Below are 57671 nucleotides of genomic sequence, written 5' to 3' on the forward strand. Positions count from 1 at the left end.
TGCCAGAGGTGTAAAAAGGCATTTTTGTCAGACTGAACAGCAAGGTGCTGGTCAATTGGTTTCACCTTAATCAGAATCGTCAGGCCGATCAGAATGGCCAGGCCTACAATCATGAAGAAGGCCGCATGCCATCCCCAGATATTGGCCAGATAAAGTCCTACCGGAATTCCCAGAATCTGACTGGCTGCAAAAGCCATTTGCACAAAGCCCATGACACGGCCACGTTGATGAACCGCAAAAAGATCGGTTACGATGGTCATCGAGATCGCCCCGATTACCCCACCGAATAAACCCGTTACAATTCTTGCACCAAGCAACATTTCATAAGTCGTAGACATGGCACAGCATAAAGTACCGATAATGAATCCCGTGTAAAAGAACAACAGGAGTTGTTTACGGTCAAATTTATCTGCAAAACCCGCTGCAAGGATTCCCGATGCACCGGCGCTAAATGCATAAGCAGAAACCACCAGGCCGAAACCTTTTGGCGTGATGGACAATGATTTCATTAGAAAATCGCCCAGAGGTGCCAGTACCATAAAGTCGAGCACAATGGTAAACTGGAGGAAGGCCAGCAGGGCGATCACCAGCTTTTGGTAGCCCGAAAAAGGGGCTGCTATATTAATATTGGGATTAGGGAGTGTTTGTTCCATTAGAATAATTTTAATTAAGTTAATTCTTCGCACTGGTATCCGTTATGGACCACCAGGTCGATGACATCATGTAGCTTCAACTGGGAGGAGACGATCCTCAGGACACAGTCGATATCGTCCTGGTCTACGGTCCAATTGGCAATTTTATATTCCTGCATTACTTTTGCAATCAGCTGCTTATCTCCTTCTGTACGGATGTCCGTCTTGAAGAGCAGGATATCGTTCATATTCAGTTCCATAGGTACCTGGGTTTTAAGTTATTTTTTTAAAGCTTTTAATACCAGATCAAAGGTTCCCCAAAGGATTTCGTCTGTTAAGACAAATGGTCTGCCGCCCATGCTTCGTCCTTCATTGTGAAACCGGATCAGGTTGTACAAAGGGGCAAAAGCTACAGACCAGTAGGTTTCCAAAGGCATGGCTTCGATCTCTCCTCTTTTTACGGCATTGTGCATGAATCTGCCTAAAGTGGCTTTAAAGGTTTCAATCAGGCGTTCAAAAATCTTTTCCTGATAGGTGGAGGTGCGCAGCTGTTCCATCATCTGTACAGATAAAGGATTTTCCAGCATGCAATTTGCCCGGTTTTTCCATTGCTGCCGCAAGCCAATGGCAAAAGGGGCTTCGGGGTCGAAATCTTCCAGCATCATGGCGCTCATTCTTTCCGTTTCTTCCATCCCAACCTGCAGGATCAGGTCGTCCTTGTCTTTGTAATAAATGTAAAGTGTAGCTACCGAAATACCGCATTCTTTGGCTAATTTACCCATGGTAAAACCCTCAAAACCGACCTTAACGAGCAACTCGATCGCCTTTTCCTTCACCAACTCTACTTTATTTACATCTCTGATACGCATCGCTTTATAATTGAATGTTCAAATATAAATGAATATTCATTTACTTATAACTTATTTGTATAAATATTTTTTTTTACCGCATAAAAAAAGCCAACGTGAATGACGTTGGCCCTTTCTTTCAGCTGAACAGTTTAAGCATTCCGGAGACTGTGGTCCAGTACCTGTAATGATACCCCCAACAGGGTCAGGTCTTTCAGGATGAAGAAATCTGTAATTGGGACCCCTTCCACCGTACGCCATACCCCTGGTGTGGTAAACAGGAAAGAAAGTGTGGTCAGAAAGATCAGGACAGACAGTATGCCTCCGATTTTCCCAAGGTTTTTATTCCGGAAAGAACCAATCAGCAATAGTCCGGTCAGGATTTCAAAGACGCCGATAAAATTAGATACCCCCTGAAGAGAAGTAATGTTTAGCATCCAGCTCATCAGGAAACTATGTTCTACGAGCCCTTTAATCGCATTTGCTTCCGCATGGGTAAATTTAAAGATCCCGATCCAAATCAGGACAAGGGCAGTTCCGATGACACTAAGGCCGTAGCCAAATTTTGAATAATTTTTCATTTGTAAAGATTTGTTTACCTCCTTGTCGGAGGTAAACTGAAATCCTTACAATAAATCTTAAAATTTCTTTTTATCCTTTGATCGCATCTTCCAGACTGGAGCCATCCTTGGTCAGCACCTGGAAATGATTTTCTTTAGCCAGGGCTAACAAATGACTGATAAAATCAGTCGCATTGGGATAAACACTTTTGTCGAACTTTAAAATTGTTTCAATCTTATTTACGGCATTAACGTACTCATCGTTGACTTCTTTCTGGTTCATAACTATTTTTTTACAGGTGAGAATTATATCCTACAATATACAAATTCAGCTGTTAAATTCCTGTTATTCATTTCTTAAGCTTTTCACAGGGTTCTCCAAAGCGTTCTTTACCGTTTGAATGCTCACCGTAATTCCGGTAACGAGCACCGTGAGCAGTCCGGCAAGGATAAAGATCCACCATTCTATCTCTGTGCGATAAGGGAAATTCTCCAGCCAGTTGTGCATGATCCACCAGGATAAAGGCGTTCCAATCAGAATGGCCAGTCCAACCCAGCGGATAAATTCCATATTGATCAGTTTCAAAATCTGCCATGGCTTGGCACCGGAGATCTTACGGATGGCGATTTCCTTGGTCCTCCTCAGCAACATCAGACTGGCTATCCCCAGAATCCCCAGACAAACAATAAAGATCGTCAGCCAGGTGAAGATCATGATGATCAGTCCGTAAGTCACATCGTCCTTATACTGGCGGTTAAAAAACTCATCCAGGAAGAAGGAATCAAATGAAGAATCCGGGAAAACACTTTTATATTCCTGCTCCAGCATTCCTGCGATGGCTTTGGCATTGCCACCCTGAATTTTCACCGATACATATTTGAAATCCAGCATATTCCATGGGCTAAACATCAGGAAGATGACCGGCCGGAAGTTTTCTTTCAGCGAGAGGTGGTGGTAATCTTTGAGCACACCAACCACCTGATATTTCTTGTTCCCCTGCCCTTCCAGGTTGATAAAACCACCCACAGCCTCTTCTTCGTTTTTAAATCCAAAAAGCTTCATGGCGCTTTGGGTCAGGATCAGGGAATTGTCTTTATCCGCAGCAAAACTTTTTGAGAAATTCCTGCCTTTGACAATTTTCAATTGATAGGCATCAATAAAATCATAATCTACTCGGAACATTTCCGTCAGCACCGATACCTTTTCCGGATCATTGTCCCGCTGGTTGGCAATAAAGAAATCCACCATTTCTCCCGGAACGGCGCTCGACCTGCTCACCGACTTGACGCCTCCGATGGTTTTCATTTTTTCCGTGATCATTTCCAGTTTCGCTTCATAATCATCGGTCTTGGCCGGGGTTTTAAAGATCAGGGTTTGTGTAACATCCGCCCCCAGGTCTTTCCCCTGCATATAATCCATCTGTCTTCTGATGGTCACCGTAGAGACCACCAGTACAATTGCCGCGGTAAACTGGAAAATGATCAGCCCATGGCGCAGGCCTTTGCCCATGCCAACACGGAAAGACATCCTGTTCTTCAAGACTACGGCAATCTTTATTTTCCTCAGCACGAGGATCGGAACTGCACCTGTAATCAGTGTGCTCAGCAGGAAAATCAGAACCAGCAGGCCCCACACCAATGGGCGCTGCCAGAACTGACTGAACATTGGGGAATAATATAAATGCGTTAAAAAGGGAAGCGCAATGACCATCAGGATCAGAAAAATCGAAACTGCGAGGAAATTGAGGATGAAGGATTCGATAAAGAACTGCACCATCATGTGTTTCATCTTACTGCCCACCAGTTTCCTCAGCCCGATCTCTCCGGCGCGTTCAATGGATTTGGAAGTCATGATATTGATGAAATTGACCCATCCTACAATCAGGATGATCAGGGCAAAGACAAAGATAAAACGAACGTTCTGCTTGCTTCCTTTCACCTCAAATTCCATCGGTTTTAAAGGGTTCAGGTGAATATCCGCCAGGGGTACCATATGAATTTCCCAGCTTTTGTCCCTCATCGCATCTTCCGTCTTGAACTTTTCTGCCAGGGCCGGAAATTTCTTTTCAATCGTCCGGGCATCCGCTTCGCTATCCGTTTTCACATAGGTATAAGCGGAATGTGTATACCAGAAATCTCTTTCAAACTGGCTGGTACTGGCATAGGAAATGATCATGTCCAGCTTCAGGTGAGACTGAGGTGGAAAATCTTCAAAAACACCCGTCACGGCACAATGGTATACTATTTTACGCGTGGTTACATCCAGTACTTTTCCTATCGGATCTGCATCTCCAAAGTATTTTTTTGCAGAGGAGGCCGAAATGGCAATGGTATTGGGCTCCTGCAAGACTTTTTGAGGATCTCCTTTTAATAAGGGAAAGGAAAAGAAGGTAAAGAAATTACTGTCTGCAATCACCACCATTGGCTCCCGGTAAATCTTATCCTGATAGCGAACGATCCGTTCATTGTCTTTAAAGTTGACCCTTGTGATGGCTTTTACCTCCGAAAATTCTGCTTTCATTGCTCCGGCATAACCGAAAGAACTCGTTGCCCAGGAATCGGCTACCGTACCATTCAGGGTGAAATAAGATTCTGCCCGGTATATCCGGTCGCTGTTCTTATGGAAATCATCATAATGGCTTTCAAAATCCACATAGTTCATCAGGATCACAAATGCGCCCATAGAGATCACCAAACCGATCAGACTGATCAGGGTGTAAAATATGTTTTTCCGAAGGTTCCGGATGGCAATTTTTATATAGTGCTTGATCATCTTATGCCAATATATTTTCTGTAACCACTTGTCCGTCCAGCATCCTGATGATCCGGTGACTGTATTTCGCGTCGTGCTCCGAATGGGTCACCATGATGATCGTTGTTCCCTGCGCATTCAGGTCGGTCATGAGCTGCATCACCTCATTGCCATTTACCGAGTCGAGGTTTCCCGTCGGCTCATCGGCCAGGATCAGCTTGGGTTCGTTAACCACGGCACGTGCCACGGCTACCCTTTGCTGTTGTCCGCCCGACAATTGCTGGGGAAAATGGTTTCTCCTGTGCATCAGCTGCATTCGTTCTAAAACTTCGTCTACCCGCTTTTTTCTTTCTTTCTCTTTCAGTTTGGTATAAATCAAGGGCAGCTCTACATTTTCAAATACGGTGAGCTCATCAATCAGGTTGAAACTCTGGAATACAAAACCGATGTTTTCTGTCCGCAGGTCCGAGCGTTTATAGTCGCTAAATTTTGCCACCTCCGTGCCGTTAAAGAGGAAACTTCCTCCATCCAGGTCGTCGAGCAGACCGAGAATATTCAACAGCGTGGATTTTCCGCAACCGGATGGTCCCATTACGGCTACAAACTCTCCTTTTTTTACTTCAAATGAAAGGTCATTTAAAGCAGTGGTTTCCAGCTCCTCAGAGCGATAGATCTTTTTAAGTTCAGTTATTTTAATCACGGTTCAGCTTTCTTTGTGTGGTTAGGTTGCTTATGCAATTTTATATTTTTTTAACTCAGTTTATTCATTTCCTTTGATTAATCTCCATTCAGCACCAGTTCCTGCATCTCCCCATAGGCTTCATATCCGGAAATAATCACCCTATCACCGGAAACAAGTCCCGATTTCAGCTCATAAAATTCAGGGTTCTGCCGGCCGATCCTGAGGTCGGTACGCTGTGCAGTCTTTCCATCCTTACTCAGTTTGAAGATCCAGTTTCCTCCTGTTTTCTGGTAAAAACCTCCCCGGGGAAGCAGCAATGCGTTCGTCGCATCACTCAAAGCAAGTCGTACCTGCAGGTTTTGCCCTCTTCTAATGCCTTCCGGCGTTTCGCCAACGAATTCCAGATCCACCTGGAACTTTCCCTGAAGCACCTGTGTAAAAATCTTCTTCACCTTTAACATGGTCTTTTTGTTGTTGAAACTAAATTCTGCCTGTAAACCCGGAAAGATTCTGGAGATGTAATGTTCATCAATCTCTGCACGAACTTTAAATCCGCTGATCACATCGATCTGTCCCAGCCTTTCCCCTTTATTTTTATTCTGACCAATCTCTGCATCCAGGGAAGTCAGCTGTCCCGATACCGGTGCCCTTACCGTCAGGTCTTCCACTTTCTTACGCATCACCGCCAAAGCATTTTGTGTACGCTGGAAAGACTGCGCACTCTGGTAGAGCTCCTGTTTGGTCAGTGTGGAATCCTGTTTCAGGATCTGTGCGGTGAGTTTTTTCTTTTTTACCTGGTAATTGTAGGCAATCTGACTTTGTTTAAATTCCTGAGCGGCAATCATCTTTTGGTCGAACAGCTTTTTGTTCAACAGGTAAGTCCTTTCCGCTTCCTCCCAGGAGCTCTCCACATCTGCCATCTGGTTTAATTTTCCGATGGTATTCTGTTGTGCTGCATTTCTGGAGATCTGCATTTGGGTGAGCAGGTTAAATACTGCTGTCTCCTGGTTCGCCAGGCTCAGCTCAAGGTCTGTATTGGACAACCTTAAAATTGCTTCTCCTTTTTTCAGGAAAGCCCCGTCTTCGACAAATTTCTCTTCCAGCCTCCCTCCTTCTGCTGCATCCAGGTAAATGGAAGTGATGGGCATCACCACGCCATTCACCGGAATGAACTCCTGAAAAGGGCCTTTCCTGACGTCGGCAATCACCAGGTTGGAAAACTCCACTTTTACCCGGCTTTTACCTGAGCCCAACAGGTATCCGGAAGCCATTAATCCGACGATCAGCACCGCTCCTCCAAGGAGGGCGATCCGCTTAAAACTCCAACGCTTTTTGTGTACAACTGTATCCAAGATCTTATAAATTTAAAAAGGGAATTATCCTGATTTATTACTTCATAAAAGCCATACCAACAAAATAAAACACTATAAAACAAGAAGTTAAATAAAAAACCAGCATAATTAGCCGTTCGCATCCGAACAATTGCTGTTCGGTTTCGGTACAGTAGTTTTCCTTCTTTTTTCAAAAAATAACGTTGCTAAGCGTTTCATTAAACAGTATACTTGTAATCGCCCTTTTTAAGACAATTCATTTTCATTTATGCAGCTTAAAAACAGATCTATTTTAGTGGTTGATGACGATCCGGATGTACTCACTGCCGTTAGGCTTTTATTGAACACTGAAGTTGGGGAAGTCGTCACGGAAAAGAATCCGGAACAGCTTCCTTCCCTGCTCTCTGCCAGGCACTTTGACCTGATCCTTTTAGACATGAATTTCAAAAGTGCCATTAACAATGGAAATGAAGGTTTTTTCTGGCTGAATAAAATAAAGGCGATGGCCGCTGATACCAGGGTGATCATGATTACCGCCTATGGCGATATTGACCTGGCCATACAGTCATTAAAAAACGGGGCTTCCGACTTTGTTGTCAAACCCTGGCATAATGAAAAATTACTGAACACCATCAGCGAAGCGCTGGATAAAAAAGAAAAAACAAAGACCAAAGTTTTGGACAACAGCCAGGGCATCAGCAGCGATCTGATCGGTAAATCGGATGTCATGCAGGATATCTTTTATAAGATCAGCCGTATTGCCCCCACTGATGCCAATATCCTTATCCTCGGGGAGAACGGTACCGGTAAAGACCTGATTGCAAAGGCCATTCACCAGCAATCTTTAAGGGCAAAAAAGCCATTCGTTAAAGTAGACATCGGTTCTCTTACAGAAGGTCTTTTTGAGAGCGAACTCTTCGGACATAAAAAGGGAGCTTATACCGATGCCCGGGAAGACCGGACCGGTCGTTTTGAAGCTGCAGATACCGGCACCTTATTTCTGGACGAAATCGGGAACATCAGCTTACAGCAGCAGGCCAAGCTGTTGAGCGTGCTGCAAAACAGGCAGGTGACCAGGATCGGAAGTAACGATGCGGTTCCTGTAGACATCAGGCTCATCTGTGCCACCAATGTGGAGATCCGGGAACTGGCCAGCGACGACCGCTTCCGTAAAGACCTGATCTACAGAATCAATACCGTAGAAATTATTGTACCACCTTTAAGGAAACGCGGAAAAGATGTATTGCTTCTGGCCAGACATTTTGCGAAAGTCTATGCAGATAAATACTTTAAATCTCCGGTCGACTTTGAGGAGTCTGCTATGGATAAGCTCTTACAATATTCCTTCCCCGGAAATGTAAGGGAATTACAATATACCATAGAACGTGCGGTCATCATGGCGGAAGGCACGGTGCTGAAAGACAGCGACCTGGTTTTTTCTCCCATAGAAACGGTAATCCCTGTTCATGAAGACCTGAGTTTGAAATCATTGGAAAAGAATGCCATCCTGCAGGTGATTGAGAGGAATCGCGGAAACATCACCTGGGCCGCGAAAGAACTTGGCATTACCAGGAACGCATTGTACCGCAGGCTGAGCAAATATGACATTTAAACACCTGATCTGGCGAACCCTCTGGCGCATAACGCTCCTGTTTATCCCCCTTGCTGCCGCTTCGTATTGCCTGGTACAAGGCTGGTACTCCTGGCTGATCCCTTTGTCGATCCTGATCATTTACCTTGTGATTGCAGGCTATAGGTCACAACTGAAAATATACCGGGAATTTGAACATTTTGTAGAATCCGTCCGGTATCAGGACTTCTCCCTTCATTTTGAGGTGCAGCATGCTCCACAGGAACTGAAACAGCTCAGAAAAGGATTTAACGACATTAACGCTGCTTTTAAACAGATCTCCAGAGAAAAAGAAACACAATATCAATACCTGAAGAAAATCCTGGAGTTGATCGATACCGGCATCTTATCCTATCAGACAGAGAACGGAGAAGTGATCTGGATGAATGAATCTCTAAAAGAGATGCTGCAGATTCCTTATTTAAAAACCATCACTTCCCTTGGTCAGAGAGATGAAAAATTACATCAGGAGATCATTTCTTTAAAATCCGGGGAGTCTAAAATTGCCGGAATCCAAAACGGGGATCAGCATTTGAAGGTATTGCTTTCCGCTACTGCCTTTCAAACCGGCGCTTTAAAATTTCAGGTGATTGCCTTTCAGAACATCAACGAAGTGCTGGATGAAACCGAAGCAAAAGCATGGCAGAAATTATTGGGGGTATTGACCCATGAGCTCATGAATTCCATTGCCCCCATCTCCTCTTTGGCGGGAACACTGAAAAACCGGCTTTCCACTTTAGAAAGAACGCCCCCTTATACCGGGATCTTTGAAGACATGGAAACGGGAATTGAAACCATACAGAGAAGGAGCCAGGGTTTATTGAGGTTTGCAGAAACCTATAGAAATCTGAATAAAACGGCTGCTCCGGTCATGGAGCAGGTGCAGGTGAGGTCATTGCTGGAAAACATCTATCAGCTGATGCAGCCCACACTACTGCAAAAGAACATTGAACTGGAACTGATCCTTGCAGATGCAAAACTGCTGATCAAAGCAGACCATGCTTTAATGGAGCAGGTGCTCATTAACCTCTTGCTCAATGCAGTAGATGCTTTAAAAGATCAGGCCAATCCTAAAATCATACTTTCTGCCGAAAGCAATGAGAAAGGCAAGGTAGCCATAAGGGTAACCGATAATGGCTGTGGGATTCCGCCGGAAATGACCGACAGCATATTTGTCCCTTTCTTCAGCACCAAAAAATCAGGCGGAGGGATTGGCCTTCCCTTATGTAAACAAATTGTGATGCTCCACCATGGGCAAATCCAGTTCCATTCTGTAGCAGGTTTGGGCTCCAGTTTCATCATTTCATTATAGTCCTTTTTGTCTGTTAAATTCCTGCTCGGTAACAGGCCGGAAACAGCCTGGGAACAACTTGCCGGAACACCCGAAAATGACCCGGTTTATACAGGTTGCTTACCCGCCTTTAACACGCTTTCAAGCGGGTGTGCACCGAGTATAGACCGAGTATAGACCCTGGTTAGAGCCTGTATAGTTTGGCGCAGGTATTTACCAGTCCCGAAGCTGAATTCCAGCTGGTTTTGGATTGCTTTTTTACAACAGAATTTTATCTAAGAATTGTTTGATTTTATTGATAATCCTGCCAGGTCTTTACACCTTGTACGATCCTGAATAAATCTGACAGCAGGTCTGATACGGTTTTCACTTTACCGTACTTTACAGTATTGGGAACCGCAGCGATTGGTCCGGGAACAGAAACACCCGGCAGGTTTCCTGAACAACAGAATTTTCCTGTTGAACAACGTTTGATGCCGGGTGTAGAAAATAATTTGTTTAAGGTTGTTCTTTCAGGTTTACATTGGCGCTTAAGAAATCCAGGTATTTCTCTTCTTCCCCTTCAAAGATTTCTTCAGGATCCAACAGATAAGCCCTAAGCAGGAACTCTTTGGCCCGCTCCGGATCGGCTTGCTCCAGGTAACATTCCCCTAATCTCAACATGATAAAAGGATTGGAATATACGTTTTCCTCTACATTGCTTTTTGCCGTCAGAAAGTACGTCAATGCAGTTTCAAAATCATCCTGCAGGAAATAAGCATCTCCAATAGAGGCATTCAGCCAAACACTTTGAATATAATGATTTTGTGGTTCAGGAATCAGGGCCAGTGCCTCTTCCCAGCTGGCTACAGCGCCATCAAAATCTTCTTCATCTATACAGTCGTTTCCAGCTTCTGAAAGCGCATCAATTTTTGTCAACACTTCATTGGAAAGCTCAGGAAAAGCTCCCTTTATTTCATCTTCGTTCATGATCTGATCTTTAAGTTCTTGCAGCATTCTGAGAATGCCATTTTAATAAATACAATAATCGGGTTTTAGTTTCCGTAAAACAAGCAGCACTCCGTTTTCATAACTATGCATTTTAAGCTTTTAAAGAATTACCTTTGTTCCCAATATATATTAACATCATTATCTTTTGAAAAAAGTTCTTAAAATTACCGGAATAACCCTTGCGTCTGTTGTATTACTCTTATTTATTACGCCTTACCTCCTGCCAAACACGATTTCTAAAGAAGTCGAAAAATGGGTGAATGGAAACATCAAAGGTGAAGTTAAATTTGACAGCAGCAGTTTGTCCTTTTTTAAGCATTTTCCATCCTTAACCTTTAGCCTTCATCACTTTTCGCTAAAGGGTGCGGCACCTTTCCAGCAGGATACCCTGCTCTTTACCAAAGAATTGTCCTTTCGTGTAGATTTACGTACTGTTTTTTCTGATCAGATCAAGATCGATCAGGTCTTCATTGATCAGGCCAATATCAACATCGAAGTGGATGAAAAAGGAAATGCCAATTACAATGTATACGAAAGTAAAACAGATACCACAAAAAAAGCCGACAGCAGTTCCACGGGAATCAAGATCGAAGGCATTTTCATTAACAAGAGTAACCTGGTTTATAACGACCGTTCTGTACCGATGATGGTGAGCGCCAAAGGGCTGAACTATTCCGGACAGGGAGATTTAAGCAAGGCGATTTTCGACCTGAAAAGTCAGGCGGCAATCGATACCCTGAATCTTTATTACAATGGTACACCTTACCTGCTGAACAAAAAGGTGAATGCCAAACTCCTCACTAAAATCAACACCAGCTCCCTTGACCTGATGTTTGATGAAAATGATTTAAAAATCAATTCCCTGCCTATAGACTTTGTGGGCCGTTTCTCTTTTCTAAAAGATGGTTACGACATCAACTTTAAAACCAGGGCAAAGGAAACAGACCTACACAATATTTTTTCGGCCATGCCCCCTGCCCTTGCAAACCGCATGGAGAAAACCAATATTAAAGGATATGCAGAGATTGACGCTTCTTTAATCGGAAAATACCTGGCAAAAAGTAAGACCATGCCCACCTTGTCCTTTAACATGAAAATTCGTGAAGGACAGATTTCAAATCCCAAAGCGCCGGAGGCCATCAGCAATTTATACCTGAATCTGCAAACGAAATTGCCGGGTCTAAATATGGACAGCTTATCGATCAATATGGATAGCCTGTATTTCAATATGGGAAAAGACTATGTCAGCTCGGTCGTAAAATTAAACGGACTCAAAGAACCGGAAATCTTTATCAAAACACGTGCAGCAATTGACCTTGGAAAATGGGGAAAAATCTTTGGTGTAGACCAGATCAGGGGACATTACAACCTAGACCTGAATGCCGATGGCAAGTATACCAGAAAGGTAGTCCGCAGTGGGATCAGACAAATAGATACGGTGATCGCTACGATACCCAGATTCAATTTAAAATCTTCGGTGAGTAATGGCTATTTCAAATATGCGTCCCTTCCTGCTGCGATCGATAAGATCAATTTCAGCATGAACGGCCATAATCCGGATGGCAATTACAAGAACACCAAACTGGAAATCAGCGATATTAATATCCAGGCGCTGAGCAATTACATCCGTGGTTTTGCGAAACTGCAGACCGCAGAAAACAATCCTGTTGATGTTCAGCTGAAATCCATGATCAACTTTGCGGAGATTAAGAACTTCTATCCGCTGAAAGACCTGGAACTGAGTGGGGAACTGAACCTGGACGTACAAAGTAAGGGCGGTTACAATAAGCTTAAAAAGCTGTTCCCGGTAACTTCTGCAACCATTAAACTGGCAAACGGAAGGATTAAAACGGCGCATTTTGACCAGGCACTGGAACAGATTGTGATAGATGGAACGCTGGTTAACAAAGACGGAAGCCTGAGAGGAACGCAACTGAACATCAAGCCCATCTCCTTTCAAATGGCAGGTCAGCCTTTTATGCTAAAAGCAGATCTTAAAAACTTCGACAACATGAGCTATAATGTCAGCTCTAAAGGCAGTATAGACATCGGCAAAATGTACCGGTTATTTGCCATCAAAGGTTATAACGTTAAAGGTTCTATATTTAGCGATGTTTCGTTTAAAGGTCTGCAAAGCGATGCGCTTAATGGCAGGTATCAAAAACTAAACAACAAAGGACGTGTCGTAGTTAAAGAACTTACGCTGGAATCAGACCTCTTTCCTAAATCTTTCTTCATCAAAAACGGCTTGTTTACTTTTGCCCAGGACAAGATGAAATTTGAACGTTTCAATGCCAGTTATGGGAAATCAGATTTTACCATGAATGGTCATTTAGGAAATATCATCAATTATGTATTGTCCGACAAGGCTATGCTTACCGGAAACTTTAACCTGCAAACAAAACAGCTTTTTGCGGATGAATTCATGGTTTACAATACCGCCCCTGCACAGCCGGGAAAAGCGGCAGCAGGAAGCGGCGTCATCATTATCCCAAATAATTTAAATGTATCTGTAGTGGCAGATGCTGCTGCTGTATATTATAACGGACTGAAAGTTAAAGATGCAAAAGGAACGCTGGGGCTAAATAACGGAACCATGACCCTGAGCCAGACAAGCTTTAACCTGGTCGACGCCCCAATGACGATGGATGCTACTTATAAGAGTTTAAGCCCTAAGTCTGCCATTTTCGACTACCATATTTCTGCCAGGGAGTTCGACATTTCCAAGGCCTATAAAGAGATCAAGCTGTTCCGTGAACTGGCAACTTCGGCGTCTAAAGTGAAAGGTATTGTAGGCCTGGATTATCAGCTTTCAGGTAAATTGAATAAAGACATGTTCCCTGTTTTCCCGACCTTAAAAGGCGGAGGAACCTTATCGCTTAAAAAAATCAGCCTGATGGGCTTTAAATTTATGAATGCCGTGAGTAAAGCTACCCGTCGTGATAGCCTGAGCAATCCGGATCTTTCTGAAGTCAACATCAAGAGTACCATAAAGAACAACATCATCACTATCGAAAGGTTTAAAATGCGTGTGGCAGGATTCCGTCCGCGTTTCGAAGGTCAGGTGAGTTTTGACGGCCGCCTGAACATCAGCGGCAGACTTGGTCTGCCCCCATTTGGCCTGATCGGAATTCCTTTGAGCATTACCGGAACCCAGGACAATCCTAAAGTTGCCCTGAAAAGGAATAAAGAAGGAAAACTGGAAGAAACCGAAGATGACGACAAATAGTAATCAGCCTTTCCGAACATGGATGTAAATGATGGGTTAACTTATTTACTGGAATTACCGGCCATTTATTTATGGCCGGTATTTTTGTTGGAAAACGTTTTGATTACGGTGCTGGTTTTATGGTCAGGAAGGTTAATCCAGCGTTTTTTTTCTCCGAACCCGATTCCTGCTTATGCCTATAGCCGCAAGGAATGGCTGATCTGCTGCTTCACCAACCTCCTGAATACGCTGGTCACTTATATTGGTTACTGGTTATGGAAAAATGGTTTTATCGGGATCAGCACCGAAGTTTCCGGTTTCATTTTAATTGATTTCCTGATCCTGTTCCTGGCAATGGACCTGCTGATGTATGTTTTTCACTATATCATTCATAAAACCTGGCTATACAAGGCCATACATGGATTGCACCATGAAGCTGTCGATCCAAAACCCATAGATCTTTTTATTTTACATCCCCTGGAAACCCTGAGCTTTGGCGGCCTCTGGCTCCTGTTGTTATTGTTATGGAGCTTTAACATTTATGCGATCATCATTTACCTGATGATCAATGTACTGTTTGGGATGATTGGCCATCTGGGAATGGAACCCTTAAATGCCAGCTTGCGCAACAAACCTTTGTTAAAATACCTGGGAACCTCCAGTTTCCATCACCAGCACCATCAGGACATTAGTCATAATTTCGGCTTTTACACGAGTATCTGGGACCGGCTATTTGGAACTTACAAAGCATAAGCCCTTCCCTGCTATTCCCTCAATAACCTGAGCTAAATCAATTTAATCTTTGGATTAAAGAAGATAAACCTGTAATTTTCAGGAATCAACACAAATGACCTCTTATGATAAATCGTCTCTTTAGCCCATTACTAACGGCTACGTTCCTCTTTGTATGCCTGCTTTCCGGCAAAACAAACAGCATTGCACAAAGTCCGAAAAAGCTTTCCGGGGAAGCACTCGCAAACCTGCTCGCTTACAAAAAAAGCCCGCACAAATTGTTTATCGGTTACCTCGTTGGCGATGGAAATGATCCTGAAGCATCCTTTAACATGCTCAACGTACCCGACAGTGTGGACATTATAGAGGGCTTTGCCGGATATGACCAAAACCCGGATCACTGGCGCGCTTTACAGGCAAAAGGAACGAGAATTGTTTACTGTTCTTTCCCTAAAAACGATGCTTATTTTGACGGGTCGATAAAAGATCCCGCAACGAAAGAACCGGGTTATGTTGCCCCTCCCGATTTTGACAATACAAAACCCAATGCGAATAGTACTTATCACCATTGGGCAAAGGCGATGTACAATAAATACATCAAACAAATGGGCTGGGATGGAATAGATGTAGACATCGAAAGAGGCACTTTTGGCAATGATGCACCGGCAACAAATGCGGTCGCTGTGTTGACTGCAATAGCCAGATATTTTGGTCCGAATGCGGAAGCAGGAAACCTGACAAATGCCGGTATAAAACCTCTTTTTCTTTTTGATACGGATGTGGACACGAAAGATGGAGAACCACTGAGCTACGACCGGATCTATACCCCTTACAAAAGCAATTATGATTACGCTTTGTTTCAATGTTATGTAGGTGGTGCCCGTCGCTGGAAAGGCTCCAAAGTTGCTGAGCTGGCCCCTCTGCTTGCTGCCTTTGGCAAGGATAAACTGATTGTCATGACCAATGGGGATGAATGGAAGTATCAGAATGGCGGTCAGGATAGTCCACCAAATGGAGATGCGAAAGCGACGCAATGGCTACTGGATCTTGCGAAATGGACCAATGAGAACGATACACAAGGTGTGGGTGCTTACCGGATGAGCAGGGACTATAACCATACACCACATTTCAAAGTCAGCAGAGAAAGTATTCAGATTATGAATCCTGCTAAACAATAGCATAAGTTTTTTAAATGATAAAGGCTGGAATATTCCGGCCTTTATCATTTAAACCAATGTGCGGCGCAATAATGCCATAATTTCATCACCACGGCGATCAGCATAAAAACGCATAATATCCAAAAGAACAGCATTCTTATCCAACCGATATGAGAAAATGGCCGCCTTTTCATCATCCATCCACTTTAATGGGTTAATTTCTGATAATAACTGCGACAGATATCCGCGCATCTCAGACAAACTTTCGCGCAAATCCTGCAATGCTCCTGATCATAGCCCGAACAGACTTCTGCACACATTCTACAGGCTTTTTCGCAATTCAACAGACGCGTATAATCGAGCTCAGAACTTAACATCAATACCTTTGCGGTAAGGGAACAGACATCTGCATAATCCCGATCTGTAGGCCACCATTTCTTCAATGTTCCGTATTGAATCCTGGAAAAACCTACCGCCGCACAATCTTCACAAACACTGGCACACAAGGCCAGTGTTTGGTTTAAATCCATGATTTCCTGCTTTTCCATCATACGGCTTATTCCTCCTCGCTGTTTTTCATTTTTGAAAGCAGGTCATAAGCACCTTTCATGACCACTTTGCCCTGAGTATCCGTATCTGCAGGGATTTTCACCTCTACATAGCCCGCATCACTTACGCCCGCTTCTACCGGAATCATTTCATAATGTTTGGCTTCGGCTCCTCCCCGGGCGGGTGTTTCTTTAGCCGCAGAAACGGCAATAAAAATGTATTTCTTTCCCTGGAAATCAACCACAGCATTTTCCGGCAATGCCAGCACCTTATCGCTTCCGGTCTCAATAAATGCTTTCAGGTAAGTTCCCGGAATAAAACCTGTACTTCCTTTTGCAATGGCATGTACCGTCACGGTTTTATCGGTATTGATTTCTCCGCCAACCAACTGCACAACCGCTGTTCTTTCTGTATCATCATTGGTTAACGTAAACCGTACTTTCTGTCCTTTACGAACTTTTGCGGCATCTTTCTCAAAGACATTCAGCTCCACATGCAGGTTAGAATTGTCCACGATCTCGAACATCACATCATTCGGATTCACAAATTTCCCGGTGTTTACATTTACCTTGGTTACGTAGCCGTTAATCGGGGAAAAGATGCTCACCTGGCTCCGGATGCTTCCTGCAGTCAGACTTGAAGGATTGATATTGATCAGTCTCAACCTTTGCTTTAACGCATTTTCACGGGCCAGGGCCACCTGATATTGAGATTTTGCCTGTTGCAATACTTTCTGTGCATTCACATTCTGTAAAGCCAGGGTCTGCTGACGTTTGTATTCCGAATCGGTCAGCTCCAGCTGGCTTTTACTTTCCAGGTAATCCTGCTGCAACTGAACATATTCCTGGTTTTCCAATACCGCAACCAATTGTCCTTTCCGCACAGCAGTTCCGGGCAATAATGGAGAAGACCTCACAATGCCCCCCATTTGTGTCGTGATGCTCAGCAGATTTTGTGGCGGAACATCGATAAAACCATTCACTTTCAATACCCCACTCATGGATTTCATTTCCGGAGATCCCAATATAATGCCAACAGATTTATACTGCTCAGGACTGATTTCTACATTGTTCTCCTCTTCTTTCGGCTTGGTTTCCGTTGCCGCTGCCTCAGTACTTTCCGGGGCTTTTTTATTTCCGCAGGCAGAGAGAAATAGGGCCAGTATTAAAACCATGGCCATGCTGCTGATATTTTTAACTTGTATTTTCATTTTCTTGCTTTTTATTGGTTGATGAAGCCTGCAAAACAAGCCTCATCAACCATTGAGGTTATAAACCGATAAGGTATTGTAAGGTGTAAACGGATTGATTGTATTGGTTGATGGCCTGGAGATAGCTAAACTGAATGTCGGAATAAGTACGTAAAGCCTGTAAATGCTCTACATAACCAATCTCTCCGTTCTTAAAGGCAATCTGGCTTTGTTTCAGGATCAGGTTCACATTCGGCAAGGCATTCTTCTCATAATAGGCAATGCTTTTTGCGTTTTTCAGTAAATCCTGATCTGCCTGTTTGTACTGTGCCTGAAGTCCGGTCTTAAAACCGTCAAACTGACTTTGCGCCACTTCCTTTTCTATTTTAGCCGCCTTAATCCTTGCAGAAAAAGGCTTAAAAAACAATGGTAAAGCAATGCCTACCTGAACCCCTTGAAAGCGCTTTCCAGCATCAAAAAGGCGGTCCTGTCCATTTACATTTTGTGTTCCTATGATCGACTGGTTGAGATAACCCAATGTAAAATCAGGGCCTGCTTTCGCTTTTTCCAGTCCGATGGCCCTATCGGCAATATTTACCCGTTGCAACTGAAAGGCCAGCGATGGGTTTTTCAGCATTGTACTGTCGTTCACCACCTCCTTCCAGTCTTCCTTACGGAAAGGCTGTTCCGGAAGAACGACCGGATCAGTCGTGTTCATGAGTTTCTGCAATTCAGCAGTATATACCTCAATGCCGGATTCGTTCCTGGTCATCTGGTTTTGCATCTCAAAATACTGCGTCTCAGCAGTCGTTTTCTCCAGCAGGTTTGTTTCTCCGGCCTGATAACGGAAAGTCGATGCTTTCTTAAAATTGCTGTATACGGAATCCTGACTCTGGTACAGCTTTCTAAGTGCCAGCAAATACGCCAGCTGTGTATAGGCTGTTTTCACCTGATACTTCAGCTCATTCTGAGTTACAGAAAGGTTAATCTCTGCCCCTCTAATCTGGGCATCATATACTCTTTTCTGGTTCTTTGCCAGGCCGGGGTAAGGAATCCCCTGCTGGATATTAATGCCATTATCCCTTTTGATGGAGTTGTACTGCCCATACTGGAGTGTCACACTTGTTTTTCCGGGATCAAAAGCACTTCCCTTCAGGGCTTTTTGCTGATCAATCTCCAAAGCAGAAGACCTTACCGACTGGTTGTTCTGTATCGCAATGGCGATTGCCTGCTCCATCGTTACCGGATTTCCTGCTGACTGCGCTTTGGCTCCGGGAGCAAAAAACAGTAAAGCAGCAACCAAGGCAATCACAGTTACCGGAACATTGCTTTTCCCTTTCGGTTTAAAGCGTTCAAAATAAGTGTACAACACCGGCAGTACAATCAGGGTGAGGATGGTCGAAGTAATCAATCCGCCAATCACCACTGTGGCCAAAGGTTTTTGAACCTCCGCTCCTGCGGCCGCAGAAATTGCCATCGGTAAGAAACCCAGAGAAGCTACAGCAGCAGTCATCAGTACAGGTCTCAACCGGATGGCCGTTCCCTGCAGGACTATTTCATTCAGGTCTTCCAATCCATTTTTCTTCAACCGGTTAAATTCAGTGATCAACACGATTCCATTCAGAACCGCCACACCGAACAGCGCGATAAAGCCTACCCCTGCAGAGATACTAAAAGGCATCCCGCGAAGCAAGAGGGCAAAAATCCCCCCGATAGCGGCCATAGGAATGGCAGAGAAAATCAGCACCGATTGTTTTACCGAACCAAAAGAGAAATACAATAACAACAAGATCAGTAGCAACGCCACAGGAACGGCAATAGAAAGCCTTTGCTGCGCTTCTTTCAGGTTCTCAAACTGACCACCATAGGTAATGTAATATCCTGCCGGAAGCTTGATTTGCTGATTGATCTTTTGCTCAATCTCTGTCACCACACTGGCGATGTCCCTTCCCCTCACGTTCAGGCCAACAATGATTCTGCGTTTGGTGTCCTCTCTTTGGATCTGGTTAGGTCCGATTTTAAATTCCACATCCGCCAGTTGGTCCAGGGTTACCTGATTGCCATTCGGTGCCGTCACATAGACATTTTTCACATCGTTGATGTCCTGTCTGTTGGCCTGAGCCAGACGCACCACCAGGTCATATCTTTTTTCCCCTTCATAGACCAAACCCGCAGACTGTCCGGCAAAAGCCGTATTTAAAGCCTGATTTACCGTTTCAATGCTGATGCCATATTGGGCAATCCGGTCTCTGTTGATCTTCACCACAATCTGAGGCAGGCCTGTCGCCTGTTCCAGGTATAAATCTTTTGCACCACTCACAGAAGACACGATTTTACCTACCTTTTGCGATAAGGTGGTCAACTCTTCCAGGTCATCCCCAAAGATCTTGATCCCAATGTCCTGTCTCACTCCGGAAATCAGCTCATTCGACCTCAGCTGAATTGGTTGGGAGAAACCAAAACTTACTCCCGGAATCTGTGCCAGCGCCGCGCCCATCTTTTCTGCCAGCTCTTCTCTTGTTGTGGCACTGGTCCATTCTTTCTTATCCTTCAGGATGACTGTCAGATCGGTAGCCTCCATAGGCATCGGATCTGTAGGGATTTCTGCCGAACCAATCTTTCCGATCACCTCCTTTACTTCCGGGAATTTGTTGACCAGAATGCCGGAAGCCTGATTGATTTTATCAATGCTCTGACTCAGCGAACTTCCCGTCAGCAACCTTGTTTCTACAGCAAAATCACCTTCCTCCAGCGTTGGGATAAACTCTCCGCCCATTCTCATAAACAATCCGACACTGATCAACAGCAATACCACTGAACTGACGATGACCAGCATTCTCTTTTTCAATGCCCCACGGATCACAGGTGTATAATAACGAAGGAAGAAATCCATCATCTTGTCCGAGAAGTTCTTTTTATCAGAAACTTTCTTGCTTAAAATCAGCGAAGAAACCATCGGCACATAGGTGAGCGACAGGATAAATGCGCCAATGATGGCAAAGGACACGGTTTGTGCCATCGGTCCGAACATCTTCCCTTCAATTCCAACCAAAGCGAGGATCGGCAGGTAAACAATCAGGATAATGATCTGACCAAAGGCGGCGGCACTCATCATACGGACCGCTGATTTCTCTACCTGCTGGTCCATTTCGGCCTGGGTATAGGGCCTGCCGAGTTTAGTCCCGCCAAGCATGTGCATCGTGGCTTCCACAATAATTACGGCACCGTCAACGATCAGGCCGAAATCAATTGCCCCAAGGCTCATCAGGTTTCCGGATACACCAAAGACATTCATCAGTGCGATGGCAAACAACATGGCCAAAGGAATTACTGAGGCCACGACCAAGCCTGCCCTGAAATTCCCCAGGAACAGCACGAGCACAAAGATCACGATTAGCGCCCCTTCGATCAGGTTTTTTGCCACCGTTCCAATGGCACGGTCTACCAGGGAACTCCGGTCAAGGAAAGGTTCAATCACCACTCCTTCCGGTAGGGTTTTATTGATCCGGTCGATTTTTGTCTTTACCTGCCGGACCACATTATTGGCGTTGGCACCTTTCAGCATCATCACAATGCCACCTACGGCTTCCCGCTGACTGTCTTTCGAAGCCCGTGTTAAGGCGCCGTACCTGATCGCGTTGCCAATATTGACCTCTGCGATGTCGCGGATCAATACCGGAATTCCATTGCTGTTGTTCTTTACCACGATCTTCCTGATGTCGTCCAGACTGCCCACTAAACCTTCGCTCCGGATAAAATAGGCGTTCGGTTTTTTATCAATATAAGCACCGCCTGTATTTTTATTGTTTTTTTCCAGGGCATTGAATACCTCACTGATGCTCAGGCCAAAACTTCTCAGTTTGTCCGGATCAAGGGCGATTTCATATTGTTTCAGCAAACCACCAAAGCTGTTTACTTCAGCAATTCCGGGTGTTCCGAGCAGTTGTTTACGTACGATCCAGTCCTGAATACTTCTCAGTTCCCGGGCATCGTATTTATTTTCAAAGCCCGGTTTGGCATGGATCACATATTGATAGATCTCTCCTAAACCAGTGGAGATCGGAGAAATTTCCGGATTGCCCAGCTCTCCGGGAATGTTATTTTTGGCTTCCGCCAGCTTTTCATTGACCTGCTGACGTGCCCAGTAAATATCGACATCGTCATGAAAGACAATCGTGACCACCGAAAGGCCGAATCTGGAGATCGAACGTACCTGTTCAATTTCCGGAATGGTGGCCATGGTTTGTTCTACAGGATAAGAGATTAAACGTTCCACCTCCTGTGTAGCCAGGGATGGACTAAGGGTAATTACCTGAACCTGATTATTCGTAATATCAGGAACGGCATCTATAGGTAACTGTTTAAGGTAGTATACGCCCCAGGCAATCAATGCCAGCGTAAATAGTCCGATAACCAACTTGTTATTTATAGAAAACTGAATGATTTTTTTCAGCATCGAATATAAAATTAGGTGAGCAATAAAAATGAAAATTGCAGTGCCAGGCTATTCGGAAAGAATGGCCCTCAAAGCATAATTTTGAAGATTTTTATTAACCTAATTGTGGCGGTTGCCAGATTGATATGAAAGCTGTTTTGATGTTCCCGTCTACAAATTCAGCATAGGTCCTTTGCGCGGGTAATGGGAGATATAAAAAGGTCACCTGAACCCTGGTGAACGTTGGGGTACTGCAGCAGGCACAAACACAGAAAGGAGAACAGGTATCTAAGCCCTGATGCTCAGTATTGTCTGTATTGCTGGAAATTTTAGAGATACTCGTCGTACTGGCCGGTAAATTATTGCCCAAAACATCCGCACAAGGTGTGATACACAATGCGATGATGACCAGACTTAAAAACCAATTTGCGAATCTCATTCGGGTTATTTTATGCAAAACTAGGATAAACCAGAGAAAAGAAAGAACCTTTCTCATTTTTAATTATACAAAAAGCAGGCCATTAATTTTATAACGGCCTGCTTTCGTGGTTAATAAACTAAGGATTCATGATCTTAATCATGCGTTTTGTCACGCCATAATCCGCAGCAATGATGTTGTCTGTTTTAGATGGAATATCGCGGTCTATCGCATAAGAGAACACCCCGCCTTTGGTTCCCTGCGTAGGTTGCCAGCGCGCATAGTTGTAACACCTGCCCGTTAAATTCGGATCCGGATACAATACATCTCCCCAGTTCGCACCATTCTCTTCGTAGAAAGAGAAGCCAGGTAAGAACTTATCAGGCGTAATGTAAGGAGCATATAAATTGAACGTGCTTGTCAGGTTACTCGTACTTCTTCCATAAGCTTGTAAAAACGTATAATCGATCAGCTTATAGATCGAGGTAAAGAAGGTAGTCGGGTTTTGGTTCGTATCGTAAATGAACTTTTTACCTGTTCCAGATCTCGGACCGAAATACTTAGACAAAGCTTTCACCGCGGCCACCTTTTTGGTCAGGGTAGTTCCGGTTGGATTGCTCTCTACGTCGATGTCGATTCCATCCAGATTGCATTCTGTTACCCATTTATCATTGATGGTTTTCGCCCATGCGGCATAACCGGTAGAGTCTTGTCCGCCGGTAGTGGTGGCACTGTTCAGGTCTCCGATGGTGATGATCACCTTTGTACCTTTGGTATGTAAATAAGGAACATAATTGGTTTTCAACACATTCCAATAGGCATTTTCCGGTGGGGTATAATCCGGGAATACCATGACCATATCCAGGCTGTCCGGTAAGCGGCGCATGCTCGTCTTATTTCCGCTTTCGGTTACGCTGTCGCGCCAGGTACGGTAATAACCAACGCTCAGCTGATGCTTGCTGTTCTTGTAATCAATTAAACTTCCGGTAGTGGCTACTTCTGTACCGGTCACAGCTGAATTCTTCTTGCAGGCTGTTGCAAAGCCCAGTAAGGCCAGGCCAATTAAACAAATTTTTAAGTTTTTCATTTTTCAGGGATTGATATATTGATAAAATTTAATTAAATACGTTTAAGGCCAGCTCTGCAATGGTGAGCTTAATTTCACACTATCTCCATACAATACCGTAGAGAATGAAGAGAGATAAGTAGCCATATTTGTTCCCGGAAGATCATAGGTCAGGTAAACCCCATAGCCCTGATTTTTGGTAGATTGCGCCAATGATTTGGCGGTACTTGCACTGGTATTATTGATCCATACCGCAGCAGGGCTCAGCAGGCTTTTGCCCATTGGCGGAACATTAGGAACAGAGAAACTACCATAATTTGCATTCCAGCTATAGTTCACATTGTCGCCTACCCTTTGTCCGTTCCATTGTACCCTCGAAGCCGCAGGTCCGTAGTAATAGAAAGTAATCAGTTTTGTTGGCATCAGTTTTCTAAGCTCCTGTACCAGCATCACAAAGGAGCTGTCGTTGGGCTGTCCGGTTCCGTTTTTGCCGTACTCTGCATACTCATCGTCAAAGTCGATCCCGTCCAGATTATAGGTGGTTACAGCATTGCTCAGTTGCTGTGCAAAGTCTTTTGCGGCAGCACGGCTCGTGAAGTTGCAGAAGCCAGCGCCCTGATGGTTGCCGAGGATGGAAAGCAATACCTTAATTCCTTTATCCTGTAAAGGCTTGATATAGGTTGCTTTGTTGCTCAGTACTTTCGTCACCTTGTCGTTGTTAAACAAGACTGCCTTTTTTGCAACCGGATCGTAATTGATGTTTGCCGCAAAGATGATGGCCAGGTCAAAAAGCTGCTGACCGCCGGTTTTCAGGGTGTAAGCCCCCACATTGAGGATGTTGTTGTTGTTTACTTCCACGTAGCAAACGCTAATCGGGCCGCTTTTGGCAGCCGCTGCTGCTGCCGGGGAAGCGGAAGATGCTGTGGATGAACGGCTCACATCCGTTCCATCCACAGGTCCTTCTTTTTTACAGGCCGACAAAAGTAGTCCTGCTGTCATTACGCCCATAAGGCCGTTTAACATGTTTTTTGGGTTGATTTTCATAGGTTTTTGGTTAGATAGGGTTTATGTAATAAGGATTAATTCATCATTCGATGGCTACCGAACGAGGTCGGTCTGCCGGGTTTACTCCCCAGGTTGCTGAAGGTTTATTTCCCATAAACAGGGTCAGCTCCCCTCCTGCTACCAGGTCTTTATGGCGTAAATAAGATTTTGTATAAGGTTTTCCGTTTAACAGGGCCCTTTGGATGTATTTATTCTCTTTGCTGTTGCCTTGTACTTTGATGTGGAATTTCTTGTTTCCCGGAAGTGAGATCAGCGCATCGTTAACCAAAGGAGAACCGAATACATAAGCTCCATTGGCCGGATTAACCGGATAGAATCCCATCGCAGAAAACACATACCAGGACGACATCTGTCCTAAATCTTCATTGCCACACAGGCCATCCGGTTTATTGGTATAAAGGGAATCGGTGATCTGACGAACGAGGTTGGCCGTTTTCCAGGGTTGTCCGGCATAAGCATACAGGTAAGGAATGTGGTGGTTCGGTTCATTTCCTTGTGCATACTGACCTACCAGGCCGCTGATGTCCGGAGAACTGCCTGCATCCATTGCGGAGCTCATGCTAAACAGGGTATCCAGTTTTTTTGTGAAAGGCGCATCGCCACCAAACAGCCCGATCAATCCTTCGGGATCCTGAGGAACCAGCCAGGTATACTGCCAGGCATTGCCTTCGGTATAGTCATCCTCACGGTGTTTGGAAGCAATTGGGTTAAAAGGCGTCCTCCAGTTTCCATTCTCCAGCTTACCCCTCATAAAGCGGCTCGGTTTGTCAAAATATTCACTGTATAATTTTGCTCTTTTACTAAAATATTTATAGTCTTCCGTCTTGTTCATTTTTTTAGCCATCTGGGCGATACACCAGTCGTCAATTGCATATTCCAGCCCTTTTGCTACCGATTCAATCACTTTGTCAGATGGGATGTATTGTATTTTCTGCGCGTATTCAATGCCTTCTACTTTTTGCATCGCAGAATGTTTCATGGCTTCGTAAGCAAGGTTTGCATCAAAACCTTTGAACCCTTTCAGGTAGGCATCCACAATAATCGGAACGGCATGGTAACCGATCATGGTATTCGTTTCACTGCCCATCAGGTGCCATACCGGAAGTTTGCCCTGCTGTTTATAGATCGCCAGAAATGAATTGACTACATCTGATACTTTATCCTGGTGCAGGAAAGTAAACAAAGGGTGAAAAGCACGGTAAGTATCCCAAAGGGAGAAGGTGGTATAATTGGTAAATCCGGGTTTACGGTAGATCTTTTTGTCGGTACCTCTGTAATCGCCATTGGCATCGTCAAATACAGAGGGGGCGATCATGGTATGGTACATGGCGGTATAAAAGGTTTTCTTCGTTTCCTCGTCTGCATTGATTTTCACTTTGGACAATTCTTTTTCCCATTTCTGGTCAGCAAGAGCAACTGTTTTGTCAAAATCCCATCCCGGAAGCTCTGCGGTAATATTCGCAAGGGCATTTTCATAACTCACCGGAGAAAGGCCTACTTTAAGTTTTAAGACCTCCTGACTGATGGATTTGAAACCCAATACGGCTTTAACCCTTTTGCCTTTCAGTTCTTTTCCATTTGTGCTCAGGCTGCTGCTATCAGACAGTGAGAGGCTGTTTAATGGCTGAGAAAGTTTAACGGCAAAATAAAGGCGCTGGTCATTTGCCCATCCTTTAGAATGGCGGTAGCCCACTAAAGTCGTTGCGTCGACTTGTTTTACGTAAGTATCTACCGGGCTGTCCCATCCTACTCCGGCATTCAGGTCCAGCATCACATGTGGGTTTTCCTGTTGCTTAGGAAAGGTATAGCGGTGGAAGCCTACCCTTTCTGAACTCGTCAGCTCTGCTTTAATTTTATATTTATCCAGGATTACACTATAATATCCTGCTTTTACGACTTCTTTATCATGAGAAAAAGTGGATACATAATCCAGTTGTGAAGGCCCTGTTGCAGGCATCACCAGGATATCGTTCAGGTCCCCGATCCCTGTTCCACTCAAATGGGTATGGGTAAAACCAATAATGGTATTGCTGGCGTAGTTATAACCACTGCACCAGTCCCAACCCTCAAAGACATTGGTTGGTCCCAGCTGAACGGCTCCGAAAGGAACGTTGGCGCCTACAAAGACATGGCCATGTGCTGCAGATCCGATATATGGGTCTACATATTTGGTAAGTTGTTTTTGAGCAAGGACTTGCTCCACAGAAAACAGAATGCCGAGGCATAAAAGGTGTTTAAGCTTCATTAGATTTTTAAATATGGGTTTCATTGTTGGCACCGAAGGTACGGATACGGCTCAAAAAATTACAAAATTGTCATGCAGCACCGACATTTCTGGGGGGGCTGAAGGGTACGTAGGTGTACACGCTGCATGACAATTATTTTTTAACAGAGAAGGCTAGAAAACCAATACGATCAGCTTGCCGCTGCTCGTGGTGTTGTAACCGTTGAAAGTATATGGTGTTGCAGCTCCGTTACCTCCGATCAGGTCGGTATCACAACGCCATACTTTTAAACCTGAACCACCATAAGAACTGATGGTAATGTTGTAAGTCCCATCAGGGATCAGACCTGTGGTAATCGTCTGACCTGCATTCAGGTAAAACACCTGTGTAGGTGCCCCGGTAGTACTCGTTAATGTGATGGTTGCACCCGCTGTGGTCGACCTGTTGTTCAGGTAAACTTCTGCAGCACCCAGAGTTTTCCTGGGCACATTGACGTTCATCGGTTTTACCGGCAAGCTTACACTTGCATTCAGGGCCAGGCAGGATAAAATCATGCTGCTCATTAAGATTAGTTTTCTCATGATGTAATGGTTAAATGGTTAATAATTGATTAGTTTTTCTTATCCCACCAAAGTTTAGTTCCCCCATTATCTGCACCGTTAAGCAATCCCACTGCTTTCGTTACTTCTGCATTGTTGTTTTTATATTCGTCCTCAGAAAACGGCAATCTTCTGATTTGTTTGTCTGTATTGATTGTTCCGCCACTTTGGTTATTTACGACAGGGAAAATTTTCGGATAGCCGGTACGTCTGAATTCAGACCATGCTTCCTGACCGTCAGGGAAAATAGCGATCCATTTCTGTGTAATGATGCGTTCCAGTTTTTGCTCGAAAGTTCCACCCTCATCCCATTTAACCGTTGTTTTACTTAACAATGGAGAATTGGCCGCAATGTTGTTCGCTGCATTAATCGGATCCGTATAGGCTGCCTGTGTATCGGTATTGTTGTTCAGGTAAGTACTTGCGTCAGAACTTCCAAGCGTATACTGCTCAAAAGAGGTTTTTACACCCTGCTCATAAAATGACTGCGCCGTTCCTCCCATGCTCCAGCCTCTTAGGGCACCTTCTGCACGAAGGAAAGAGACTTCCGCTGCACACATGTATTGTACCGGTGTATTTTCCTTCAAAGTAGAAGAAGAAGAATTGAAGTAAGCATCTGGTTTACCACTAAAGGTAATTCCACTGCGCACCCCTTTATAGTCACCGGGAACCACTTTTGAAGTGAGGAAGTATTTAGATAAACGGGGATCTTTGAATCCTTTTAAGATCGACTCTGCAGAAGCATTCATGCGGGTATCATTGTAACTCAGGTCATCTACCCACAATCCGTTCCGGGTTGGAACCCCTTTGCCCGATTTTAGCAATGCATTGTCTAAGTTAAGGCTCAGCAAACCATAAGAATTGGCTACCGCCTCTTCCGCCTTGGTTTTTGCAAGGGCTGGATTTGCATAGGCAATCCGAACCGCAAGTCTCAGTTTCAATGAGTTTGCAAATTTGATCCACTGGATGTAATTGCCATCATAAACCAGATCAAAACGGCTCAATGAATTATCAGAAGGGCTTTTAGTCACAAAATCCGTCAGCACTTTTATCGCATCGTCCAAATCCTTAAAGAAAGCATTATAAACTGTTTCCTGATCATCGTAAGGTGTGGCCAATGCGCCGGATCCGAATTTAGAATAAGGTATTGGCCCGTAGATATCTGAAACCCTGTGCATCCCTTCTACTTTAAGGATATTGGCTACTGCAATGAACTGAGGATTGGCCGTTGCACGTTTGGTTACTTCTCTCCATCCGTTCATTACCCCGTTATAGCCCACTTTAAAGGGCCACAGGTTCCAGCCGCCTTTTAACGCATAGGTTGAATTGTTTGGCCCTCCGAAATCTCCTGGAGGTGCAAAATATCCTGAGAAAATATCTGCATTTAAATTCTGCTGCAACTGGTAGATATAGTCATCGCTGGTTTTGGAATAGATGATATTTACCTGCATTTCAGGAATAAAAATACCCGAGGATATATTGTCTTTTAACAGATCTTCTTCTGTTAAGCCATTTGGATTGGAATTATATTTGTCGAAATCTTTAGTACATGAACTCTGTACCATCACAAGTGCAGCAGCAAAAATGGCGGCACTAAGTCTGGTTGTTTTGATTAAGGCTCTCATAATATATGATGATACTAGGTCTTAAAATGTGAAATTTACGTTGAAACCAATGCTTCTTAAGCTCGGCATAGAGAAATAGTCGTATCCCTGGAATCCGTTACCGGTAAGGGTCACTACATCAGGATCAAATGGTGCTTTTTTATAGATCATCCATAAGTTTCTGCCGATTACAGATAGCTGTATCTTTTGTATTTTGTTGTTAAATACTTTTGCAGGAATGGTATATCCAAACGACACTTCACGTAAACGGATATTCGTTGCACTGTAGATATAAGGTGTTAATTCCGCTCCTATTCTATTGTAATAAGCTTCGGTTGCATCTGCCCCATTAATGATGATACCACCATTATTACGGCTGTCGGCCGTTCTCTGAGACATTCCGCGTTTGTCGAAAGTCTGTTCAGTCCTGGAAATCACGTCGCCACCGATCCTGCTGTCTACCAGGAAATTCAGGTTAAAGTTTTTGTACCTGAAACCATTGCTCATGCTCAGCATGTATTTTGGGTTCACATTACCGGCAATGATGTTATTTTGAGAATACTGTGGTAAACCTTTATCATCCAACACCTTGTTTCCGTTGGCATCGCGGATAAAATCTTTCACCTGAATGTCACCATAAGAACCTCCTTTTTTAACGATTGAAGAACCACCCAAGCTAAATTCCTGAACATTGATCACCTGTCCTGTAGCAGGATCAGTATAGGAATAAAGTTCTTTGATTTTATTTCTGTTGAAAGAGAAATTAACCGTTGGGGTCCAGCTCAGCTCACCAAATTGTGCGTTATAACCGAGTGAAAGCTCAAGGCCCTGATTCTGTACATCTCCTGCATTCAGGTCATAGGTATTGTAACCTACCGTTGGAGATACATTTACTCTGAAGAATTGGTTTACGGTATTCGTTCTGTAATAGGTAGCATTTAAAAACAGTTTGTTTTCAAGGAATTTCAAATCCGCACCTATTTCAAATGATTTACTTCTTTCAGGATTTAATGTGGTAAAAGGTTTTCCTGTGAAAGGAACGATTGCTCCACCAACAATTGGAAAAGAAGGGTTTGTGGCGTAGGCATAGTTATCAGGAATTTCGTTACCTACTTCAGCATAAGATGCCCTTAATTTTGCAAAGGAAATAAATTCCGGCAAGGTTGCCATTTCACTGATCACTGCACTTAGTCCCACTGATGGGTAGAAAAATGGTTTTGGTAAAGTTGAATTCCAGTCGTTACGTCCGGAAACATCTAAAAACAGGTAGTTTTTATATCCGATAGAGGTCGTTAAAAAAGCAGCCTGAGTTTGTTTTCTGTAAGTATTTGGTGTAAACACGATACCAGCCTGTGTCAGGTTCAGGACACTGAAAAAGTTAGGCACTTTAAAAGGATCCAAAGGACCATCGATGGTTAGACCGCTGGTCAGGTTGTTAATGATACTTGCACCTGCAGTTGCATTGATGGTAAAATCGCCAAAAGCTTTGTTGAAGTTCAATAATACATCGGCATAAGTCTGACTGTTCAGGTTATCCAATGATGCATAACGTCCGTTCGGGCTGTTGGAAACCAGGTTACCCGGGATTGTTGATGCATACACCTTGTTCTCTCCTTTATCTGTAGAGCGGTCCATTCTTACACGTCCCTGAAGGTTAAGCCAATCTGTAAATTTATACTTAGCCGTCACCGATCCCACGATCCTGCTTCTTTGTGTTTGAAACATATTGCGGTTGGTTACCCAGTATGGATTTTGAAGAGACATTCCCTGATCGCCATATGGCCAGTTCTGTACGTTTATTTTGCGGACAGGATCGAAAGTTTCGAAATTCTTAGTATCGTCAAAGTTGTAAGAAGCACCCGGGAATAAATAAACGGAGGTGATTGGGTTATAATATTCGCCCTGTCCCGGCATGTTCTGAGATTTCTGATAGATGTATTCTGCTCTTGCATCCACACTTAACTTATCCTCAAAAAAGGAAGTGTTATTTCTGAAAGAGAAGTTGTACCTGTCCAGCTTGTTATTGGGAATAATTCCTTCTGCATTTGTTGCCGCAGCGGAGAAGAAAGATTGGTTTTTCTCTGTACCACCCGATAAAGACAAAGCATTGGTGAAGGTTTTACCCGTCTGAAAAAAGTCATTAGGGGTATAACTGCTTTGGTTTGCTGTTTTTGCGCCCCATCCATTAAAGGTTGGTCCTTCTTCAGGTTTAGCTTTATTGGCCGTTCCATAACTGCGTTGCAGCTCCGGAAGCAGGAAAGGGCTGTCGAAAGTCGTACTGGAATTAAAGTTAACTACTGTTTTTCCGGCTTTTCCTTTTTTAGTGGTAATTAAGATCACCCCATTGGAAGCTTGTCCGCCATAAAGCGCCGATGCAGAAGCACCGCTCAATACACTTACTTCTTCGATGTCTTCAGGGTTCAGGTTGGAAATCCCGTCGCCGGCATCACTCAACTGAAAACCATCACTTTTTCCGTTTCCGGATAAGCTGGGCAAAGGTACCCCATCCACTACATAAAGGGCGTTGTTGTTTCCACTGATGGATTTGTTTCCACGAAGCACTGCTTTGGTTGATCCTCCGGGTGCAGAAGAGTGGGTCAATGTTAAACCGGAAACTTTACCCGTTAAACTGTTTACAAAACTTGGATCTTTAACGTCGTTCACTTCTTTAGAGCCCAGGGTCTGGACATTATAAGTCAGTGATTTGGTAGATTTTTTAATCCCCAGGGCGGTTACCACTACCGTCTCCAGGTTTTGCGAATTGCTGTTCAGGACTACGTCGATCGTTCCCTGCGCAGCTACGGTAACTTCCTGCACCGTATATCCCACATACGAAAACACCAATACATCGCCTGCTTTGGCGGATATGGCATATTGACCCGAAACATTGGTTTGTGTGCTCAGCTGCGATCCTTTGACCTTGACCGATACGCCTGGCAAGGTCACACCCGCCTCGTCTTTTACTGTTCCTTTAATGGTCTCCTGGAAATGTGATCTGAATGCCATTTCATGATCAGAGGCAATTCTGAGCGTCGGGAAGCTCTTTAATTTATCCGACTTTACACCAGCAAAAAGATTGGCCGAAGCGTAAAGTAATAAACACGTCAGTTGTAATGGTTTTCTCATCTCCATTGATACGGTTAGGTTTTATAATTGGTTAGCTATACCGTTTTACCTTAATACACGATAAGGTGGTATAATTGTAGAGACCCCATTTAAAAATAAAATGCCTACAAGGAATTCATTTTTTTTGAAGATTATTTTTAATCCCTATCTTGCGATGGATAATTAGCCTAAAATAAAGCACTTGAAAATCGTAAAGCCTGACTTATCTGGTCTGTGGACAAAGATTTGCGTCGAAGATGATATGAAATCTTTCGAGGCTTTGTACCGCGCTCTGGGGGCTAAGCTGCTGAAGTTTTCCGTTTATTACGTATCGCAGAAAGAAGTAGCTGAAGAGATTGTTTCAGAAGTATTTGTAAAATGCTGGCAAAACCGAAAGGAAAGTACCCATGTCCTTAATCCGGAAACCTATTTGTTTGTTGCGGTAAAGAATCAATCTTTAAAGCACCTCAGGAAATATACCAATGTTCATCTCGTAGAGCTGGAAGACCGGCAGGAACCTCAGTTTCAGGACAGTACCGATCCTTCAAAGGAACTGGAAAGAAAAGAGCTGCACTTAAAACTGGATACTGCTATAGACACCCTCCCACCTCAGGCCAGGATCGTGTTCAAACTGATCAAGGAAAATGGCATGAAATATAAAGAGGTGGCGGAAATTTTGAAAATCTCTCCGAGAACGGTGCAGACCCAGCTTTTCCGGGCAATTACGAAATTACGGATTGTGCTCGGTGCTTATCATGAGCTGGACCATAGAAAAAGCAGCAGCAACGACCTGGTCAACCTGGTCATGATTTTGGGGATAATACATTATTTTTTAGTCTATTGTAGGCAATTTTAGAAAAAACAGGAACCTTATATTTAACACATAAACAAAACAGATAATATAGTAACAAATGACTGATCAAAGATTTACAGAATTGCTTGGCAAAAAACTGGCAGATGAGATTTCCATGGAAGAACATAAAGAATTTATGCTTCTGCTGGAAGGCAATGCAGCTTACAGGCAGGAATATAAATCGTTAAGCAGTTATTTCCAGTCCGAAGAAACGGAGCAGGAAGATGCAATGCCTCTGTTTGAAAAGATCAAAGCAAGGATAGAAAATCCGGAATCAGCAGACATCCCCCTTTCAAAAAGCAGGTTTGGCAATTGGTACCGCATAGCAGCAATTCTCGCCTTATGTATCTGTTCCTTTGGAGGATATCAGCTTTACACGAAAAGAATAAACAGTCAGGCTGAATCAGCGCTGGTCTGGAAAGAAATCAGTACCCCAAGCCGTCTGACCTCAAAAATCACCCTGGCAGACGGAACAATCGTGACTTTAAACTCAGAGACGCAGCTGAAGTACCCTATACAATTCAAAGGAGCACAAAGAGAAGTTTACCTGAGCGGAGAAGCCTTCTTTGATGTAAAAAAAGACGCAGCACATCCTTTTATCATCCGTACAGAAAAGATCAGCATCAAAGTTCTCGGAACAACTTTCGACGTAAAGGCCTATAAGAATGACCCTCATACGGAAGCAACCTTAATTACAGGTGCCGTCCAGGTCAGCATGAACAACCTGCCTGAAAAACAAATCCTGCTGAAACCTGCCGAAAAATTCAGCCTTCAGCATCAGGCAAAAAATGGCGGTGATGCCCCACTCTACAGCATCGTCCCTTTAAATGATACCGAAACTTCATGGATGAACCATAAACTGGTTTTTAAGAATGAGAGTTTTGACGTGCTCGCCAACAGCCTTTCCAGGTGGTACGGCCTGCAGCTCATCTTTAAAAATGAAAGTTTAAAAAACAGCAGGTTCACAGGATTCTTTGAAAAGGAAAATATCTCTCAAGCTTTGAAAGCACTGCAACTTATTGAACCATTTCGTTATAAAATACAAGACAAAACTGTTTATATTTACTAATTTGGCAAGCGGAACACGTTCCGGGAACCAGGGATATCAAATATAAATTTATAATGAAGCTAATTGGGTTGATGGTCATTTTCTTGACGCTTGTTGGCTCTTTATCCGGCTATTCACAATCTGAAGACGGAGCGCAGCATAAAGTAAGCCTCAGCTTTAAATCAGCGGATTTTAAAAAGGTGATTGATGCGATACAAAAGCAAACGTCTTTTCACTTTATTTTTAGTGAACGCAAAATCCCTGTAAACAAAATCAATATCCAGGTTAAAGATAAAAATACTTTAGAGGTTCTTGATCAGATCCTGGCCGGTTCCAACTATACGTATAAAGTTCTTCCAAACAATTTAATTGTCATACGCCCGCGTAATGCTGAGGTAAATACCCGGATGCTCACGGGAAGGGTGCTGAATGAGAACGGACAGGTAATCTCCGGCACTTCTATAAAAGTGAAAGGGAGTGATTTTTCTACCACCAGCGATGCAAAGGGAGAATTTACCATTCCTGTGTTCCCCAACACGATCATCCAGGCCTCTCAGGTTGGCTATTTCAAAAAGGAGATCCCTGTTGGTCTGCAAACACAGGTTCAGGTAAACCTGATCGCCAAAACAAATGAGCTGGATGAAGTCGTGGTCACGGCCCTTGACATCAGAAAAGAAGAACGGAAGATCGGCTATGCCATTTCTACCATCTCCGGCGTAGAGCTGAGCAAAGCCAGGGAATCCAATCTCATCTATAGCTTAGAGGGACAAATAGCAGGATTAAATATCAGTGGCGTATATGGTGGCCCTTCTTCTTCCGCAAGAATTTTACTGCGTGGTGCTGCCAGCATGAATGCCGGTTCTCCTTTGTTTGTGGTCAATGGCGTCCCGATAGACAATACCCAAAGAGGAAATGTCAATGAGTATGGCGGTGCCGATTATGGCGATGGAATCAGCAACATTAACCCTGATGATGTAGAAACGATCACCGTATTAAAAGGTTCCGCAGCCTCGGCGCTTTATGGGGCCCGTGCCGCAAATGGTGTCATCATCATCACCATAAAAAAAGGCGTTAAAAATTCCGGGAGTATCGAATACAATACCAACCTGTCTTTCGACAGCCCTTATAAAAATACCGATTTCCAATACGTCTACGGGCAGGGCACACAAAACCGAAGACCGGGAAACATCGCAGCAGCTGTTGCTTCCGGATCTTCCAGCTGGGGCGAAAAACTGGATGGCGCGCCTACGATCCAGTTTGATGGAAAAACATATCCCTACAGTGCGGTAAAAGACAACATTGAAAAATTCTATCGCAGTGCTCCGGCTTTTACCAATACCATTTCCCTGAGCGCTGCAAACGAAAAAAGCATGTTCCGCCTCTCTGCCGCCAATCTGGATTATCAGTCTATTTTGAAAAACGGGCACCTGAACAGGAAAACAGTCAACCTCTTTACCTCCTACGACCTCAACAAACAGCTGAGCGTCGCTTTCAATGGAAATTACATCAATGAGAACAATAAAAACAGGTCTTACCTGAGCGACGGAACCCTAAACCCCAATTATGGAATTGCCAGTCTGGCCAATAGCGCAAACCAGATTGCCTTATCTCCGGGTTATGATCCCTTAACGGGAAGAGAAATGAGGTGGAACGACGATGAGTATAAGACCAATCCTTACTTTATGCTGAACAAAGGAAGAGACCTTTCCAAACGGAACCGTTTCATTACCTCCACTTCCCTAAAGTACAAATTTACCGACTGGCTGTACCTGCAGGGAAGGTTGGGTTACGACATCAGCAATGACCAGATTGTGAGCATCATTCCCACCGGAGCCTCATTTTCCATTAACGGGCAAGGCGGGCTGAACGCTTTTCAAAAGATTCAGACTTCAGAATTAAACAGCGACATTCTTCTTGCAGTTAATAAAGACATCATGAAAGACCTGAACCTGGATGTTTCTGTCGGGGCAAATTACCGGAACCGGGAAGGTGAATTTTCAGATTCCAAAGGAAATCAGTTCAATACCCCTTACCTCTATACCCCTTCCAACCTCGTGACCAGGACCGACTCTTACACCCTGGCCAGGCTCGTTACGCAATCTGCCTATTATACCTTTGACCTGAACTACAAAAAGCTCCTGAACCTTTCCTCCACAGGAAGATATGATGTCTACTCCACTCTGCCGGGCAATAACAGAGGTCTGTTTGTTCCCGGTGTTTCCGGAAGCTTCATCTTCTCTGACCTGCTGAAGTCGAAAGCCCTGAGTTATGGAAAGATCAGGGCCAGCTTTGCCAAAACCAGTGGTGAGCCTGCGCAACCTTATATCACACAAACCTATTATACCACACAAAGTTCTGTAAACGGAACCCCGCTCGGGGATTACGACCGGAGCCTTCCGAACTATAATTTAAGGCCCTTTACCTTAAATGAGTTTGAAACAGGAATCAACCTCCGCTTCTTTAACAACAGGCTGGACCTGGACCTGACCTGGTTTCACAGAAGTACACATAATGAGATTGTGAGTGCGATTCAGTCGGTCACCACCGGCTTTACCTCTGCTTATGTAAACCTTGGAAAAACGAAAAACGTGGGTACGGAAATCACCATTCAGGGGATTCCTGTTGCCGGAGAAAACTTTAAATGGAAATCCGGGTTTAACCTCAGTCACATTCACAACGTGCTCTTGTCCATAGATGGCAGCAGCCTTTACTCCCTTACCGGAACTTATCGTCCATTAAATGCGAATACGGCAATGGTGGTGGGCAAATCCATTACGCAAATCATGGCCTACGACTATAAAAGAGATCCTAACGGGAGGATTATTGTGGGCAGCGACGGGGTTCCGAAACGAGGGGAACTAAAGCCGATGGGCGCAACTCTTCCCCGGATTTACGGGGGATTCAGCAATAGCTTCTTTTATAAAAACTTTGGCCTGTCCTTCCTGATCGATTTTAAATTTGGCAATAAGATCCTCTCTGCTACGGAAAACTATTCCTATGTATCCGGACTCAATAAGGCGACCCTGCCGGGAAGGGAAACGGGTGTGATTGCAGATGGGGTGATGGAAGACGGCAGTGTGAATACCATCAATGTCCCTGCATACAATTATTACCCGCAGCTGGCCACCAATATTTCTGCACTATCTGTCTTAAATGGCAGCTTTATCAAATTCAGACAGGCAACGCTGGGTTATGCCCTGCCGGTAAAGCTGATCAGGCATACGCCTTTTAGCGGCATCAATATCGACCTCGTTGGAAGAAACCTGTTTACCCTGCTGAAATACACTAAAAATATAGACCCCGAGTCTGAGTTCTCCCCAAAACTCAATTACGCGGGGATTGAAGGCGCATCATTGCCTTCTACACGGACCTTTGGCATTAACCTGAATTTCAAATTTAAATAAAGATCAAATGAAACAGACTTTTCTTCTTTGCTTAAGTTGCCTGCTGGGTCTTTTCTATGGCTGTACCAAAGGAGAGCTGGATCGCATCAATACCGATCCGACAAAATCCACTCCGGAGAATTTCGATCCCAACTTCCTGCTGTCTACGGCACAGCTAAAATTTGCCAATAAGGGCTATTATCAGCTGCTTTACCAGAGCACCATGATGCAGTTGTTGTCCTCGACCTATTATTATTACAATAACGGGGATAAATACATCAATGTGGCCAATTTTACGGACTATCAGGGAAGGGTTTTTGATGAAGGATATGCAGAAGCTTCCGGCATCCGGGAAATGCAGCGGCTTGCTAAAGCAAAAGATCCCAATGCCTATAAAAACCTGATAAACATCGGCGACATCATGTTTGTGATGATTTTGCAACGCATTACAGATACTTATGGAGATGTTCCTTATCACCAGGCAGGGAAAGCAAGGGAAGGGATAAAATATCCCGTTTACGATACCCAGGAAGACATTTACAATTCCATGTTGACAGACCTGGAAACCGCCATCAACGGCCTAGATCCCGCAGCACCTGGTGTAACTGCAGATCTTTTTTACAAAGGTGACCTTACGAAATGGCGCAAATTTGGCTACTCATTAATGCTGAGGATCGCCATGAGGCTCACAAAGGTCGATCCCGCCAAAGCAAGGATCTGGGCTGAAAAAGCCGCTGCTGCAGGGACTTTTACCGACAATAACGACAATACCTTTATCAGCATGGATGCTTCCAGTTTTAACAGTCAGAATGGGACTTCCCTCGCTTTGCGCACGCTTTCTGATTACAGGGAAGTACGCTGGAGCAAAACGCTGATCGATCAGCTCAGAAACACTGCCGACCCGAGATTGTCTGTCATAGGAGAGATTCCAGCCGATGGTTTTGCCAACAACAACAATCAAAACCTTTCCGGAAACCCGGACCCGCTGATTCAGAAAGGCCTGCCAAATGGTTATGACCTGCTGGGCGGAACAACAGATATCCGCAACCATCCGGAATATCCCGGAGGAACCGGAAATGGTACTGATGTTGCGCCTTTAGGGAAATATTCCCGCCCCAGAACGGCTGTCTATTTAAAGCTTGGGGGGCCGATATTTTTAATGACCTATGGGGAAACAGAACTGCTCCTTGCAGAAGCCGCTGTAAGAAACTGGAACGTCAAAGGCAGCGCGGCCGAACATTTTAGCAATGGGGTTAAAGCGGCATTGCAATCATTGGCACAGGTAGACCCTCAGGCCAATATCACCATGGAAAGGGTCAATGCTTATGTCAGGGCCCAGGCATTAGATCAGTCTTCTACAGAGAAATCGCTGGAAATGATCAATATGCAGTACTGGATCAGTACAGGCACGACCTTTAATTTCATTGAAGCCTGGCTCAACTGGAAAAGATCGGGATATCCGCGGCTCATTCCTGTCAACTATCCCGGAAACGTAACCAATGGCACCATTCCACGCAGAATGATCTATTTGTCTACAGAGATTTTAAACAACCCGGACCAATATAAAGCAGCAGTATCGAGACTATCAGGAGGCGATGCACTGACCTCAAGGGTGTGGTGGGACCAGTAAAATACTGACCGGATAATGGTCAGACAATTGACCGGTCATGACATCTTTGAGAATCGCAGGCTTAGAAACGTTTGGTTTTAAGTCTTTAGAGATAAAGATATAATCAATCCTTTCCATCGCTTCCCGGGGAACATCGCCAAAGACCAATGAAGGATAGCTGTAATCAAAAGACTGGTGTTTCATAGCCCAGGTATCGATAAAACCTCTTTTGAGCAATGCGTCGGTCACGCTGTAATCCAGGCGGCCATGATTGGCATTGCTGATTTTACTGCTTTCATCGCTTTTCAGCATTGGGACCAGACGTCCATTAAGGTTATAATCCAGGCTATCAGAAGCTGCAAGGCTGTTCATATCCCCAAGGATCATCGTCTTTTTTAAAATGGACCAGCGTTGTAAACTGTCTGTAATCGTAGCAATTTCTTCCCGCCTTTTCTCATGACTGAAAGGAGACAGGTGTACGGTGATAAAGTTCAGGTCTTTGATCTTTACCGCCATAAAACCATGGTGCATGCCCCTGATCACCTTTTTCACGTCGCTGATCGGGTATTTCGAGGAGATCCCAACCGCATATCCTTTTTCTTTAGCCAATTCCGTGTAAGGATGGCCGATGGCTTTGCCCAGTTGCTGTAGTTCTTCCGCAGAAATATTGACCAGTTCCTGATAGGCGATCACATCAGCGTCCTGTGCTTTCGCCCAGGAAATAAAGCGTTGTTTACGCTCCTGTTCCGATTCAAAGTAATTATAGACGTTGTAAGAAATGATTTTTAATGCCTTTTGGGCCAATAAATTCTGGCAGCAAAGGATAAACAGAAACAGGGCAATGGCTTTTCTCATGATGAGTGCCAAATTAAAAAATTACGGCCTATGATTTATAATATTTTTCGTGCCTTTTCTGATGCTTACCATGCCTTTTTCAATGCATATCGCGCCTTTTCCGGTACTTATCTTTCCTTTTCTGATGCTCATCGTACTTGTCCTCAGAAATCATTTGCCAGGCTAAATCTTTGTGTAACAAAAAGCAACAATTTGAGTTATCGAAAAATATCAGAAAAAAAATTACGTTTAATAGCATATGACCACATCAATATGTGGTCTTCCTAATATTAAACATCACAAGGGATGGCTTAATTTTAGAAACAAATAAGATTGGGCAGTAATTATAATTTTTGAGAGAGGGAATTGTAATTCAACACATAGGGAGTGAGGACTCGCTGCCCAATCTTAATTTCTGAACCGGCTAGCCGAACAGTTCACTGCTCAGGTAGCGGTCTCCCCTATCACAGGCAATGAATACAATCACCCCGGAACTCAGCTCTGATGCCAGTTTCAGCGCACAGGCCAATGCACCACCACTGCTCATTCCGGCAAAAATGCCTTCTTCTTTTGCCAGTCTGCGTGTCATTTCTGTCGCTTCCTTTTGGGAAACATCCATCACACGGTCTACCCTTGAAGGATCAAATATTTTAGGAAGGTATTCAATTGGCCACCTGCGGATTCCCGGAATTGAAGATTCTTCTGTAGGCTGACAACCGACGATCTGAATCTCCGTATTTTGTTCTTTCAGAAACATGGAATTGCCCATGATACTTCCTGTAGTTCCCATAGAACTCACGAAATGGGTGATTTTCTGATCGGTATCCCTCCAGATCTCCGGACCTGTGGTTTTATAGTGTGCCAGGTAATTGTCCGGGTTTGCAAACTGATTCAAAAGGAAATATCCTTCATGCGTTCCTTTTTCTTCGGCATAGTCACGGCAAACCTCTATAGACTCCAGCAGCGTCACCTTTGCACCATAGGCTTCCATCGTCAAGGTGCGTTCCCGCGTAGAATTTGAAGGCATTACCAGTTCAATTTCCAGGTCATAGATGCTGGCAATCATCGCCAGTGCGATTCCCGTATTTCCACTCGTCGCTTCAATCAGCTTTGTTCCTTTTTTAACATCACCACGCTCCATTGCAGAACGGATCATGTTTAAAGCGGCCCTGTCTTTCACACTTCCACCGGGGTTGTTGCCTTCCAGCTTCGCATAAATCTTAACATCAGGATTGGAATGTAACTTCTGAATCTCTACTAAAGGGGTATTTCCGACGAATTCTATAATATTTCCCATAATTAATCTTTATGTTTTGTTTCAATCACTTTAATGGCCGACTGGTGGTAGACTGTAGAATGCGGAGGCACACTTTTGGTCAGCCATACGTTTCCGCCGATGATGGAATTGTCGCCGATAATGGTTTCTCCTCCCAGGATCGTTGCTCCGGAATAGATGATCACATGGTCTTCTATCGTAGGATGACGTTTGGTATTGGCCATGTATTTTTCTACACTCAGGGCTCCTAAAGTAACCCCCTGATATAATTTAACATGGTCTCCGATCACAGTGGTCTCTCCGATCACGATTCCTGTCCCATGATCTATGTATAAATACTCTCCGATTTCTGCTCCGGGATGAATGTCTATTCCGGTTTGGGAATGGGCATATTCCGTCAGAATCCTGGGAATCAAAGGGACATCCGATTTCTGCAGGACATTTGCAATGCGATACATGGAAATTGCCATGAAACCCGGATAAGTACGAATGATTTCAAATTCACTTTTTGCGGCCGGATCTCCACTTAATATGGAGGCGATATCGGTATTCATTTTACGGTACAACTCCGGAAGGCCTTTAAAAAAAGCCCTGGAAACCGATTCATTGTTACAGTTATTACAAGCCTTTGTGGCATTTAAAATTTGCGTCAGTTCTCTTTCCAGTCCTGAAAACAACCCCTGAATTTCGGCAATGGTATATTTCGTAGCAGTGGAGCGTTCCGGGTAAATCAGATCCATCAGGTTAATGGCCCATGAAGCCACCACCTGGTTGGAAGGAACCGCTTCCACACCCTTTTGTTTATTAAAAATATGAAGATAAAATTCTTCGCTCATCTTTGGTTTTGTTACTGTTTTGTTTGAAATTGTAAAGGAATGAAAATTATTACAAATAAAAACAGAAGACATCCGATTTTAAGACCGAATATTTAAAGCTATATTCGCCTGGAATCAATTTACCTTAAAGCTATTTCCCAGAAATATGTCCGAAACATTTGAAATACTATATTTCTTCAATACCCCTTATAACTCCCTCGTCGAAATTAAACGACGTAATTTTGACTTTGAAACAGATCTTTCCAAAGTATTTTTCTGGATTCTTTACGAAAAGAAAACCCATAGAATCTACCCGCTTCAGTTTATTTCGATGAAAGACGACCTTTTAGGTCAGGAGCGTGTATTTAAACAAGGTACCTTATTCTTCAATGAGCAGGAAGGCACTTACCAGAACAGCAGTGATAAAGCAAAGATGATTCTGAAAAGAATGCCAACAGCCAATATGACCAAGTTATTAAAGATCAGGATCGACGAATTTCTGCTCACAATTGATAAACAAACAGAAAAACAATTAGAAAAACTGCTGTGATATGAAAAAATGGCTTTTGTTATTCCTCATCGTTCCCATTGCATTTGTAGCCTGCAACAGAAAGAAAATACCTAAAGTAGAGAGAGACATTACCATTACGCCAAAGAATGCCGTGACCAGGCTGGAACTGGACAGTATGCAGATGGAACGCTATATCTCCGGTCAGCAGCTCGGAGACAGTGCCGCACAATACCTGAGAAACTTTTACAACAGCCGGAATTTTCAGTTTGCCTGGGTCGGGGAAAAAGGGTTAACAGAGCAGGCCAGGGTTTTCTATACGCTGAACAAGGATTATGTTGCCGATTTTCAGGACAGCTCTATGCTGGACTCCGGTTTATATCAAAAGATGGAATTGCTGATGAAACAGGATACCATTTTCAAAAAGGCAGACAGCAGCCTTGCGAGCCTGGACCTGCAGCTGACCCGGCATTTTTTCAATTACGTAGCCAATGCTTATGCCGGAAAAGTAGATCCTGAAGTGATCCAATGGCATATTCCCAGAAAGAAACTGAGTGCTGCTGTACTTCTGGATTCCCTGATGGCAAATAAAAACACTAAAATCGACGACTGGGAACCTGTAAACCAGCAATATAAACTCCTTAAAAAGGAACTGCTCCGCTATTATACCCTGCAGAAAAAAGGGGACTGGGGAAAAATCACACTGGGAAAGCAGAAAAAGTATAAATCCGGAGATACCGGTCTTACGGTGAGACTCGTCAGACAACGGTTCATGGAACTTGGAGACAGCACTTTAAGTGATACCCTGCCTGAGTTTGACCTGGCCTTAAAAACAGCCGTAAAACAGGCACAGCAGCAGTTTGGATACCGCGCCACCGGAAACATCGACGCCTCACTGATCAAGGAACTGAACGTCCCTGTGCAGCAACGGATAGAAAAATTGCTCATCAACCTGGAACGTATGCGCTGGATGCCGGCAATGCCGGCCGGAAGACGGATCCTTGTCAATATCCCTGACTATCAGCTGCACGTTTTTGAAGATAAAGAAATCGCCCTGAGCATGGGGATTGTGGTTGGTAAAGCGGCCAATAAAACGGTGATCTTCAGCAATAAGCTGAGGAATATTGTATTCAGCCCTTACTGGAATGTTCCTGCTAGCATCGTAAAAGCAGAAGTACTTCCCGCCATGAAAAGAAACCGCAATTACCTGGCGAGTAAAAATATGGAACAGACCGGAAACAGTAACGGCCTGCCTCAGGTTCGTCAAAAGCCCGGAGACAACAACTCTTTGGGCCGGGTAAAGTTCCTCTTCCCAAACAGTTACGACATTTATTTCCATGATACCCCGGCAAAATCACTCTTCGCAGAAGAGAAGCGGGCATTTAGCCATGGTTGTATCCGTTTGTCGCAACCGGTAAAACTGGCCGAATATCTTTTAACAGATCAGCCACAATGGACAACAGAGAGAATCGCAAAGGCGATGAAGTCTACAAAAGAGGTTTGGGTGGGGATGAAAAAACCAGTTCCGGTATTCATTACTTATTTCACGGCCTGGGTAGATCAGAACGGACATTTAAACTTCCGGGACGACATTTATGGGCATGATCAGAAAATGGCCGAACAAATGTTCCTCTCTTCCACGAAAGGACTGGCAAAGCTGCCTGTAATTGCGAAGCTTAAATCGAAATAAGCCTGCTTGATGCATATTAAGAGGATTACATGCATCTTTCTGTATCCTTCCCTCAAGTGTAATGAGGGAAAATAAAGGACAAAAAAAAACTGCCTTTTTAAAAAAGGCAGTTTTCACAATTTATATTGAGGAAATTTAAATCACCTTAACATTTACTGCATTAAGACCTTTACGGCCTTCTTCAACATCATAAGAAACTTTATCGTTCTCACGGATGTCGGCTAATAAGCCAGTTGAATGAACAAAGATTTCACTTTCGCCCGAGTTTGGAACGATGAATCCGAAACCTTTAGTTTCATTAAAAAATTTTACTACTCCTTCTTGCATTGTATTTTTTATTATAATTAAAGTACAAATGTAATTATAAATAATTGCAATTCAGTTATTTCATAAAATATAATTTCCTTAGTACCTGAATTTCATCGTTATATAAGGGTAATATCCCTCTTTTGAATGTGCCAATTGCGCCTGGATGACGGTTAGAATGGCCGGCGCATAGTAAAGGCCTCCCCCATAACTGTAATGCCAGACATCCGACTGATCGTTCTTTTCCCAGACCCTTCCTGTATCAAAGAAGGCCGTCAGGCCGAATTGACCAGGCAAAATATAACCGCCAATGTTCGCCACTTTTGCCCTTAGCTCCAGGTTATTGTACAACATGTGTTGTCCGCCATAACGGAAGGAACGGAAACCGAGCATATTGCCTTGTCCGCCAAGAAAGTTCGACTGGTAGAAGGCTTGTTTGCCAAAGGTCAGGCCGCCGCCCAGCCTATCGGTCAGGACAAAGCGTTTGCCCCCGCCGATCCGGTGATAGAAAGCATAACTTGCCTGAAGCTGTACGGAAGACTCCGCAGCACTGTTCAAGCCGGTATAACCGCGTAACTTTGCTTCAATAAAATTACCTGATGAAGGCAATACATCATTATTCCTGGTGTTCCGGGTAAAGCCCAGCGCCAAACCGGCATATAACTTATCTTCGTCAATGATTGCGCTGTCAGGTGAATGCAGCAGGTTGCTGTTGCTGATAAAGCGGTCTGCATTGTCGTGTTTGTTGAAGCGGTAATATTGAAACGAAGGGCCAAAAGTCCAGACATTCTTATTGACCCTCCATCGCAATGCGGGATCCAGTTCATACAAGCTGAACCTCGCCCTGTAATATTTAATGTGCTCCCCATCTTTACGGTAAGGGCTTTCGTTTCCAAGGCCGAAGAAGTTCTGAGAATTTTCAGGTGCAAAGGCAGTTGCCTGTAAAACGATGTCTGCTTTGCCTAATGCCTGGAACCATTCGCCGGAGTACCTGAAGCTAAAAGCATTACTTTTAAAAGAATGCAGGAAGGAAAAAGAGTGGATATTTCCAAAAGGCAGCTTTCTGAAGCCCGGGCTCATCATTTTAAAAGAAAGTCCCAGAGAAAGCCCGTCGTCTGCATTAAAACCGGCATTGAGCAGGGTCATTTTTCTCGTGTACAGGTCTGTGGCTACATAATGGGTATTATTGGTATCATTGCTGATGTGTTTGCTCAATCTCGATTCCGCTCCCGAATAGCTAAGGCCTTCTTCCATTCCATAAAATGGAACGCGGCGTTTCGAATTTAAGATGTTATAATGTTTATTCCCTTCCCCATTGACGATGCGAAGTTTAATATCCGAGCTTTTGTTGTTGAGGGTCAGGCTATCATTTCCATCCCTCACATACAAACGGATTTCTTTCGTCACTTTGGGATCATATGAACGGCTGAAAAACAAATCTTTCAGTTTTCCATCTTTAGCCAGCTTATGCATGGTAACGGTCAGCCCCTTTTCCCCATTGTCCGTCACATTGACCAGCTCGTTTTTATTACTTCCCTGGATGTCAACAATTCTATTGATAAAATGATAATAGGTGTTCATCATTTCGGGCAGCTTTGTTCTTCTTTCTTTCAGTTGGGCAAGCAACTGGTCATGGCGAAGCGAATAACCAGGCTCCGGTAATCTTTTCAAAGCCTTTTCAAAAACCTCATCGGTCATCGCCGCACAGAATTCTTTTACAATTGCATTCCATTGTGCTTCGTCAATCTGTCCGAAAATCCGGTTATAGGTACTTCTTCCTTCCCAGAAAAACCAGTTGATATTTTGCAGGTTTCGTTCATATCCCTGAATCATTGGCAATAACCAGGAGGCCTGTGCAAATTTAGGGATCAGCCCCTGCGATAAATAGAACACCTGATCACGGTCTCTTGGGACCACGATATATTTTAAACCGGTATCTGTTTTCTGAGGAATCCATCTCCACTGGTCTTCATGTCGGTCCCAGTCGCCAAGCAGTGCATCTAAAGCTTTTGCCTTTAACAACAAAGGCGCATTTACACTGTTTTCGTTATGGTCATTTAACTTCTTCAGCATTTTCTCGGTATTGTCCGTATCACCTGCTGGCTCTCTTTCTTCCAAAAGGCATAAGCTATTTTCGAAGACTTCCGCATATTCTCCAAGCACTTCGTCCGGAACCACCCATCCGATCATGGGATTGCTGTGTGGAATTCCTGCAGCATCTGCAAAAACAGGGACCACCAATGCAGAGAAAGGTTGCTGTGCTGACATGTTGTCTTTAATGATGTCTTTTGCAAAAGTCTGTCTGAGTTCTGCAGGTAAAAGCACCTCCGGATATTTCTCAACCGTTCTCAGTACCCATTCTTTTCCTTGTTTATCTTCCAGGCGTAAAGAATGGGTTTGGTTTCCCCCTCCTCTTTTTATCGGTGTTAACCCTCCTTTAATCTGTGATAGACGGATTACGGGAACCCTGGTTTCCTGTGCATATTCTTTTCTGTAATTTTCTCCAAAGAGGAAACGATGAAATTTACCTACTTTATCATAATCCGGGTAGATCCTGATTTTCAGGGAGTCCTGAGCCTGAAGTCCCAGACCCCAAAGCAATAAAGCAGGAAAGAGCATGTACTTATTCATTTTATACCTTTTTAAATTGTCTGGAGATCCAGACAGCGATGATCCATTGCATTTTATTATCCTCCTTTATTAATCCTTTAATGCAGTATAAAGGTACTCCATAAAGTTATGAAGCCGTCTTGACATGTGATAAGAAATATAGCAATTTGTTATTAATATTTATGGACGAATATTCCGGTTCAATAATGAACAAAAAAAATGACCGAACCTTCGTCGGATCTGACGATATTGAATGGCAATAGGAATAAGCTTTAAGCTACAAGAAAGAAATGGGCAGCGGCCTTGTTTATTTAGTTAAACATGGTTATATTAACATGGAGTTCGGGGGAACTCAAAATTTGTAGGGACAAATCATTTTTATAGGCATTAAATGGAATAGGGAGGGGGTATCCTTTGTCATATTGACGCACCAATTATTCAGGATATGGAACCAGATGAACTACACCGGGAGATTTTAAAAACCCCACATTGTCCAGTTATGGACCCCCAATTGATATCGGTATTAACCGACCTTTGTTTTCAAAAAGAAGACATCATTCCTTCAGACCTTCTTTTTGTTTTCGGCTCCAATGTGAAACACAAAGAAATTGCAGACCTGATCTGTGACCTGCTCGACACCGGCGTTGTCAATAAAGTATTAATTACCGGTGGTGTGGCCAACTTTGGAGGCTCCTATTACCACCACAAACCGGAATCAGAAAGTATTTTCTCTTTTATTCCTCAAAAGAAATATTCCGACAAAGAGATTGTCCTGGAAGTAGCGTCTAAAAACACTCTTGAAAATGTCACAGAAGCCAGAAAAGTATTTGCTTTTGATCAGGTAAAAAGCATGACTTTCATTTCTCATTCCTATGCTTCTACCAGGGCCGCTTTATCCTTAAAACGGTTCTTCCCTGAGGTGAAATTATATTGTATTCCTTTTCCCTTGCCATCGGATCAGCCGGAATTCCCGGTCAACCGGCAGCTCTGGTCCAAATCCAAGTATGGACAGAGCCTGGTTTTGGGAGAATACCTCCGGCTGATCACTTATGGAAAAAGGGGCGATTTTCCGATAGAAAGCATACAAGCCCTGTTGGACCAGGTTCAGGACCACCTGAAGATCAAGGACAGTTAATACTTCCAGACTGGAATATCGATGTAACTATCGTTGTACCATTTGATATTTAAAGGAACCTTTGCATCAGCGATGCTTTCGTCGCTGACGTCCCTGCCCGTACCGTAATTGATCTGGGCAAAGGGGTTTTTATTGATGTCAAGTACCAGGAGCAAACGACTTCCTTTGCTTAAATAACGGCTAAACATGCGGGTGCTTGAGAAAGGAATGCTGTTGATTGTCCCTTCTTTCAGCAGGCTCCTGCGGGTCATGTCTTTCGCATAGCTCGCCCTTCCTAAAAAGTACGACAAATGAAAGCGTTCTCCGTTTGGCATGACTTCAAACAAGGTCATACCGATATCCATGTCTTTCTTATTGATACCTGCCTTCAGGATTCCGCTCCAGATTCCATCTATAGAAACCTGTTCATCAAAAGGGGCCGAGATAAAATAGAGACCTGTACTCCTGTCCAGTTCGTTACCAACAATAGGGTAAGGATAATAATTGTTGTTGTTACTGTGCTGCCGGTCTGCAAGATCTACCTTCTGGGGGGAGAAAGCCGGCTGACCTGGTTTTTTAGGGAGGAGCAACTGGTTTTCTCCCGACTTTTCAGTGCTCAGGTAAAGCCGGAGGACCTGATTGCTCATTTTTTCTATGGACGGGGCATGTTTCCATCGGTTTGCGCCCATAACCTGATAATTAATTTTATCCTTTAACAATGCGGGCTTAGGCCCCGCTTTCAGCACGTAATCCAACCAGTCGTAAGTGATCTGGGCGGTATTGATCAAAGCGATTTGATCGACCTTATAATCCCGCAAAATTGGAACGCCTCCTTTTTGTGCGCCAAAATGATCGTAAGGGCCGATGATGAGGTAGTGATCGGCCTGTTTATTGTATTTATAATGTTCCTTAAAATAACGCAGCGCCGAGATCTGCCCATCGTCGTAATAGCCGGTAACCGACAAGACCGGAATATTTATTTTCGCAAATTCCTCCTGCCATGGCACCATATCCTGCCAGTATTGATCATAGGAAGGGTGTTGAATCCAGCGTTGCAGCAAGGGATTTGGCCGCCCTTCAATGCTGTCAATTTTACGGTAAGCAACCCCGCTGTTGTACCAGTTGAACTGCATATTTCTCCAATGTTGCTGATCATAGTAAAGGTGTTCATCCAGGTATTTATTATTGCTGACATAAAAACCCCAGCCATAATTGGCGTTGAGAAAAACATTATTCTCCATTGGCAGGCCAAAACCAGGAATAGCCGCCACGTAGGGAACGATTGTTTTTAATGCAGGGTGCAGGTGTTTTGTAGCCGCCCATGCCGAAAACCCGGAATAACTGCCACCATATATCGCTACCCGGCCATCAGTCCAGGGGTGTTTACTGGCCCAATCTACTGCCCCATTCACATCTGTAGATTCCTTTTCATAAGGATTGATCTCGTCCGGACTCAGGGCTTTCCCCCTTGAATTTACCACCACACCGATATAACCATGATCAGCAGAACGTTTTGCCTCTGCAAGGTTGCCATCATGATTGGCATAAATGGTAAAAAACAAAGCCGCAGGCTGTGGCTTTCCAGCTCCTTTTTTTCGGACCACCATGGCCGAAAGCTGCATCCCTTCCCTTGTTTTGATCAGGACACTATCCTGAATGTCATACCCTTGAGCAGCGGTTCCGCCTGCGATAATCTCAACAGCAGGCTTAGGCTGCTGCGCGAAAGCATGGGCAAAAAGCCCCATGCAAACCAAAATTAAATGGATTGTTGTTTTCATCTTAATACAATAAAATTTATAGTTTCGAGGGCGGATTAAACCCCATTGATCAGTTTAAATTTGACAGATTGCCTATCGGATACATCCAGCAGCTCACCGCTTTTCAAAGCAATCCGGAGCTTTCCTTTAGGCATTGAAAAGATCTCCCTAATGTAATTCAGGTTTACGATATGGGTTCTGCTGATCCTGAAAAACACCGTTTCATCCAGTTTTTCAGTCAGCTGGTTCAGAGAGGTTTTTAAGAATGCTTTCTGGTCGCCAAAATAAAGCCTGGCATAGTTGTCCATAGATTCTATCAGATAAACCTCCGTTAATTTCACAAAATAGCAGCGTTCCCCATCTTTGATAAAAATGGTCCGGTTTACGGGTAAAGTCGGCTTTTCGGCTTCCTGCTTTTTCCCTTTTTCCGTGACCCTCGCTATGGCCATAGCGAAACGTTCATCTCGAATCGGCTTCATCAGGTAATCCAGTGCATTGATCTCAAAAGCTTTCACTGCATACTGATCGAAGGCGGTGGTAAAGATCACTTCCGGCACTTCGCTTAAGGAAGCCAGCAATTCAAATCCGGATTCTCCCGGCATCTGGATGTCCAGGAAAATCAGGTCCGGTTTTTTAAGCTGAATTTCCTGTCTTGCTTCGTCTGCATTTTGTGCTTCCCCTACAATTTCAAATGAGGGGTAAGCCGATAAAGCCCGTTTAACCTCTTCCCTTGCAGATCGTTCATCATCGATAATCAGCACAGTCATTGTTTTCATGTTAAAGGAATTAAGATGGTGGCCAATACAATATCATGGTCTAAAGGCATCAATGCAACGCTTGCTTTCCCTTCATACTGAAGGTTTAGCCGTTCTTCCAGGTTCCGAAGGCCCAATCCTTTCCTTCCATTTTGAGGGTCCAGCATTCCCGGATTTAAAACACTAATCCGGAGTTCCCCCTCACTTTCATTGATCCTTATCCGGATTGTTCCACCATTTTTTTCCCTTGCAATACCATGCTTAATCGCATTTTCAACCAACGTATGGATAGAGAGTGGTGGGATAAGAATTTCTGCCAGTTTCGGATCCAGTTCGATCTGACTTTCCATCCTTTCCCCAAACCTGAGTTTTTCCAGCTCCAGGTAATCATTGACCAGGCTGAGTTCATCTTTTATGGAAATCAACAGTTCCTGGTTCCGGTAAAGCGAGGTCCTTAAGAGTTCCGATAAAAGATCAATTCCCCTTCTTGCAGCTTTGGGATTATCGATCACCAATGCTTTGATGTTGTTTAAAGAGTTGAATAAAAAGTGTGGATTGAGTTGTGCAGACAGGTTGGTCAGCTGCACTTCTTTCGCAGCCAGTACAAGACGGGCATTCTCTTTTGTGGCCTGGATCTCCCTTTGCGCATATAAGTAAAGGTGATAGGCCAAAACCCAGATGGAGATCAGGCGAAGGCCCGTCATGAAAACAGTGAGCCCGTTATACGATAAAAACTGCCGGTATGCAGCGAACATTTCGGGAAGTGATTTCTCTATGTTAACTCCATTGACCAGGAAAAAATAATCGTTGATCAGGGAAATTTTAGCGCAGATTAAGATCATGTATAACATGGCCATCAGCACAACTGCCGGAACAATCCGCCAGATCAGCTGGCCCGTCTGGAGCTGATTCCATTTGTACTTTTTCGATACATTGCGGTAAACATGAGTCAGCCCTATCCCGATCAGCACGTCAAACACAAAATGAATCAGCCCCGCCAAAGGACTGAAAAATTTGCTGCTTAACGCGGCAGGGATCAGCCAATAAAAGGAAGTCAGCGACCAGCCGATGAGCTGACACTTCCAATAAAGACTAATCTGAAGCTTATTTTTCCCTTGCTTTTCCATAATTCTTAAACAAATATACCAATCCGGATACCGTATGAAATAAAAAGTACAGGAGCGCAGATATTTGGGGACGAAAGCAGAATTTATCATAAGATTTCAATTCTTATTTGAGTGTTTGAGGAAATCTTTGCACCTTCGTATCACACCAAACCTGAGAATTATGTACCGCAGTATTGAAGATTTCCTGACCACGCGTAAAGAAGAAGAGTCAAGTACCGTTAAAATATTTTCCAATCTTACCGAGGAAACAAAATCAGTAAAAATTCATGAAAATGTACGTTCTCTGGAGCGTCTGGCCTGGCATATGACTCAAACGCTTACCGAAATGGGTAAAAATGCAGGTTTATTTGAGACCGATCTGCTCCATGAGCTTCCCATTCCGGCAAGTCTGCCGGAGCTGATCGAAACTTACATCAATTACAATACTTTATTGATGCGCACGGTAAGGTTAAAATGGACAGATTCCAATCTTGATGACCTTGTGAACATGTATGGTGAAGAATGGAAAAAAGGAAAAGTACTTTCCGTTCTGATTGCCCATGAAAGTCACCACCGCAGTCAGATGTCTGTGATCATGCGAATGCTTGGCTTACCTGTTCCCGGAATCTATGGCCCTTCTAAAGAAGAATGGATCGCTTTCGGAATGCCTCCTATGGAGTAAGCAGTCCTTTCACATCTTCATAAACGAATGCCGGACGAAGGTCTTTACTTTTAAGGTTAAACTTCAGGTTGATGACCTTCAGTCCTTTTACATGTCTGGCCCATAAGCCATAAGCAGGGATTTTCGGACCAAAGGTCTTGATCTCCGGATATTGATCTATTGCTTCGGGAACCACTTGTTTTGCATCTTCTGCCGTTCCACCTCCGGCAAGGGTCATTTCAATATTCTCCAGTTTTAAATTGGTAATGTCATGACCCGGAACACCTGTGATCAAAATCCCTGTTGGCGGCATCAGCTGTGCATCATCGGCAGCTATGGCCTTCACATTCCTGATGGTCACCTGATCAAGGATACCTGTTTGCTGCTTCTTTTCCCCTTTCCTGAATACACTTAACCTGGAGCCCAACCTAAACAACACCGGAGTCCTCACATTTTCCATGCTGATGTCTGAGATTTCTACATTCCTGATCCTGGCACCATCTACAGAGAGCAGTTTTATCCCTCCGTTTTTGGTATCGTAAATATGACATCCGGAGATTTTGATATTTTCAAAAGGAGCCATAGATTCTGTTCCAATCTTAATTCCTGCCTGGTTACTCTTTAAACGCAAACCGGAAACGACAATATTCCTGCAAGCCATTTTGCTGGAAGTGGTCTTAAAGACCAATGCATCATCGCCGCTGATGATGTCGCAATCCTTAATGCGGACTTCCTGACAACCGTCAATCCCGATTCCATCATTATGAGCTACTCCGATACTCTCAATCTTAATGCCTTCAATCTGAACTTCTTTGCATTGAAAATAGTGGGAAGTCCAGGCCCCGGCCGACTTTAGCGTCAGTCCGCTCACCTTTAACCCTTTACACCGGACCATACGAATGAGAAAAGGCCTCAGGCCCCAGCGTTGTCCCTCGGGACGGGTATCGGTTAAGATGTGTTTTGCTTTGATCGCTGATCCCTGCCCGTCAATCGTTCCGGCACCTTCGAGGCCAATGTTCCGTGCATCAACAGCAACAAGTAATGCCCAGCCCACCTCAATCCCTAACCCTTCGGTAAAAGGGTCTATATTCCGGTAGTCTGCAAGGTCTGTACTGCCCAGCAATACGGCATCTTTTTCCAAATAAAGGGTCACCTTATCTTTTAATACAATCGTTCCGGAGAGAAATCTTCCGGCAGGAAAAAGCACTTTACCTCCTCCACTCTGATGACATTGGTCGATTGCTTTTTGAATAGCGACCGTATTTAAGGTGTTTCCATCGCCGGTTGCACCATATTTAACAATGCTGACATCCGCCCCTTTTCCGATACCCGTAAAAGCAAGCGTGATTAACCAACAGCTGATGAGTTTTTTCATATTTATTTTTTATTCTGCAATCAGTTCAAATACGGCACTGCTTAAAGGAACAATCTTGCCCGCAGACAGGTTTAAACCAACTTTCATGAGGTAATCACCGGTATAAGATTTCCCCTCATCCGGATGTGTTGAAACCGCATCAGGCAGCAGATTGATTTCTTTGATTTTATATTTCCTGTCCGGTTCCAGACCGGACAACAATACTTTGCCCATGTATTCTTTTCTTCTGAAATTGAGGAGGTAGCTGAACAGCACAGCTTTATTTTTATCCTCATTCACATACATTAAAACCGCTCTGCTTTCTTCATAGGGGGAAACCAGCCGGTATAAATCACCAAACCAGATGACCTCACTGATTCTTTTATAATTTTTTACTGCTGCTACGCTAAACCGGATTTCTTCCGGACTCAGGTTCTTTACCCGGATGTCATACCCCAGTTTTCCCATCATCGCCACATCTGTACGAAACTTCAGGGATTGTTTCCCCATTGAAGTGACATGGCTGGATACCGTTAGTGAAGGAAAAAAGTTCAGGTAGCCCCATTGAATAAATACCCTTTCCAGGCCATCGGTATTGTCGCTGGGCCAGAATTCCGTAAAATATTTCAATCCGCCATAGTCTACACGTCCCCCTCCCCCGGCACAAAGCATGATGGGCAGATGAGGGTGCTTTTTTCTGAGACGTTCCATGATGGCATACAGGCTTTTCGTATAATCAATAAACAGATTACCTTGATTTTCCTTTAGAAAAGGAGAATAGGTGTTGGTCAGCATGCGGTTGCAATCCCATTTTATAAATGCTATTCCCGGATTTTGCTGCAACAGGTCATTGACCGTATTAAAAACAAAATCCTGCACTTTTGGATTGATCAGGTCCAGTACCAGCTGATTTCTGGAATAGGATTCTTCCCGGTTTGGCAGCTTCAAAATCCAATCCGGGTGCTGCTCATACAACTCACTTTTAGGGCTGATCATCTCCGGTTCCAGCCAGATGCCGAATTTCAGGTCCCTGCTTCCGGCCGCTTTAATCAGGTGCCCCAATCCGGCCGGAAGCTTCTTTTGATCTACCTGCCAATCGCCCAAGGCTGTTTTATCCGCATCCCTTGGGTACTTATTGCCAAACCAGCCATCGTCCAGTAAAAACAGGTCTACCCCTAGCTGTTTTGCGCCATCGAAAAGTTCCACCAGGACATCCTGATTAAAATCCATATGGGTAGCTTCCCAGTTATTCAATAAGGTTAAACGCGGCTGTTCTCCGTCAGGAACCTCATATTTCCTCGCCCAGCGGTGCAGGTTTCTACTGGCCTGACCTTTTCCTTTATTGCTATAGGTAAAAATAAACGCAGGGGTTTCAAAGCGTTTTCCGGCCGGCAATTTATACTCAGAAGCCCAGGGATTCATCCCATTGATCATCCTCAGGGAATTCTGCTGATCAATTTCAAAAGAACATTGAAAATTTCCTGACCAGGCCAGCGTGCCGGCGATCAGCTCCCCGGTATTTTCATCCGAGGGCTTATTGAAAGACAGGAAAAAAGCCGGAGCACGGTACATATGTGCCCTTGTCCCCAGTTTACTATCCAGTATTTTTATTCCGCTGGTCAGCAGGCTTTCTTTCATTCTCATTTCCGTCATGTAATCCCCGTCGAACTGACTGAGCCAATATTTTGAAGCCTCAAAATGAAGCATGGAAGAAGCATAGTTACTGAGGGTTACCGCTTTCTTTTCCTGGTGCTTAATTTCCGTCCAGGTTTTCAGCACATCGTCTTTGAAATAGGCAGAGAAATGAAGCAATACCTCTACCGGATATTTCGGATCTTTAAGTGTGATCACGGTAAGGCTCAGGTCATCTCCTTTTCTCTCGGTCTTATGGCCGGCATAGACCAAATCCAGCGAGGGATTTCCATCGGCATGTACCATCCGAATGGCCGGTTCAAAAAGGTCGCCCATTCCTGCGCCAATATAAGCCTCATGTCGCGTAGACTGCAGGAGTTCCACATCTTCAGGATGTGAGGGTTTTTGTCCGAAATAACTTTGGTAGAGTTTCCCATTGCTCCCTACGGTAAAGACAAGTAAACTGTTTTTCGTTTCAATCCGCAATTGCGGAGCGGTTCCAGCCAGAGCAACCAGGCTGTTAACAAAAAGTAAAACAACAAAAATGCAGTGGTATTTTTTCATAAATCTTAGCTATAAACCGGCAATTGTGTGCGGAGAAAATTTGATTTTCATTGCTCATGAACTGATCCGGCAATTTGTGGATTTCATGGAAATGATCAGTTGCGAATATTGGCCGAATGCTCAGTTATCTCAGCAAAAAAACAGAAAAAACAAACCGACCAAAATGCCTTCTTTTCATAAATCCAGCAGGATAATTTCAATTTTGTAAATTATTTTCATTCCTGCTGTTGCGTTTTCATAGAAGAAATCGTTTTAAGAGAGAAAGTGTTAATGGCCATTAACCAATTACTAATTTTTATAAAAACCTTAAAAATGAAAACAATGACTAATTATTTTTCTCCGATAGCCAAAACGTTAGTATGCGCCTTAACATTAACCTCGATTTTCAGTTCATGTAAAAAAGACAAAGATGTGATCAAACCTCCGGTGGTAAAACCAGCAGCGCTTACCTTGGTTCATGCCGCGGCTGGTGTTGCAGAGCTTGATTTTTACGTTGACAAAGACAAAGCAAATGCAGTATCATTTGCCTACAATACCACAATAACTGATCTAAAAATCGCGAAACCTGGTAAAAAAGAATTAAGTGTGACTAAAAAAGGTGTAGCAGATATCCTCGTAAAACTTCCGGTTGAATTCAAAGAAGACAAAGCTTATTCTGCATTTGTTACCGACAAAACAGCAAGTACCGTTGTTTTTGTAGAAGATGACCTGACTGCTCCTGCCGCTGATAAAGCAAAGATCCGTTTCATCAACCTAAGTGCTGATGCAGGAATTCTTGACCTTGCCATCACCGGAAAAGCAGAAGCGCTGATTGCTAAAAAAGACTTTAAAGAGTTCAGTCCTTTCATCGCTGCTGAACCAGGTGCAGAGATCAATTTTGAGATCAGAGCAAACGGAACTGCCACAGCCTTAGCTACGCTGCCAAAAGTAAAAATCGAAAAAGGAAAGATCTATACCATTTGGGCTAAAGGGCTGAAAGCTGCTCCTAAAGATGATGCAACTTTAGGCCTTGCGGTAATGGCCAATAAATAGGATCAAAAATACCGGAGCTGTCCAAACCTCATTTGCCAACTCATCTGTCATCCTGAATACTTTAGAACTTCCCCCAGGGCTATAACACAGCGGATGACAACATCAAACGAAATTAAAAAATTACGGATGAGCGCGTAAGAGATGAGTAAGGGCGGCTCCTAATAAAACAAAAAAGGTATCCTCTTGTGGGGATACCTTTTTGTTTTAGCTAAGATTCTACCTCATAACGATCCTGAGGCTGGACCAAAGCAATATGATGTTCTTTAAATAGCGCCCGGCAGGATTTACCTTCTACCTCGAAATTTGCCAGTTCGCCAACTTCCAGGTCAAACAATACTTCCAGAACCCGTACTGTTTCGTAAGGAATATCCTTGTCATCGCCCAACTGAAGCTTCCTATAATTGTGAAAAGTATTGATGGAAGCCTTGATAATTTCGGGAATAAGCCGCTTAATTAGCTTATGCTGATTGTAAGTTAGCTTTTCCATACATTCATTAATCCTATACTTGTCCATAATTCTGATTTAAAGTGAACAAAGCAGATTCCAATGCACATTGTTTTTTCATACGTTAGTTTTTTAATGGTTAATAAACTACGATTCAAAACCTCCCACAATAAACCCCGCACTCGGCTATGGCCAGGCCGCATATCAGTTACACGGTGGTTTAGACAACATTAATCTCCAAAATTTAGGTC

General features: G+C 43.9%; 45 protein-coding genes (1 of these 45 cut by a window edge). 14 read left to right on the plus strand and 31 right to left on the minus strand.

Annotated features, from left to right (window positions below; translation table 11 throughout):
- The 8 genes from DBR43_RS17830 to DBR43_RS17865 all read right to left on the minus strand — a co-directional run.
- Positions 1-653: the 5' portion of an MFS transporter gene (locus DBR43_RS17830; protein ID WP_124583220.1), read on the minus strand. Its footprint begins 604 nt before the window's first position; 653 of the gene's 1257 nt are visible here — the first part of the coding sequence; it begins with the start codon at positions 651-653; its stop codon lies beyond the left edge, outside the window.
- Between the two features lie 14 nt (positions 654-667).
- Positions 668-892, minus strand: coding sequence for a hypothetical protein (locus DBR43_RS17835; protein WP_124583222.1), 225 nt, complete (start codon positions 890-892; stop codon positions 668-670).
- Positions 893-910: 18 nt separating this feature from the next.
- Positions 911-1501: a TetR/AcrR family transcriptional regulator gene (locus DBR43_RS17840; RefSeq protein WP_124583224.1), complete on the minus strand. Its 591-nt coding sequence runs from the start codon at positions 1499-1501 to the stop codon at positions 911-913.
- A gap of 131 nt (positions 1502-1632) precedes the next feature.
- Complete coding sequence (locus DBR43_RS17845; RefSeq protein ID WP_124583226.1) at positions 1633-2061, minus strand: DUF417 family protein; 429 nt, start codon at positions 2059-2061, stop codon at positions 1633-1635.
- A gap of 70 nt (positions 2062-2131) precedes the next feature.
- Positions 2132-2323: a hypothetical protein gene (locus DBR43_RS17850; RefSeq protein ID WP_074603959.1), complete on the minus strand. Its 192-nt coding sequence runs from the start codon at positions 2321-2323 to the stop codon at positions 2132-2134.
- Positions 2324-2386: 63 nt separating this feature from the next.
- Positions 2387-4813, minus strand: a complete 2427-nt coding sequence (locus DBR43_RS17855) for an ABC transporter permease (RefSeq protein WP_124583228.1) — start codon at positions 4811-4813, stop codon at positions 2387-2389.
- Position 4814: 1 nt separating this feature from the next.
- On the minus strand, positions 4815-5492 hold the full coding sequence (locus tag DBR43_RS17860; protein WP_124583230.1) for an ABC transporter ATP-binding protein: 678 nt from the start codon (positions 5490-5492) through the stop codon (positions 4815-4817).
- Positions 5493-5569: 77 nt separating this feature from the next.
- Positions 5570-6826: an efflux RND transporter periplasmic adaptor subunit gene (locus tag DBR43_RS17865; protein ID WP_124583232.1), complete on the minus strand. Its 1257-nt coding sequence runs from the start codon at positions 6824-6826 to the stop codon at positions 5570-5572.
- Positions 6827-7073: 247 nt separating this feature from the next.
- On the opposite strand from DBR43_RS17865, the gene DBR43_RS17870 reads away from it, so the two are divergent.
- Both DBR43_RS17870 and DBR43_RS17875 read left to right on the plus strand, forming a co-directional pair.
- Positions 7074-8417: a sigma-54-dependent transcriptional regulator gene (locus DBR43_RS17870; RefSeq protein WP_124583234.1), complete on the plus strand. Its 1344-nt coding sequence runs from the start codon at positions 7074-7076 to the stop codon at positions 8415-8417.
- The gene (locus DBR43_RS17875; RefSeq protein ID WP_124583236.1) at positions 8407-9747 is read left to right on the plus strand and encodes a sensor histidine kinase; all 1341 of its coding nucleotides are present in this window, start codon (positions 8407-8409) and stop codon (positions 9745-9747) included. Before DBR43_RS17870 ends, DBR43_RS17875 begins: the two co-directional genes overlap by 11 nt.
- A 477-nt stretch (positions 9748-10224) precedes the next feature.
- Here DBR43_RS17875 and DBR43_RS17880 read toward each other — a convergent pair whose 3' ends face one another.
- Positions 10225-10722 carry a tetratricopeptide repeat protein gene (locus tag DBR43_RS17880; RefSeq protein ID WP_124583238.1) on the minus strand — a complete coding sequence of 166 codons (498 nt, stop codon included), beginning with the start codon at positions 10720-10722 and terminating at the stop codon, positions 10225-10227.
- A gap of 139 nt (positions 10723-10861) precedes the next feature.
- Between DBR43_RS17880 and DBR43_RS17885 the strand changes: the two genes are divergently transcribed.
- From DBR43_RS17885 to DBR43_RS17895, 3 genes are all read left to right on the plus strand, one after another.
- A complete protein-coding gene (locus tag DBR43_RS17885) occupies positions 10862-13945 on the plus strand; it encodes an AsmA family protein (protein ID WP_124583240.1) in 3084 nt (1027 codons plus the stop codon).
- Positions 13946-13963: 18 nt separating this feature from the next.
- Positions 13964-14677 carry a sterol desaturase family protein gene (locus DBR43_RS17890; protein WP_124583242.1) on the plus strand — a complete coding sequence of 238 codons (714 nt, stop codon included), beginning with the start codon at positions 13964-13966 and terminating at the stop codon, positions 14675-14677.
- 104 nt (positions 14678-14781) lie between these two features.
- The gene (locus DBR43_RS17895) at positions 14782-15834 is read left to right on the plus strand and encodes a glycoside hydrolase family 18 (protein WP_124583244.1); all 1053 of its coding nucleotides are present in this window, start codon (positions 14782-14784) and stop codon (positions 15832-15834) included.
- A 48-nt stretch (positions 15835-15882) separates the two neighbouring features.
- On the opposite strand, the gene DBR43_RS33435 is transcribed toward DBR43_RS17895, so the two are convergent.
- The 11 genes from DBR43_RS33435 to DBR43_RS17945 all read right to left on the minus strand — a co-directional run bounded on the left by DBR43_RS33435 (position 15883) and on the right by DBR43_RS17945 (position 32089).
- Complete coding sequence (locus DBR43_RS33435; protein ID WP_255420972.1) at positions 15883-16014, minus strand: hypothetical protein; 132 nt, start codon at positions 16012-16014, stop codon at positions 15883-15885.
- 5 nt (positions 16015-16019) lie between these two features.
- Positions 16020-16343 (minus strand): four-helix bundle copper-binding protein, encoded by a 324-nt coding sequence (locus tag DBR43_RS17900; RefSeq protein WP_158622536.1) that lies wholly within the window; start codon positions 16341-16343, stop codon positions 16020-16022.
- Positions 16344-16369: 26 nt separating this feature from the next.
- A complete protein-coding gene (locus DBR43_RS17905) occupies positions 16370-17572 on the minus strand; it encodes an efflux RND transporter periplasmic adaptor subunit (RefSeq protein ID WP_124583248.1) in 1203 nt (400 codons plus the stop codon).
- 58 nt (positions 17573-17630) lie between these two features.
- Entirely contained in the window at positions 17631-22007 is a 4377-nt protein-coding gene (locus DBR43_RS17910) for a CusA/CzcA family heavy metal efflux RND transporter (RefSeq protein WP_124583250.1), read from the minus strand.
- Between the two features lie 94 nt (positions 22008-22101).
- Positions 22102-22425, minus strand: coding sequence for a DUF6660 family protein (locus DBR43_RS17915; protein WP_124583252.1), 324 nt, complete (start codon positions 22423-22425; stop codon positions 22102-22104).
- Between the two features lie 118 nt (positions 22426-22543).
- Positions 22544-23491 carry an endo-beta-N-acetylglucosaminidase family protein gene (locus DBR43_RS17920; RefSeq protein WP_124583254.1) on the minus strand — a complete coding sequence of 316 codons (948 nt, stop codon included), beginning with the start codon at positions 23489-23491 and terminating at the stop codon, positions 22544-22546.
- A gap of 42 nt (positions 23492-23533) precedes the next feature.
- Positions 23534-24514, minus strand: coding sequence for an endo-beta-N-acetylglucosaminidase H (locus tag DBR43_RS17925; protein WP_199757087.1), 981 nt, complete (start codon positions 24512-24514; stop codon positions 23534-23536).
- Between the two features lie 43 nt (positions 24515-24557).
- Complete coding sequence (locus DBR43_RS17930) at positions 24558-26780, minus strand: GH92 family glycosyl hydrolase (RefSeq protein WP_124583256.1); 2223 nt, start codon at positions 26778-26780, stop codon at positions 24558-24560.
- A gap of 153 nt (positions 26781-26933) precedes the next feature.
- Positions 26934-27341, minus strand: coding sequence for a hypothetical protein (locus tag DBR43_RS17935; protein ID WP_124583258.1), 408 nt, complete (start codon positions 27339-27341; stop codon positions 26934-26936).
- A 29-nt stretch (positions 27342-27370) separates the two neighbouring features.
- Positions 27371-28984 (minus strand): RagB/SusD family nutrient uptake outer membrane protein, encoded by a 1614-nt coding sequence (locus tag DBR43_RS17940; protein ID WP_124583260.1) that lies wholly within the window; start codon positions 28982-28984, stop codon positions 27371-27373.
- A gap of 21 nt (positions 28985-29005) precedes the next feature.
- Positions 29006-32089 (minus strand): SusC/RagA family TonB-linked outer membrane protein, encoded by a 3084-nt coding sequence (locus DBR43_RS17945; RefSeq protein ID WP_158622537.1) that lies wholly within the window; start codon positions 32087-32089, stop codon positions 29006-29008.
- 181 nt (positions 32090-32270) lie between these two features.
- On the opposite strand from DBR43_RS17945, the gene DBR43_RS17950 reads away from it, so the two are divergent.
- Genes DBR43_RS17950 through DBR43_RS17965 form a run of 4 tightly spaced genes read left to right on the plus strand, consistent with a single transcriptional unit; the run spans position 32271 to position 38982 of the window.
- Positions 32271-32924, plus strand: a complete 654-nt coding sequence (locus tag DBR43_RS17950) for an RNA polymerase sigma-70 factor (RefSeq protein ID WP_124583264.1) — start codon at positions 32271-32273, stop codon at positions 32922-32924.
- A gap of 55 nt (positions 32925-32979) precedes the next feature.
- Positions 32980-33990, plus strand: a complete 1011-nt coding sequence (locus tag DBR43_RS17955) for a FecR family protein (RefSeq protein ID WP_124583266.1) — start codon at positions 32980-32982, stop codon at positions 33988-33990.
- A 53-nt stretch (positions 33991-34043) separates the two neighbouring features.
- Complete coding sequence (locus DBR43_RS17960) at positions 34044-37373, plus strand: SusC/RagA family TonB-linked outer membrane protein (RefSeq protein WP_124583268.1); 3330 nt, start codon at positions 34044-34046, stop codon at positions 37371-37373.
- A 7-nt stretch (positions 37374-37380) separates the two neighbouring features.
- Positions 37381-38982: a SusD/RagB family nutrient-binding outer membrane lipoprotein gene (locus DBR43_RS17965; protein WP_124583270.1), complete on the plus strand. Its 1602-nt coding sequence runs from the start codon at positions 37381-37383 to the stop codon at positions 38980-38982.
- Here DBR43_RS17965 and DBR43_RS17970 read toward each other — a convergent pair.
- The 3 genes from DBR43_RS17970 to epsC form a co-directional block, all read right to left on the minus strand.
- A complete protein-coding gene (locus tag DBR43_RS17970) occupies positions 38959-39816 on the minus strand; it encodes an endonuclease/exonuclease/phosphatase family protein (RefSeq protein WP_124583272.1) in 858 nt (285 codons plus the stop codon). The genes DBR43_RS17965 and DBR43_RS17970 overlap by 24 nt on opposite strands.
- Before the next feature lie 403 nt (positions 39817-40219).
- Entirely contained in the window at positions 40220-41092 is an 873-nt protein-coding gene (cysM, locus tag DBR43_RS17975) for a cysteine synthase CysM (RefSeq protein ID WP_124583274.1), read from the minus strand.
- A 2-nt stretch (positions 41093-41094) separates the two neighbouring features.
- Positions 41095-41907, minus strand: a complete 813-nt coding sequence (gene epsC, locus DBR43_RS17980) for a serine O-acetyltransferase EpsC (protein ID WP_124583276.1) — start codon at positions 41905-41907, stop codon at positions 41095-41097.
- A 145-nt stretch (positions 41908-42052) separates the two neighbouring features.
- Here epsC and DBR43_RS17985 point away from each other — a divergent pair, with 145 nt between their 5' ends.
- Together DBR43_RS17985 and DBR43_RS17990 are read left to right on the plus strand one after the other, a co-directional pair.
- Positions 42053-42436, plus strand: coding sequence for a hypothetical protein (locus DBR43_RS17985; RefSeq protein WP_124583278.1), 384 nt, complete (start codon positions 42053-42055; stop codon positions 42434-42436).
- 1 nt (position 42437) lies between these two features.
- Positions 42438-44084, plus strand: coding sequence for a murein L,D-transpeptidase (locus DBR43_RS17990; protein ID WP_124583280.1), 1647 nt, complete (start codon positions 42438-42440; stop codon positions 44082-44084).
- Positions 44085-44219: 135 nt separating this feature from the next.
- On the opposite strand, the gene DBR43_RS17995 is transcribed toward DBR43_RS17990, so the two are convergent.
- Positions 44220-44411: a cold-shock protein gene (locus DBR43_RS17995; RefSeq protein WP_062549601.1), complete on the minus strand. Its 192-nt coding sequence runs from the start codon at positions 44409-44411 to the stop codon at positions 44220-44222.
- Positions 44412-44489: 78 nt separating this feature from the next.
- A complete protein-coding gene (locus DBR43_RS18000) occupies positions 44490-47021 on the minus strand; it encodes a BamA/TamA family outer membrane protein (protein WP_124583282.1) in 2532 nt (843 codons plus the stop codon).
- 424 nt (positions 47022-47445) lie between these two features.
- Here DBR43_RS18000 and DBR43_RS18005 point away from each other — a divergent pair, with 424 nt between their 5' ends.
- Positions 47446-48135, plus strand: coding sequence for a YdcF family protein (locus DBR43_RS18005; protein WP_124583285.1), 690 nt, complete (start codon positions 47446-47448; stop codon positions 48133-48135).
- On the opposite strand, the gene DBR43_RS18010 is transcribed toward DBR43_RS18005, so the two are convergent.
- Genes DBR43_RS18010 through DBR43_RS18020 form a run of 3 tightly spaced genes read right to left on the minus strand, consistent with a single transcriptional unit; the run spans position 48132 to position 51753 of the window.
- Positions 48132-49892 (minus strand): CocE/NonD family hydrolase, encoded by a 1761-nt coding sequence (locus DBR43_RS18010; RefSeq protein ID WP_124583287.1) that lies wholly within the window; start codon positions 49890-49892, stop codon positions 48132-48134. The two genes, DBR43_RS18005 and DBR43_RS18010, sit on opposite strands and share 4 nt — an antisense overlap.
- Positions 49893-49927: 35 nt before the next feature.
- Positions 49928-50647 carry a LytR/AlgR family response regulator transcription factor gene (locus DBR43_RS18015; RefSeq protein ID WP_199757088.1) on the minus strand — a complete coding sequence of 240 codons (720 nt, stop codon included), beginning with the start codon at positions 50645-50647 and terminating at the stop codon, positions 49928-49930.
- On the minus strand, positions 50644-51753 hold the full coding sequence (locus DBR43_RS18020; protein WP_124583289.1) for a sensor histidine kinase: 1110 nt from the start codon (positions 51751-51753) through the stop codon (positions 50644-50646). The genes DBR43_RS18015 and DBR43_RS18020 overlap by 4 nt, the downstream gene beginning before the upstream one ends.
- Positions 51754-51913: 160 nt before the next feature.
- On the opposite strand from DBR43_RS18020, the gene DBR43_RS18025 reads away from it, so the two are divergent.
- A complete protein-coding gene (locus tag DBR43_RS18025) occupies positions 51914-52414 on the plus strand; it encodes a DinB family protein (protein ID WP_124583291.1) in 501 nt (166 codons plus the stop codon).
- On the opposite strand, the gene DBR43_RS18030 is transcribed toward DBR43_RS18025, so the two are convergent.
- Positions 52404-53768 (minus strand): glycoside hydrolase family 28 protein, encoded by a 1365-nt coding sequence (locus DBR43_RS18030; protein ID WP_124583293.1) that lies wholly within the window; start codon positions 53766-53768, stop codon positions 52404-52406. The two genes, DBR43_RS18025 and DBR43_RS18030, sit on opposite strands and share 11 nt — an antisense overlap.
- Before the next feature lie 9 nt (positions 53769-53777).
- Positions 53778-55943: an alpha-galactosidase gene (locus DBR43_RS18035; RefSeq protein WP_124583295.1), complete on the minus strand. Its 2166-nt coding sequence runs from the start codon at positions 55941-55943 to the stop codon at positions 53778-53780.
- Between the two features lie 312 nt (positions 55944-56255).
- On the opposite strand from DBR43_RS18035, the gene DBR43_RS18040 reads away from it, so the two are divergent.
- Entirely contained in the window at positions 56256-56975 is a 720-nt protein-coding gene (locus tag DBR43_RS18040; RefSeq protein ID WP_158622538.1) for a DUF4397 domain-containing protein, read from the plus strand.
- 208 nt (positions 56976-57183) lie between these two features.
- Here DBR43_RS18040 and DBR43_RS18045 read toward each other — a convergent pair whose 3' ends face one another.
- Positions 57184-57489 (minus strand): hypothetical protein, encoded by a 306-nt coding sequence (locus tag DBR43_RS18045; protein ID WP_124583299.1) that lies wholly within the window; start codon positions 57487-57489, stop codon positions 57184-57186.
- Between the last annotated feature and the right edge of the window lie 182 nt (positions 57490-57671).

The organism is Pedobacter sp. KBW06 (assembly GCF_003852525.1).
Taxonomy (GTDB): Bacteria; Bacteroidota; Bacteroidia; order Sphingobacteriales; family Sphingobacteriaceae; genus Pedobacter.

What these genes read in the sequence shown, in the direction of transcription:
- DBR43_RS17835 (WP_124583222.1), bottom strand. Translation starts at nt 892, where the DNA reads ATGGAACTGAATATGAACGATATCCTGCTCTTCAAGACGGACATCCGT.
- DBR43_RS17840 (WP_124583224.1), bottom strand. Translation starts at nt 1,501, where the DNA reads ATGCGTATCAGAGATGTAAATAAAGTAGAGTTGGTGAAGGAAAAGGCG.
- DBR43_RS17845 (WP_124583226.1), bottom strand. Translation starts at nt 2,061, where the DNA reads ATGAAAAATTATTCAAAATTTGGCTACGGCCTTAGTGTCATCGGAACT.
- DBR43_RS17850 (WP_074603959.1), bottom strand. Translation starts at nt 2,323, where the DNA reads ATGAACCAGAAAGAAGTCAACGATGAGTACGTTAATGCCGTAAATAAG.
- DBR43_RS17855 (WP_124583228.1), bottom strand. Translation starts at nt 4,813, where the DNA reads ATGATCAAGCACTATATAAAAATTGCCATCCGGAACCTTCGGAAAAAC.
- DBR43_RS17870 (WP_124583234.1), top strand. Translation starts at nt 7,074, where the DNA reads ATGCAGCTTAAAAACAGATCTATTTTAGTGGTTGATGACGATCCGGAT.
- DBR43_RS17875 (WP_124583236.1), top strand. Translation starts at nt 8,407, where the DNA reads ATGACATTTAAACACCTGATCTGGCGAACCCTCTGGCGCATAACGCTC.
- DBR43_RS17880 (WP_124583238.1), bottom strand. Translation starts at nt 10,722, where the DNA reads ATGCTGCAAGAACTTAAAGATCAGATCATGAACGAAGATGAAATAAAG.
- DBR43_RS17890 (WP_124583242.1), top strand. Translation starts at nt 13,964, where the DNA reads ATGGATGTAAATGATGGGTTAACTTATTTACTGGAATTACCGGCCATT.
- DBR43_RS17895 (WP_124583244.1), top strand. Translation starts at nt 14,782, where the DNA reads ATGATAAATCGTCTCTTTAGCCCATTACTAACGGCTACGTTCCTCTTT.
- DBR43_RS33435 (WP_255420972.1), bottom strand. Translation starts at nt 16,014, where the DNA reads ATGGATGATGAAAAGGCGGCCATTTTCTCATATCGGTTGGATAAGAAT.
- DBR43_RS17900 (WP_158622536.1), bottom strand. Translation starts at nt 16,343, where the DNA reads ATGGATTTAAACCAAACACTGGCCTTGTGTGCCAGTGTTTGTGAAGAT.
- DBR43_RS17905 (WP_124583248.1), bottom strand. Translation starts at nt 17,572, where the DNA reads ATGAAAATACAAGTTAAAAATATCAGCAGCATGGCCATGGTTTTAATA.
- DBR43_RS17910 (WP_124583250.1), bottom strand. Translation starts at nt 22,007, where the DNA reads ATGCTGAAAAAAATCATTCAGTTTTCTATAAATAACAAGTTGGTTATC.
- DBR43_RS17915 (WP_124583252.1), bottom strand. Translation starts at nt 22,425, where the DNA reads ATGAGATTCGCAAATTGGTTTTTAAGTCTGGTCATCATCGCATTGTGT.
- DBR43_RS17920 (WP_124583254.1), bottom strand. Translation starts at nt 23,491, where the DNA reads ATGAAAAACTTAAAAATTTGTTTAATTGGCCTGGCCTTACTGGGCTTT.
- DBR43_RS17925 (WP_199757087.1), bottom strand. Translation starts at nt 24,514, where the DNA reads ATGAAAATCAACCCAAAAAACATGTTAAACGGCCTTATGGGCGTAATG.
- DBR43_RS17930 (WP_124583256.1), bottom strand. Translation starts at nt 26,780, where the DNA reads ATGAAGCTTAAACACCTTTTATGCCTCGGCATTCTGTTTTCTGTGGAG.
- DBR43_RS17935 (WP_124583258.1), bottom strand. Translation starts at nt 27,341, where the DNA reads ATGAGAAAACTAATCTTAATGAGCAGCATGATTTTATCCTGCCTGGCC.
- DBR43_RS17940 (WP_124583260.1), bottom strand. Translation starts at nt 28,984, where the DNA reads ATGAGAGCCTTAATCAAAACAACCAGACTTAGTGCCGCCATTTTTGCT.
- DBR43_RS17945 (WP_158622537.1), bottom strand. Translation starts at nt 32,089, where the DNA reads ATGAGAAAACCATTACAACTGACGTGTTTATTACTTTACGCTTCGGCC.
- DBR43_RS17955 (WP_124583266.1), top strand. Translation starts at nt 32,980, where the DNA reads ATGACTGATCAAAGATTTACAGAATTGCTTGGCAAAAAACTGGCAGAT.
- DBR43_RS17960 (WP_124583268.1), top strand. Translation starts at nt 34,044, where the DNA reads ATGAAGCTAATTGGGTTGATGGTCATTTTCTTGACGCTTGTTGGCTCT.
- DBR43_RS17965 (WP_124583270.1), top strand. Translation starts at nt 37,381, where the DNA reads ATGAAACAGACTTTTCTTCTTTGCTTAAGTTGCCTGCTGGGTCTTTTC.
- DBR43_RS17970 (WP_124583272.1), bottom strand. Translation starts at nt 39,816, where the DNA reads ATGAGAAAAGCCATTGCCCTGTTTCTGTTTATCCTTTGCTGCCAGAAT.
- cysM (WP_124583274.1), bottom strand. Translation starts at nt 41,092, where the DNA reads ATGGGAAATATTATAGAATTCGTCGGAAATACCCCTTTAGTAGAGATT.
- epsC (WP_124583276.1), bottom strand. Translation starts at nt 41,907, where the DNA reads ATGAGCGAAGAATTTTATCTTCATATTTTTAATAAACAAAAGGGTGTG.
- DBR43_RS17985 (WP_124583278.1), top strand. Translation starts at nt 42,053, where the DNA reads ATGTCCGAAACATTTGAAATACTATATTTCTTCAATACCCCTTATAAC.
- DBR43_RS17990 (WP_124583280.1), top strand. Translation starts at nt 42,438, where the DNA reads ATGAAAAAATGGCTTTTGTTATTCCTCATCGTTCCCATTGCATTTGTA.
- DBR43_RS17995 (WP_062549601.1), bottom strand. Translation starts at nt 44,411, where the DNA reads ATGCAAGAAGGAGTAGTAAAATTTTTTAATGAAACTAAAGGTTTCGGA.
- DBR43_RS18000 (WP_124583282.1), bottom strand. Translation starts at nt 47,021, where the DNA reads ATGAATAAGTACATGCTCTTTCCTGCTTTATTGCTTTGGGGTCTGGGA.
- DBR43_RS18005 (WP_124583285.1), top strand. Translation starts at nt 47,446, where the DNA reads ATGGAACCAGATGAACTACACCGGGAGATTTTAAAAACCCCACATTGT.
- DBR43_RS18010 (WP_124583287.1), bottom strand. Translation starts at nt 49,892, where the DNA reads ATGAAAACAACAATCCATTTAATTTTGGTTTGCATGGGGCTTTTTGCC.
- DBR43_RS18015 (WP_199757088.1), bottom strand. Translation starts at nt 50,647, where the DNA reads ATGAAAACAATGACTGTGCTGATTATCGATGATGAACGATCTGCAAGG.
- DBR43_RS18020 (WP_124583289.1), bottom strand. Translation starts at nt 51,753, where the DNA reads ATGGAAAAGCAAGGGAAAAATAAGCTTCAGATTAGTCTTTATTGGAAG.
- DBR43_RS18025 (WP_124583291.1), top strand. Translation starts at nt 51,914, where the DNA reads ATGTACCGCAGTATTGAAGATTTCCTGACCACGCGTAAAGAAGAAGAG.
- DBR43_RS18030 (WP_124583293.1), bottom strand. Translation starts at nt 53,768, where the DNA reads ATGAAAAAACTCATCAGCTGTTGGTTAATCACGCTTGCTTTTACGGGT.
- DBR43_RS18035 (WP_124583295.1), bottom strand. Translation starts at nt 55,943, where the DNA reads ATGAAAAAATACCACTGCATTTTTGTTGTTTTACTTTTTGTTAACAGC.
- DBR43_RS18040 (WP_158622538.1), top strand. Translation starts at nt 56,256, where the DNA reads ATGAAAACAATGACTAATTATTTTTCTCCGATAGCCAAAACGTTAGTA.
- DBR43_RS18045 (WP_124583299.1), bottom strand. Translation starts at nt 57,489, where the DNA reads ATGGACAAGTATAGGATTAATGAATGTATGGAAAAGCTAACTTACAAT.